The organism is Acinetobacter sp. YH12255 (genome assembly GCF_013417355.1).
Taxonomy (GTDB): Bacteria; Pseudomonadota; Gammaproteobacteria; order Pseudomonadales; family Moraxellaceae; genus Acinetobacter; species Acinetobacter pseudolwoffii.
Genome location: NZ_VPEC01000001.1, coordinates 114,452 through 172,122 on the forward strand (window position 1 = coordinate 114,452; position 57,671 = coordinate 172,122).

55 protein-coding genes and 4 tRNA genes (2 of these 59 running past the window's edge) are annotated in these 57,671 nt (G+C 42.9%); 27 read left to right on the forward strand and 32 right to left on the reverse strand.

Translation table 11 applies throughout. From position 1 onward, the window contains the following. Positions 1-952, forward strand: partial view of an adenylosuccinate lyase gene (gene purB / locus FTV30_RS00595; RefSeq protein ID WP_004730090.1) — the 3' portion only. The gene continues 437 nt to the left of window position 1, outside the view; 952 of the gene's 1,389 nt are visible here — the last part of the coding sequence; its start codon lies beyond the left edge, outside the window; the stop codon is at positions 950-952. A gap of 89 nt (positions 953-1,041) precedes the next feature. Beyond that, positions 1,042-1,683, forward strand: a complete 642-nt coding sequence (locus FTV30_RS00600) for a DUF2238 domain-containing protein (RefSeq protein ID WP_180000818.1) — start codon at positions 1,042-1,044, stop codon at positions 1,681-1,683. A gap of 70 nt (positions 1,684-1,753) precedes the next feature. Here the strand turns inward: FTV30_RS00600 and FTV30_RS00605 are convergent, their stop codons facing one another. The 10 genes from FTV30_RS00605 to FTV30_RS00650 all read right to left on the reverse strand — a co-directional run bounded on the left by FTV30_RS00605 (position 1,754) and on the right by FTV30_RS00650 (position 12,533). Continuing rightward, entirely contained in the window at positions 1,754-1,990 is a 237-nt protein-coding gene (locus FTV30_RS00605) for a hypothetical protein (RefSeq protein WP_005096465.1), read from the reverse strand. A gap of 27 nt (positions 1,991-2,017) precedes the next feature. After that, positions 2,018-2,479: a hypothetical protein gene (locus tag FTV30_RS00610; RefSeq protein ID WP_005096462.1), complete on the reverse strand. Its 462-nt coding sequence runs from the start codon at positions 2,477-2,479 to the stop codon at positions 2,018-2,020. Positions 2,480-2,588: 109 nt separating this feature from the next. Next, positions 2,589-3,551, reverse strand: coding sequence for a protease SohB (gene sohB, locus FTV30_RS00615; protein WP_180000819.1), 963 nt, complete (start codon positions 3,549-3,551; stop codon positions 2,589-2,591). Between the two features lie 71 nt (positions 3,552-3,622). Continuing rightward, positions 3,623-4,276, reverse strand: a complete 654-nt coding sequence (locus tag FTV30_RS00620; RefSeq protein WP_257220445.1) for a hypothetical protein — start codon at positions 4,274-4,276, stop codon at positions 3,623-3,625. An 83-nt stretch (positions 4,277-4,359) separates the two neighbouring features. After that, on the reverse strand, positions 4,360-5,274 hold the full coding sequence (pstB, locus tag FTV30_RS00625) for a phosphate ABC transporter ATP-binding protein PstB (protein WP_218950538.1): 915 nt from the start codon (positions 5,272-5,274) through the stop codon (positions 4,360-4,362). A 13-nt stretch (positions 5,275-5,287) separates the two neighbouring features. Next, the gene (gene pstA / locus FTV30_RS00630) at positions 5,288-6,679 is read right to left on the reverse strand and encodes a phosphate ABC transporter permease PstA (RefSeq protein WP_005096458.1); all 1,392 of its coding nucleotides are present in this window, start codon (positions 6,677-6,679) and stop codon (positions 5,288-5,290) included. Next, positions 6,679-8,058: a phosphate ABC transporter permease subunit PstC gene (gene pstC / locus FTV30_RS00635; RefSeq protein ID WP_180000820.1), complete on the reverse strand. Its 1,380-nt coding sequence runs from the start codon at positions 8,056-8,058 to the stop codon at positions 6,679-6,681. Before pstC ends, pstA begins: the two co-directional genes overlap by 1 nt. A 104-nt stretch (positions 8,059-8,162) precedes the next feature. Then, positions 8,163-9,194, reverse strand: a complete 1,032-nt coding sequence (locus tag FTV30_RS00640; RefSeq protein WP_005171700.1) for a substrate-binding domain-containing protein — start codon at positions 9,192-9,194, stop codon at positions 8,163-8,165. Between the two features lie 429 nt (positions 9,195-9,623). Beyond that, the gene (locus FTV30_RS00645; protein WP_180000821.1) at positions 9,624-11,156 is read right to left on the reverse strand and encodes an aspartate aminotransferase family protein; all 1,533 of its coding nucleotides are present in this window, start codon (positions 11,154-11,156) and stop codon (positions 9,624-9,626) included. Positions 11,157-11,159: 3 nt separating this feature from the next. Then, entirely contained in the window at positions 11,160-12,533 is a 1,374-nt protein-coding gene (locus FTV30_RS00650) for a diaminobutyrate--2-oxoglutarate transaminase (protein ID WP_005171702.1), read from the reverse strand. Positions 12,534-13,009: 476 nt separating this feature from the next. Between FTV30_RS00650 and FTV30_RS00655 the strand changes: the two genes are divergently transcribed. Further along, positions 13,010-13,714 carry an SIMPL domain-containing protein gene (locus FTV30_RS00655; RefSeq protein ID WP_180000822.1) on the forward strand — a complete coding sequence of 235 codons (705 nt, stop codon included), beginning with the start codon at positions 13,010-13,012 and terminating at the stop codon, positions 13,712-13,714. 164 nt (positions 13,715-13,878) lie between these two features. Further along, a complete protein-coding gene (locus tag FTV30_RS00660) occupies positions 13,879-14,475 on the forward strand; it encodes a phosphatase PAP2 family protein (RefSeq protein ID WP_005096450.1) in 597 nt (198 codons plus the stop codon). A 74-nt stretch (positions 14,476-14,549) separates the two neighbouring features. Here FTV30_RS00660 and proB read toward each other — a convergent pair whose 3' ends face one another. Then, positions 14,550-15,683, reverse strand: coding sequence for a glutamate 5-kinase (gene proB, locus FTV30_RS00665; protein ID WP_074383013.1), 1,134 nt, complete (start codon positions 15,681-15,683; stop codon positions 14,550-14,552). Between the two features lie 27 nt (positions 15,684-15,710). Continuing rightward, positions 15,711-16,928 (reverse strand): Obg family GTPase CgtA, encoded by a 1,218-nt coding sequence (cgtA, locus tag FTV30_RS00670; protein ID WP_180000441.1) that lies wholly within the window; start codon positions 16,926-16,928, stop codon positions 15,711-15,713. A gap of 265 nt (positions 16,929-17,193) precedes the next feature. Between cgtA and FTV30_RS00675 the strand changes: the two genes are divergently transcribed. Then, positions 17,194-18,387, forward strand: a complete 1,194-nt coding sequence (locus tag FTV30_RS00675; RefSeq protein ID WP_074383014.1) for an MFS transporter — start codon at positions 17,194-17,196, stop codon at positions 18,385-18,387. A gap of 25 nt (positions 18,388-18,412) precedes the next feature. On the opposite strand, the gene FTV30_RS16155 is transcribed toward FTV30_RS00675, so the two are convergent. The 6 genes from FTV30_RS16155 to uvrB all read right to left on the reverse strand — a co-directional run bounded on the left by FTV30_RS16155 (position 18,413) and on the right by uvrB (position 25,157). Then, the gene (locus FTV30_RS16155; protein ID WP_252721249.1) at positions 18,413-19,006 is read right to left on the reverse strand and encodes a hypothetical protein; all 594 of its coding nucleotides are present in this window, start codon (positions 19,004-19,006) and stop codon (positions 18,413-18,415) included. A 29-nt stretch (positions 19,007-19,035) separates the two neighbouring features. Continuing rightward, complete coding sequence (locus FTV30_RS00685) at positions 19,036-19,410, reverse strand: helix-turn-helix domain-containing protein (protein ID WP_074383017.1); 375 nt, start codon at positions 19,408-19,410, stop codon at positions 19,036-19,038. Between the two features lie 187 nt (positions 19,411-19,597). After that, a complete protein-coding gene (locus FTV30_RS00690; RefSeq protein WP_005096443.1) occupies positions 19,598-21,055 on the reverse strand; it encodes a glyceraldehyde-3-phosphate dehydrogenase in 1,458 nt (485 codons plus the stop codon). 251 nt (positions 21,056-21,306) lie between these two features. Further along, the gene (gene rarD, locus FTV30_RS00695) at positions 21,307-22,239 is read right to left on the reverse strand and encodes an EamA family transporter RarD (protein ID WP_074383018.1); all 933 of its coding nucleotides are present in this window, start codon (positions 22,237-22,239) and stop codon (positions 21,307-21,309) included. Positions 22,240-22,402: 163 nt separating this feature from the next. Next, the gene (locus tag FTV30_RS00700; protein ID WP_100328754.1) at positions 22,403-22,990 is read right to left on the reverse strand and encodes a lipocalin family protein; all 588 of its coding nucleotides are present in this window, start codon (positions 22,988-22,990) and stop codon (positions 22,403-22,405) included. Between the two features lie 145 nt (positions 22,991-23,135). After that, on the reverse strand, positions 23,136-25,157 hold the full coding sequence (gene uvrB / locus FTV30_RS00705; RefSeq protein ID WP_005096439.1) for an excinuclease ABC subunit UvrB: 2,022 nt from the start codon (positions 25,155-25,157) through the stop codon (positions 23,136-23,138). A gap of 233 nt (positions 25,158-25,390) precedes the next feature. Here uvrB and FTV30_RS00710 point away from each other — a divergent pair, with 233 nt between their 5' ends. Next, positions 25,391-26,179 (forward strand): hypothetical protein, encoded by a 789-nt coding sequence (locus FTV30_RS00710; RefSeq protein ID WP_180000823.1) that lies wholly within the window; start codon positions 25,391-25,393, stop codon positions 26,177-26,179. Positions 26,180-26,480: 301 nt separating this feature from the next. Here FTV30_RS00710 and FTV30_RS00715 read toward each other — a convergent pair whose 3' ends face one another. Then, positions 26,481-26,660, reverse strand: coding sequence for a hypothetical protein (locus FTV30_RS00715; protein ID WP_074383020.1), 180 nt, complete (start codon positions 26,658-26,660; stop codon positions 26,481-26,483). A gap of 438 nt (positions 26,661-27,098) precedes the next feature. Between FTV30_RS00715 and FTV30_RS00720 the strand changes: the two genes are divergently transcribed. The 4 genes from FTV30_RS00720 (at position 27,099) to FTV30_RS00730 (ending at position 30,550) form a co-directional block, all read left to right on the forward strand. Continuing rightward, the gene (locus FTV30_RS00720; protein WP_074383021.1) at positions 27,099-28,169 is read left to right on the forward strand and encodes an OmpW family protein; all 1,071 of its coding nucleotides are present in this window, start codon (positions 27,099-27,101) and stop codon (positions 28,167-28,169) included. Between the two features lie 154 nt (positions 28,170-28,323). Further along, positions 28,324-29,538: an MFS transporter gene (locus FTV30_RS00725; RefSeq protein ID WP_180000824.1), complete on the forward strand. Its 1,215-nt coding sequence runs from the start codon at positions 28,324-28,326 to the stop codon at positions 29,536-29,538. After that, a complete protein-coding gene (locus FTV30_RS16160) occupies positions 29,531-29,665 on the forward strand; it encodes a hypothetical protein (protein ID WP_005096435.1) in 135 nt (44 codons plus the stop codon). Before FTV30_RS00725 ends, FTV30_RS16160 begins: the two co-directional genes overlap by 8 nt. A 555-nt stretch (positions 29,666-30,220) precedes the next feature. Then, positions 30,221-30,550 carry a four-helix bundle copper-binding protein gene (locus FTV30_RS00730; RefSeq protein ID WP_100355231.1) on the forward strand — a complete coding sequence of 110 codons (330 nt, stop codon included), beginning with the start codon at positions 30,221-30,223 and terminating at the stop codon, positions 30,548-30,550. A 138-nt stretch (positions 30,551-30,688) separates the two neighbouring features. Here the strand turns inward: FTV30_RS00730 and sthA are convergent, their stop codons facing one another. After that, a complete protein-coding gene (sthA, locus tag FTV30_RS00735) occupies positions 30,689-32,104 on the reverse strand; it encodes a Si-specific NAD(P)(+) transhydrogenase (protein ID WP_100355232.1) in 1,416 nt (471 codons plus the stop codon). Positions 32,105-32,317: 213 nt separating this feature from the next. Here sthA and lipA point away from each other — a divergent pair, with 213 nt between their 5' ends. The 3 genes from lipA to FTV30_RS00750 all read left to right on the forward strand — a co-directional run bounded on the left by lipA (position 32,318) and on the right by FTV30_RS00750 (position 37,112). Continuing rightward, positions 32,318-33,331, forward strand: a complete 1,014-nt coding sequence (lipA, locus tag FTV30_RS00740; RefSeq protein ID WP_180000825.1) for a lipoyl synthase — start codon at positions 32,318-32,320, stop codon at positions 33,329-33,331. Positions 33,332-34,048: 717 nt separating this feature from the next. Beyond that, positions 34,049-36,553, forward strand: coding sequence for an acyl-CoA dehydrogenase (locus FTV30_RS00745; RefSeq protein WP_180000826.1), 2,505 nt, complete (start codon positions 34,049-34,051; stop codon positions 36,551-36,553). Between the two features lie 169 nt (positions 36,554-36,722). After that, positions 36,723-37,112, forward strand: a complete 390-nt coding sequence (locus tag FTV30_RS00750; protein WP_005096428.1) for a carboxymuconolactone decarboxylase family protein — start codon at positions 36,723-36,725, stop codon at positions 37,110-37,112. 339 nt (positions 37,113-37,451) lie between these two features. On the opposite strand, the gene FTV30_RS00755 is transcribed toward FTV30_RS00750, so the two are convergent. Continuing rightward, positions 37,452-37,709: a hypothetical protein gene (locus FTV30_RS00755; protein WP_005096427.1), complete on the reverse strand. Its 258-nt coding sequence runs from the start codon at positions 37,707-37,709 to the stop codon at positions 37,452-37,454. A gap of 137 nt (positions 37,710-37,846) precedes the next feature. Beyond that, positions 37,847-39,028: a trypsin-like peptidase domain-containing protein gene (locus FTV30_RS00760; protein ID WP_180000827.1), complete on the reverse strand. Its 1,182-nt coding sequence runs from the start codon at positions 39,026-39,028 to the stop codon at positions 37,847-37,849. Between the two features lie 170 nt (positions 39,029-39,198). On the opposite strand from FTV30_RS00760, the gene FTV30_RS00765 reads away from it, so the two are divergent. The 7 genes from FTV30_RS00765 to FTV30_RS00795 all read left to right on the forward strand — a co-directional run bounded on the left by FTV30_RS00765 (position 39,199) and on the right by FTV30_RS00795 (position 41,999). Beyond that, the gene (locus tag FTV30_RS00765) at positions 39,199-39,957 is read left to right on the forward strand and encodes a Nif3-like dinuclear metal center hexameric protein (protein WP_180000828.1); all 759 of its coding nucleotides are present in this window, start codon (positions 39,199-39,201) and stop codon (positions 39,955-39,957) included. Positions 39,958-40,110: 153 nt separating this feature from the next. Then, positions 40,111-40,737 carry a superoxide dismutase gene (locus tag FTV30_RS00770; RefSeq protein ID WP_159138016.1) on the forward strand — a complete coding sequence of 209 codons (627 nt, stop codon included), beginning with the start codon at positions 40,111-40,113 and terminating at the stop codon, positions 40,735-40,737. Positions 40,738-40,884: 147 nt separating this feature from the next. Next, positions 40,885-40,960: transfer RNA gene (locus FTV30_RS00775), tRNA-Asn, on the forward strand. Between the two features lie 5 nt (positions 40,961-40,965). Further along, positions 40,966-41,041 (forward strand) — tRNA-Asn (locus FTV30_RS00780). A gap of 294 nt (positions 41,042-41,335) precedes the next feature. After that, positions 41,336-41,411 (forward strand) — tRNA-Asn (locus FTV30_RS00785). Positions 41,412-41,417: 6 nt separating this feature from the next. After that, positions 41,418-41,493: transfer RNA gene (locus tag FTV30_RS00790), tRNA-Asn, on the forward strand. 62 nt (positions 41,494-41,555) lie between these two features. Further along, positions 41,556-41,999 carry a DUF2726 domain-containing protein gene (locus FTV30_RS00795; protein ID WP_005096422.1) on the forward strand — a complete coding sequence of 148 codons (444 nt, stop codon included), beginning with the start codon at positions 41,556-41,558 and terminating at the stop codon, positions 41,997-41,999. 1 nt (position 42,000) lies between these two features. Here the strand turns inward: FTV30_RS00795 and FTV30_RS00800 are convergent, their stop codons facing one another. The 6 genes from FTV30_RS00800 to glnA all read right to left on the reverse strand — a co-directional run bounded on the left by FTV30_RS00800 (position 42,001) and on the right by glnA (position 46,915). Then, positions 42,001-42,258, reverse strand: coding sequence for a hypothetical protein (locus FTV30_RS00800; protein WP_180000829.1), 258 nt, complete (start codon positions 42,256-42,258; stop codon positions 42,001-42,003). 135 nt (positions 42,259-42,393) lie between these two features. Further along, positions 42,394-43,602 (reverse strand): S9 family peptidase, encoded by a 1,209-nt coding sequence (locus FTV30_RS00805; RefSeq protein WP_257228879.1) that lies wholly within the window; start codon positions 43,600-43,602, stop codon positions 42,394-42,396. A 135-nt stretch (positions 43,603-43,737) separates the two neighbouring features. Beyond that, positions 43,738-44,616 carry a 4-hydroxybenzoate octaprenyltransferase gene (gene ubiA / locus FTV30_RS00810; RefSeq protein ID WP_005096418.1) on the reverse strand — a complete coding sequence of 293 codons (879 nt, stop codon included), beginning with the start codon at positions 44,614-44,616 and terminating at the stop codon, positions 43,738-43,740. 6 nt (positions 44,617-44,622) lie between these two features. Continuing rightward, positions 44,623-45,123, reverse strand: a complete 501-nt coding sequence (locus tag FTV30_RS00815) for a chorismate lyase (protein ID WP_180000830.1) — start codon at positions 45,121-45,123, stop codon at positions 44,623-44,625. Between the two features lie 2 nt (positions 45,124-45,125). After that, positions 45,126-45,404 carry a hypothetical protein gene (locus FTV30_RS00820; RefSeq protein WP_100328765.1) on the reverse strand — a complete coding sequence of 93 codons (279 nt, stop codon included), beginning with the start codon at positions 45,402-45,404 and terminating at the stop codon, positions 45,126-45,128. Positions 45,405-45,499: 95 nt separating this feature from the next. Next, positions 45,500-46,915: a type I glutamate--ammonia ligase gene (glnA, locus tag FTV30_RS00825; protein ID WP_180000831.1), complete on the reverse strand. Its 1,416-nt coding sequence runs from the start codon at positions 46,913-46,915 to the stop codon at positions 45,500-45,502. A gap of 809 nt (positions 46,916-47,724) precedes the next feature. On the opposite strand from glnA, the gene FTV30_RS00830 reads away from it, so the two are divergent. The 7 genes from FTV30_RS00830 to FTV30_RS00860 all read left to right on the forward strand — a co-directional run bounded on the left by FTV30_RS00830 (position 47,725) and on the right by FTV30_RS00860 (position 53,124). Next, the gene (locus tag FTV30_RS00830) at positions 47,725-48,309 is read left to right on the forward strand and encodes an aminodeoxychorismate/anthranilate synthase component II (protein ID WP_100355236.1); all 585 of its coding nucleotides are present in this window, start codon (positions 47,725-47,727) and stop codon (positions 48,307-48,309) included. Between the two features lie 9 nt (positions 48,310-48,318). After that, on the forward strand, positions 48,319-49,365 hold the full coding sequence (trpD, locus tag FTV30_RS00835) for an anthranilate phosphoribosyltransferase (RefSeq protein WP_005096410.1): 1,047 nt from the start codon (positions 48,319-48,321) through the stop codon (positions 49,363-49,365). Positions 49,366-49,385: 20 nt separating this feature from the next. Then, complete coding sequence (trpC, locus tag FTV30_RS00840) at positions 49,386-50,192, forward strand: indole-3-glycerol phosphate synthase TrpC (RefSeq protein ID WP_005096409.1); 807 nt, start codon at positions 49,386-49,388, stop codon at positions 50,190-50,192. A 195-nt stretch (positions 50,193-50,387) separates the two neighbouring features. Further along, positions 50,388-51,071: a Smr/MutS family protein gene (locus FTV30_RS00845; RefSeq protein ID WP_074383030.1), complete on the forward strand. Its 684-nt coding sequence runs from the start codon at positions 50,388-50,390 to the stop codon at positions 51,069-51,071. A gap of 93 nt (positions 51,072-51,164) precedes the next feature. Then, positions 51,165-51,713, forward strand: a complete 549-nt coding sequence (folE, locus tag FTV30_RS00850; RefSeq protein WP_005096407.1) for a GTP cyclohydrolase I FolE — start codon at positions 51,165-51,167, stop codon at positions 51,711-51,713. Positions 51,714-51,996: 283 nt separating this feature from the next. Further along, complete coding sequence (locus FTV30_RS16410; RefSeq protein WP_005096405.1) at positions 51,997-52,434, forward strand: hypothetical protein; 438 nt, start codon at positions 51,997-51,999, stop codon at positions 52,432-52,434. 129 nt (positions 52,435-52,563) lie between these two features. After that, a complete protein-coding gene (locus tag FTV30_RS00860) occupies positions 52,564-53,124 on the forward strand; it encodes a DUF4385 domain-containing protein (protein WP_180000833.1) in 561 nt (186 codons plus the stop codon). A 19-nt stretch (positions 53,125-53,143) separates the two neighbouring features. Here the strand turns inward: FTV30_RS00860 and FTV30_RS00865 are convergent, their stop codons facing one another. The 4 genes from FTV30_RS00865 to FTV30_RS00880 form a co-directional block, all read right to left on the reverse strand. Then, positions 53,144-54,532: a diguanylate cyclase gene (locus FTV30_RS00865; RefSeq protein ID WP_180000834.1), complete on the reverse strand. Its 1,389-nt coding sequence runs from the start codon at positions 54,530-54,532 to the stop codon at positions 53,144-53,146. Positions 54,533-54,695: 163 nt separating this feature from the next. After that, entirely contained in the window at positions 54,696-56,582 is a 1,887-nt protein-coding gene (locus FTV30_RS00870; protein ID WP_180000835.1) for a DUF4105 domain-containing protein, read from the reverse strand. A gap of 78 nt (positions 56,583-56,660) precedes the next feature. Further along, positions 56,661-57,131 (reverse strand): DUF3015 family protein, encoded by a 471-nt coding sequence (locus FTV30_RS00875; protein ID WP_005096400.1) that lies wholly within the window; start codon positions 57,129-57,131, stop codon positions 56,661-56,663. A 146-nt stretch (positions 57,132-57,277) separates the two neighbouring features. Next, a protein-coding gene (locus FTV30_RS00880) for a DUF817 family protein (RefSeq protein ID WP_005096399.1) crosses the window boundary here: on the reverse strand, positions 57,278-57,671 show its 3' end. 407 nt of this gene lie beyond the right edge of the window; 394 of the gene's 801 nt are visible here — the last part of the coding sequence; the start codon falls outside the window, past its right edge — the gene reads right to left on this strand; it ends in the stop codon at positions 57,278-57,280.

A 57,671-nucleotide genomic window follows, 5' to 3' on the forward strand; every position in this document is an offset into this window, starting at 1 on the left:
AATCATTGATTCAGTTGTTGCACTTTCTGAAAAGCATGCTGACCAGCCAATGTTGTCTCGTACGCATGGTCAAACTGCAAGCCCAACGACGTTGGGTAAAGAAATGGCGAACGTGGCTTACCGCCTTGCACGTCAAATCAAACAGTTCAAAAATGTTGAACTTCTAGGCAAAATCAATGGTGCAGTAGGTAACTACAATGCGCACTATTCTGCTTACCCAGACATCAACTGGCCGGCACATTCACAAGCATTTGTAGAATCTTTGGGTCTAGATTTCAACCCGTACACCACGCAAATCGAGCCACATGACTACATGGCTGAACTGTTTGATGCCCTGCGTCGTTTCAACACTATTCTGATCGATTTTAACCGTGATGTTTGGGGTTATATCTCGCTTGGTTTCTTCAAGCAAAAGCTAAAAGATGGCGAAGTCGGTTCTTCAACCATGCCGCATAAAGTAAACCCGATTGACTTCGAAAACTCTGAAGGTAACTTGGGTCTTGCCAATGCTGTACTTGCACACCTTGGGGAAAAACTGCCAATTTCTCGCTGGCAGCGTGACCTGACTGACTCTACTGTGCTGCGTAACATGGGTGTTGGTTTTGCACAAAGCTTAATTGCTTTCGAAGCATGTGCTAAAGGTATCGGCAAACTTGAACTCAATGCTGCACGTATCAATGAAGACCTGGACAATGCGCAAGAAGTATTGGCTGAACCAATTCAAACAGTAATGCGTCGTTACAACGTTGAAAAACCATACGAAAAATTAAAAGCCCTGACTCGTGGTCAGGCCATGACTCGCGACATGATGGTTGATTTCGTAAACGGTAACGAGTTAGAAGCTGTTCCAGCTGCTGATCGTGCGCGTCTAGCTGAAATGACACCTGCTTCTTATACAGGTAATGCTGCTGAACAGGCCAAACAAGTGGCTGAGCTGATTGCTAAAATCTAATTTAAAATAAGACCAAAAGGCGAAGCTCAGGCTTCGCCTTTTTATTTATAATGTGTTTTATTCTAAAAACGATATTTCATCATAACGACATGATTGAGCAGCGACTTTCCGCCAAGCATTATGCGAGCCTGGGTATTTTAATTCTGGCGATTCTGCTTGCCAGTATTCGTCCTTTAGAACTGGAAGCGTATCTCTTGCATCAGGCAGGTACAGCTTTCATGCTTATCATGCTGCTGGTCTGTCTGTATAAAATTGGGCTGAATTTTTTAAGTTTTAATTTATATATCCTTTTCCTGATTGTTCATGTGATTGCTGCGCATTATCTGTATTCTTATGTGCCTTATAACCAATGGATCGAACAGATTTTTGGCTTTCATCTGAATGAAGTCATGCATTGGTCACGCAATATGTTTGACCGTTTTGTCCATCTGGCCTACGGATTATTACTTTATCCAATTTTCTATCGCCTGTTTCAGGTCTGGTTGCCGCAGCAAAGACCTGTGGTCATTTTCCTGCTGGTGATTCAGTTTGTGGTGGCCAGTAGCATGCTCTATGAATGGCTGGAATGGCTGATTGCCATTGGTTTATCTCCTGAGGAAGCTGAAAACTATAATGGACAACAAGGTGATATGTGGGATGCGCACAAAGACATCTTGCTTGCTACGATTGGCGCGGCGATAACAGGCGGTCTGCAGTTGATACCGAAAAATCAAAAAAGCCCACCGAAGTGAGCTTTTAAAATCAAAATCTTATTGAATTAAGGTTTGTGATCAACTATTTCATTACATTCATATTTTTCACTTATGAAAGTGGGCAATATTGCATCCAGTCATCTTTCATTTTTTGCAATTCATTACCCGTCAACATTTCGCTGTAATAAATAAAATAGCTTGCATCAGGATATTGAATTTCATGTCTATACATCATCCCACGTAGAGAAATAGAAAATTCTTCTGGGAAATCATCCAAGTTCAATTCTTCAAACTCGTAATTAAAATAACAGTTTTGTGTTGCAAGATATGCTTCAGCTATAGCCATGTTTCTGCTCTAACAATAAAATATGCTTTATTTTATCCGATTAGCTGTAGGGATGTTTTGCATTTCAGTCGGTTCAATCCATTGAACAAACTTAGATTCTGACAAATGTGGATATTTGAACTTATCTAAATATTCAAAGCAGACCTTTTGAGCTTTCGGCATTTTCTCTAGATGCTGATCGAAGAGTAAATGGCGACTATATTGAGCACCATCAAAGCGAATAATCACACCTTCAAACTCCTTACCACCTCGAGTTTTATGCACCTGATAAGACTGCACCACACCACATGCCTTCGATGGAATAACAGGCGGATCATCTGGCTTTAACACAGCATATAGAATAAAGAGACATGTCCCTGGGATAAAACCCAGCCAAAATAAAAGTTTTTTTTGATCTTCATTTTGTAACTTGGCTTCAGCGTACAATGCACATGCTATCGGACAGATCGCGATAGTCAGAAAACCTAAAACAAGAATAAGGGTGAGCATGCCAGTAAAAGCCGCATTGAATTAGATCTTTTATAGTATACTAACAATAACTTAAGGCATAAAAAAGCTCACCGCAGTGAGCTTTAATATATATTCAATTTTAACTGAATTAGAGTTTAGGATCGCGCATTTGTACCAGATTTGCATTGGCTTTGCTTAAGCCTTCCATGACCTTATTCATTACGGTTGGAATCAATGAATCCGCAATTTGCGCTGCCTGTAAACCCAGCTTTTCACCCAAGGTTGGTTTCTTGCGGGTCTGGATCGAATAAACATCATGTTGCGTCAGCAAGTGCAGTAAATATTCATCTGAAGTTTGCAGTTTATCTACCAGATTTAAATCCAGTGCATCACGACCATACCAATGCTCACCGGTTGCCACTTTTTCCACATTCAGCTGCGGACGGTATTTTTCTACAAAATGTTTGAACAAGGCATGCGTTTGCTGTAACTCTTCTTCAAACTTGGCCTTCCCTTCTTCGGTGTTTTCACCAAACATGGTCACGGTACGTTTGTACTGACCTGCGGTATAGAGTTCAAAGTCGATTTTATTGTCTTTCAGCAGACGGTTAAAGTTAGGCACTTGAGCCACCACCCCAATCGAACCGACAATCGCAAATGGTGCAGACACAACTTCATTTGCGATACACGCCATCATATAACCGCCACTGGCCGCTACTTTATCGACACAGATGGTCAAGTGAAAACCGGCATCACGTAAACGTACCAGTTGAGCAGCGGCCAGACCATAGCCATGCACCATACCACCCGGGCTTTCTAAACGCACCACAACACGGTCACGGCCCGCTTTAGCCGTGGATAAAATCAGGGTAATTTCTTCACGTAAACTTTCGACCGCAGAAGCGGCCATATCGCCCTTAAAATCGAGTACATAGATTTTTTGATTGGTTTTCTTGCGTGCACGGCCTTCTTTTGACAGCTGTTGTGACAACTGCAAAAGCTCCAGTTTAGAGCCAGTCGTTTGCGCTATTTTTTTTCGTTGTTCATTGATACGCGCATTTAAATGACTGACACGGATTTCAGCGGGCAGTTTCGGACTATGAAATAACATAAAAAATCTATTCTCTATTTAATTCGGCTTATATCCTTAGATTAGGTCAATTCTGATTTTTTCAACAGCATTTATTGATCTTGTTGCCAAGCATGTCCACGACGAATCAATAATTTATATTGATTCATAATTTCATTGATCGCGAACAAACGAAAATACCAAATAAATAAAAGTGTATAGATTACAGCTATAATCGAAGCATTCATTGGCCACCAGGTTAATATAATAAAACCTCGATGACTTGTCCCCGAAGGGGTCATCAATGAATATACCGCAATAAAAAAAATGATCGTAATAAGCACAAAGAAGTATTCACCAAAACGCGTATGCATTAATGGTTTCTTGCCCTTCTCTTGTGCTTTTAGATAACGATGAAATTTAAATTGAGCATGTGCTGTAATATAAACACGCCATTTTTGTTTAACTTCAATATTATATTTTTGATGCTTTAACATATAAAAAATCACAAAGCCCAAGAAAGTATTCACGATCACAAACACGTCATAGAGCCAACGATGATAGTTGGTCATTCCCTGACTTTGTGAAGTAATGAACAAGCCTTCATAAGGGACAATCAAGGCTAATATGATACTAAACAGCACCATCACTAAACCAAAATATTGATGAGTATATACTGTGCCGAATAGGCTTCGAAACATATCTTTCATCGCGATTTGCGTCAGTTTAGCTTTTTCTTTAAATTCAGGTGTCTGTTGCATTATCATTATAAATCTTAAAAAACTTATAGAACATAACAAAAAACAGAACCCTAAGATTCTGTTTTAAAAGATTTATTTTTAAAATCGTATTAACCAAAACGCCCTGTAATATAAGCTTCAGTCAATTGATGGTCTGGTTGGGTAAAGACTTTCTCGGTCGCATTCACCTCAATTAAATCACCCAGATGGAAATACGCAGTACGGTCAGATACACGCGCTGCCTGTTGCATGGAGTGGGTTACAATCGCAATGGTATATTGAGTTGAAAGCTCAGAAATCAGCTCTTCTACTTTTGCTGTTGCAATTGGATCCAGCGCAGAACATGGTTCATCCATCAGAATCACTTCAGGCGAAACTGCGATGGTACGCGCGATACATAAACGTTGCTGCTGACCACCTGACAAACCTGTTCCCGGCTGATTCAAACGGTCTTTTACTTCTTCCCACAAACCGGCTTTACGCAAACTGCCTTCGACAATTTCTTCAAGATCGTATTTATCACGTGCAAGACCATGTAATTTCGGGCCGTAAGAAACGTTGTCAAAAATAGACTTTGGAAACGGGTTGGGCTTCTGGAATACCATACCGACTTGAGCACGTAGCAAGACCACATCCAGGTTTGGATCATAAATGTCCTGATTGTCCAGCATGACTTTACCGGTCACACGACAACTGTCAATGGTGTCATTCATGCGGTTTAGGGTACGCAGAAAGGTTGACTTACCACAGCCTGATGGCCCAATAAAAGCAATCACTTCATTTTCATAAATGTTCAGGTCAATGCCTTTAATCGCTTCCGCTTCACCATAGTACACATGCACATCAGATGTACTCAGTTTCATATTTGTCGACTTTTCATCTTTTTTGCTGCTACTTTGCGTATCGAATTGGGAGACAAACGATGTTGCTGGCTTTTGTGTAGCCTCATCATTAGTGAATTGTGTCTGTTGTGGATTCACGGATTGATCCTTTTTTAAGGAGTTTTGAATAACAGTTGTGTTCATGATTCTGCCCCTATTACCAACGGACTTCAAACTTTTTACGTAACCAGATGGCCAGACTGTTCAAGCTGATCATCATGGCCAGAAGTACAATAATTGCTGCTGCGGTACGCCCTTCAAAGAAGTTACGTAACTCATTGCCCTGCCATAAGAAAATCTGCACAGGTAACGCTGTAGACTGATCAAATGGTGTGGCTGGAACGCTGGCAACAAAAGCACTCATCCCGATTAATAACAATGGTGCGGTTTCACCTAATGCCTGCGCGACCCCGATAATGGCACCAGTTAAAATACCCGGCAAAGCCAATGGCAAGACATGATGAAAAACCGTTTGCAGTCGTGAAGCACCCAAGCCCAACGCTGCCTGACGAATCGAAGGTGGAACCGCTTTAAGCGATGCACGTGTGGTGATGATGACAGTTGGCAAAGTCATCAGACTCAGCACCAGACCACCGACCAGAGGGGCCGATAGCGGTAAATGCATCCAGCCAATAAAGATCGCGGCACCCAGCAAACCAAACACAATCGATGGCACTGCTGCCAGGTTGTTGATGTTGACTTCGACAATATCGGTAATCCAGTTTTTCGGCGCAAACTCTTCCAGATAGATCGCAGATGCCACCCCAATTGGAATCGAGATAAAGATCACGATCATCATCATGAACAGTGAGCCCATGAAAGCGCCTGCCAGACCTGATGTTGCCGGTGAACTACGCGAGTCAGGGCTGGTAAAAATATTAGTATTGAAACTGTTTTCGATTACACCTGAGGCTTTCATCTCGTCCGCCACCTGGCGTACTTCAGGACTGAGTTGTTGCTGTTCTGCTGGTAACGAACGATCAATATTACCCGCCAGCCAGACATCGACATTGGCATCTGCCAGAATTTTAACCTCTGTGCTTTGACCGACCAGACTTGGATCATTCATGACCATGTCACGTAAGCGATAAGCCTCAGAACTGGTATATAAATAACCCAGTTCATCACGCTGACTTTCCAGCTTGCTGTCTCTGGCGATCATGCCGTTGATGATCAGTGCATCCCAGTCCACCATGCCGACATCCATTTGCCAGGCAATCATACGCTCTTCAAACTGCGCCGGAGACTCTCCCGCAGCTGGCTTGGGTTTTGGACCAATCTCTACAATGGCCGGATCGAAATGAATCGGCAAACTCATGCTGCTTTGCCAGAAGGCAGGCAAACCTTTGGATAAAATACTGCCGAAGAGCAATACCACAAAGAACAGACCGGCCAATACCGCAGAGAAACCAAATAGACGGAATGTTTTTTCTTTACGATGACGTCGCCCCAAAGAGCTTTGAATGGTCTTCTTACGCTTTTCACGCAGCTCGGCAGCGACGGATGGATCAACACGCTGATCCACAGGCGTTGTATTTGAAGTACTCATTAGTCGTATTGCTCACGATATTTACGCACGATGATCAGTGCAACAATGTTCAAACCTAGGGTAATCACAAATAAGGTCAGTCCCAGGGCAAAGGCCACCAGTGCTTGCGGACTGGCAAAGTCGGTATCACCTGTTAATTGATTGACGATGGTAATGGTGACCGTAGATACGGCTTCAAGTGGATTGGCATGCAGCTGCGGACTGTTCCCCGCTGCAAGTACCACGATCATGGTTTCACCAATCGCACGGGATGCTGCCAACAGGAAAGCACCAATAATACCCGGCAAAGCTGCAGGTAAAACCACCTGACGGATCGTTTCAGATTTGGTTGCACCTAGCCCCAGAGAACCATCACGTAAGGCACGTGGCACCTGGGTAATAATGTCATCGGATAGAGAAGATACGAATGGAATAATCATGATGCCCATCACCAGACCCGCGGTCAACGCACTGGTGGCATTAATTTCGAGTCCGACCATGGCACCCATGGCTTTAAGAAATGGACCGATGATCATCAAGGCAAAGACACCATAAACAATCGTAGGAATACCCGCCAACACTTCAATGGTCGGTTTTGCCCAAGAGCGGAAGCGCGGTGATGCATATTCTGCCAGATAGATCGCAATCATCAGACCGACCGGTACGGCAACCAAAAGTGCGATCGCACTGACCATGAGCGTACCCCACAGCAATGGCAATAAACCGTAACTGCCCTCGGCACTGCCAGAAGTACTAAAACCCGGGTTCCATTCGGTACCAAAGAAGAAATCCAGTGGACTGACGAAGCTGAAGAAGCGCATCGCTTCACCAAACATCGACATGACAATCCCGAGCGTGGTCAGAATTGCCACACCCGAACACAATGCCAAGCCGATATTAATCATTTTCTCGACTTGGTTACGTGCGCGGAATTCCTGGCTAATACGTTTTTTGGCCCAGACCAGACCTGCCAGTGCAGCCGAAATCACCACTGCCAATTTGGCAAAAGTCCCAATGGTCGAAAATTTAGCTAACTGTTCTGCTGCGGCCAGTTCATAGGCTGCAGGTGTATCACTGACACCGAAACCTGAGGCAAGTGCCTGAACGCGATCAACAACAACGCCCAGACTTGCCGGATCCAGATTGGCCGAAATATCCTGCGGCAAATGGTTGAGTACCACTTGCTCCAGAAAACTTGGCTCAACCATATTCCAAACAATCAAAATTAAAAACGCAGGGATACCACACCACAGTGCAACCAGTGCACCATAATATCCGGGACGCGAGTGTAAGTTTGCAGAATTGCTTCCCTTACCTGCTAAGTTACGGCTTTTAGTTAATCCGATTTGATAGGCTATGGCCATAATGGCCAATAACACACCTATAAGTAGCAGATTCATGTATTCTCCACTGTTTTCTCAATTTTCATGGTTTGAAAAAACTTGTTTATCGCAAAAAGCCGATGGTAGGTTGACCCTACCACCAGCGATTTCAAAATCATCGATTATTTTACAATGACCGCTTTACCAGCCTTGAAATTTGCAAGGACTGCTGCGCGTTCTTTATCAGACATTGAAATCAGACCTGCTTTTTCCAGCTTAGAGCCCTTACCAGATACCTTCTTGTTCAGGAAGTATTCAGTAAACTGTGGTAGGCCTTTGATCGATTTCAAGTGTTCGCCTTTCACGTAGAAGAACAATGGACGTGATACCGGATAAGCACCATTCAAAATCGTTTTTTCAGAAGGTGCTACATTGTTCACAGTTGCAACACGTAAGCGGTCACGGTTCTGGTCATAGAAGCCTAGGCCAAACACCCCGACTGCACTTGGAGAAGTTTTCAAACGCGCCAGTGTTTCAGTATAGTCGCCTGCAATTTCAACTACACGGCCATCTTTACGGAATGTGGTACAGGCTTTTTTCTTGGCATCTTTGTCTAGAGACTTAATTGCAGCATACGATTCACAACCTGCATCCACCATTTTCTCCTGGAACACTTCGCGCGTACCATGATTCGAAGCAGGAATCACCAGCGTGATCGGCTCATTCGGAAGTGCTTTGTCAATTTGGTTCCAGCGTGTATACGGATTGGCGACCATTTTCCCATTTGATGGAAGTTGTGCAGCAAGTGCAGCGAAGACATGCTGTGGACGCAACTTATAAGCCGCTTTATTGGCATTTGAAGCAAATACGATACCGTCATAACCGATTTTGATTTCTAATACTTGGTTAACGCCGTTCTTTTTACATTCAGCCAGCTCGGTAGATTTGATTTGACGCGAAGAGTTCGCGATATCAATGGTGTTATCACCCACGCCATTACAGAACTGCTTTAAACCACCTGACGAACCGCCAGAACCGACCACTGGTGTTTTGAATTGTGGGAAGGTATTACCGAATTCTTCCGCCACGATACTGGCATATGGAAGTACAGTTGAAGAACCTGCAATTTGAATCGTGTCACGAGCTGCATGTGCAGTCGTTACAGCAGCTGCCCCTGTTAATGCCAATGCTAAAGCTATATTTGTAAAGCGCATTCTAGTATCTCTCTCATTTATACAATTTGGAGTACGCCACTTTTTATTCAGTTTTGTACTTATTTCGATACATGCATTTTGATTTTAGAATATGACAAATAAGTTACAGCTTTATTACGATTTAATGATTTTTAATTTGTATACTTTCTATCCATAAAATACTTATAAATTTCAACTATTAAATTCTTTTTATCATTCAACTGAAGAAAAAATCTGATCATTAACATGTAACAATTTTTATAAAACCCAATTGAAGAAAAATCTTGCTCCCTAGCCTTACATAATTAGATGACGATTTTATAACAGCTTAAAATAAGTACAGATATTCGGTATTTTTCTGATGAATCTACCTATAGAATTGATCATTCTATGACTCAAAAATAAAAAAAAGGAGATCATTTCGATCTCCTTTTTTCACACCACCATCACTTATGCAATGGGTGGCGTATAAGTACCATCAGCAATTGAATCTTTGATACGATCCGCTTCTGCAAGCACCAGTGCCAGCAAGTTCTTCACGTTATCCAGCGTTGCAACCGGGCTTAAAGTCGTCATTTTCAAGGATTGAACCTGAGCGACTTTCGTCACACCAATATTCGCTTCACCACGTGCAAACAGCTCATCTGCCACGTTCTGGTTCAGTGTATCTAAAAGTTCAACCGGATAGCCCGCTGGAACCACACGGAACAGCACAGAAGCGAATTGTGGCTCAAGCAGAAGCTCCAGACCGTCAGTCACTTTAATATAATCTGCCACATCACGCGTCAAACCAACACCGTGATCGATCATCGAACCATAAAGCTCTTCGCCTAATGCTTCCACCGTCATCCACAATTTCAAGGCATCAAAACGACGCGTGGTTTGTAGTGACTTCGACACCAGGTTAGGAACACCATGTTCTTCATCATAGGCAGAGTTCAAGTACTCCGCTTCATAATGCATGAAACGGTAGTTTGCTTCGTCTTTCAGCAAGAACGCGCCACACGAAATGGTCTGGAAATAATGCTTATGGAAATCGAGCGTAATCGAATCAGACAGCTCGATACCATCTAACATATCGCGATGATCATTAGACAGAATTAAAGCACCACCCCAAGCTGCATCGATGTGCATCCACGCGCCATATTTGTTGGTGATTTCACGGACTTTCTTCAGTGGATCGATTGCACCTGCATCGGTTGTACCCGCAGTTGCCACCACACATGCCACGACTTTACCTTCGTTTTGAAGGTGAGCCATGGTTTTTTCCAGTGCGTCCATGTCCATGCGCGCATTTTCATCGACAGGAACAGTCACCACTGACTGGAAACCCATGCCCATCATCGCCATGTTCTTTTGCACAGAGAAATGTGCATTTTCAGAACAGATGACTTTGACATTACGCATCGCATCCGCAGGAATACCATCACGCTGAACCGACCACGGCTTACCGTTTTCGTCTTTCCAGTTTTTCGCGATGCAAGCATCACGTGCCAGCAGTACGCCCATCAGGTTAGACTGTGTACCACCAGAGGTGAATACGCCTGCCTGACCTGCACCATAACCTACTTTTTGACGTAACCAGTCGATTAACTGAACTTCCATCAGTGAACCGGCCGGGCTTTGATCCCATGAGTCCATTGACTGGTTGGTTGCGTTAATCAGCACTTCCGCAATCTGACTGGTCACCATGGTTGGGCAGTGAAGATGCGCAAGTGAATGCGGATGATGTACTTTTAAGCTCTTGTTGAGGAATAACTCAACCATACGCTCTAAAGATTTCTCTACACCCAACCCCTGTTTAGAAGGATTAAACGTAATCGCGCTGCGCAGCTCGTTAATGCTGCCACCCGTGTACATTTTGTCATTTTGCAACCATGCTGCAACCGCTTTGGTCGCTTGATCCATGGCTGACTGGTAGTCAGCGATGGATGCAGCATCATTACAAAGTAAAGCTTTACGATGTTCTGCAAAATCTACCATGAATTATGCGCCTCGAACTGCAACAAGAGCTTCAGCAACTGCTTTCTTAAAGCGAGCAATCACTTCAACACATTCGTCATGCGTGATGATCAATGGGCAAAGTAAACGAATCACTGTACCGTTACGACCACCTTTCTCAAGCAATAATTTATTGTTGAAACACGCCGTCTGGATCGCTGCTGCCAATTGACCATCAGCAGGTAAAGAACCCATGTGATCTGCCTTTTGGCGCTCGTCCACAATTTCAACACCAATCATCAAACCGCGACCGCGCACGTTACCAATACATGGGAATTCGGCAGCTAGTTGTTTAATCTCAGACTGCAGGAAATCACCGCGTTCTTGGGCATTTTGCGCCAGGTTTTGTTCTTTAATGGTATTGATCGTTGCAAGACCTGTACCCATTGCCAACTGGTTACCACGGAACGTACCGGTATGACCTGCTGGCTGCCAAGCATCAAACTTACGTTTAATACCGAGTACTGCGAGCGGCAAGCTACCACCAACAGCTTTAGACATCACCACCACATCAGGTTCGATGCCCGCATGTTCAAAGGCAAACATTTTTCCTGAACGTGCAAAGCCCGCTTGAACTTCATCAAGAATCAACACGATGTTGTGCTTTTCAGTCACTTCACGGATTTTCTTCAACCATTTCACAGGTGCAGTTACCACACCGCCTTCCCCTTGAATTGCTTCAAGAATCACAGCTGCCGGTTTAGTCACACCGCTTTCTACATCTTCAATAAAGTTTTCAAAGAAATACGTTAAAGCATCAACACCCGCTTCACCACCAAGACCCAATGGGCAACGGTATTCATGCGGATACGGCATGAATTGAACGCCTGGCATCAAACCGTTAACTGCGTTTTTCGCAGACAGGTTACCGGTCATGGCCAATGCACCATGTGTCATACCGTGATAGCCACCAGAGAAGCTGATCACCGAGCTACGACCGGTAAAGGTTTTCGCAAGTTTGATGGCTGCTTCTGTTGCATCTGCACCGGATGGGCCACAGAACTGCAAGCAGTATTCTTCTTGACCACCTGGAAGATAAGAAAGAAGTGCTTCAGTAAAAGCATCTTTTAAAGGCGTAGTTAAATCCAGTGTATGCAATGGCAAGCCGCTTGCAATTGTATCCTGGATACTTTGAATGACTGCAGGATGATTATGGCCCAATGCCAACGTCCCTGCCCCAGCTAAACAATCAAGGTACTCAGTACCTTCAACATCGGTAACCCAGCAACCTTGTGCTTTTGCTATCGCTAACGGTAATTTACGTGGATAACTACGCACATTCGATTCCATCTGACTTTGGCGAGTCAAGTAGTATTCGTTTGTGGAATTGGTGGCAGGGTTTACAGAAGTAACGCTCATATCGAATTACCATCTCTGATATGGGTGAAAGAAATAAGTCTGGTGACGTTTGGTCCTTTGACTCGGCGCTTTATAAAGAGGTTCTAGCTAGCAGTTTGTATTTAAATAACTAGGAGGCGGATGATACCGAATTTTTCAGGAAAATAAACAACTTTCAGTCGCATTTTGTCCTAATCTTTATCGAAAAAAAACATCACACCAACCTATAACCTGTATGATCATCTTACAGTGTGACAGCAGAAAGAAAAGCGGGTTCTTTTATGCTTTTTTGTAGCACAGCTAACATTCAGGCAAAAAAGCTTAAAATCCACCATTAAGTACTTAATTATTAACGATAAACATAGATCAAGTAAGAGTGTAAAATGAAAGAAAATTTAACACTCTTACCACAAATATTTCGTAAAAAGATCACAATTGAGATTTAATATTTTAACAACGGCTTAGATGGCCAATTTTAAGAAAAACAGGACAATTTCATGCGTCTCTTAGCACTTACCAGTTTTATCCTTGCATCTACCTTGGCCACAGGCGCATTTGCAGCTCCGGCCGAATCGCTGAATTACAATGTTGTGAATCTTTCAGCAGAGGCCAGTCGTGAAATCTCGAATGATGAAATGCATGCCGTGCTTTATATTGAAAAATCCAACAAACAGCCAGCTGAATTGGCTACACAAATTAACCAGCTAATGAATCAGGCCATTGCCACAGCGCGCAAATATCCAACTGTGAAAATCGAGACGGGCGCACAAAGCACTTACCCTATTTATGACAATGATAACCGCAAATTGAAAGAATGGCTTGGACGTGCCCAGATTCGTCTGGAATCGAAAGATTTTAAAGCAGCGTCTCAACTGATTGCTGAATTACAACAGCACTTCCAGACCCAGTCGATTAACTTCAAAGTTTCAGACGAAAAGCGCAAAAAAGTCGAAAATGAGCTGATGATTGAAGCCTCTAAAAACTTCCAGCAACGCGCACAGGCACTGACTCAAGCCTGGAACAAACCGAGTTATCAACTGGTAAACTTAAATCTGAATACCAATAACTATTCACCACAACCTGTACCGCGTATGGCCATGATGAAAGCTGCATCGGCGGATATGGCTGTTCCAGAGCAGGAAGTTGCTGCGGGTGAATCGCAAATGACGGTGAGTGCCAATGGTGCGATTCAGTTTAAATAAGATTTCATCATATTATTCGGATTTTTAAGAACCACCCTTTTGGGTGGTTTTCTATCATTTGAATATTCTTTAATAATCAAGGCTACAAATTCATACAAACTCAGGTAGGAGTTGAGGTTTGACCGGTTTAGAGTAACGGACATTTGTACCAATCCTCTCTGCTCATGTCTCTTGACCAACTGAATCTTTACCTGTTTCATATCCTAAATGTACCTGAACACGCCTCGATCTGGATGATCCAATATGCCTCCCTGATTGCGCATGATCTGGTTTATCTCTTTCTGCTGATTTTTGCTATTGCCTGGTTCCGTGGCAGTTATGAAGTAAAAACTGGCATTATCAAGGCATTTATTTTTACAGCAATTACCTTGTCGATCAGCGAGGTATTGTCCGCGATCCTGAATACCCCACGTCCGTTTGTAATAGATATTGGTCGCACCCTGATCGAACATGCACCTACAGGTTCTTTTCCCAGCAATCATATGAGTATTTTTAGTGGGATTGCCCTATCTTGTTATTTTTCATCACAACGTGATTTGGGAAGAATTCTAATCTGGACAGCTTGGCTAGTAGCTTGGTCACGTGTTTATGTCGGTGTGCATTTTCCGATGGATATGCTGGGTGCATTCCTGATTGCAATAACAGTAAATTTAGCTGGATTACCATTGTGGTGGAAATATCAGGATAAACTCATGCAGTTTATTTTAACTATTCATCAGTCACTGTTTGCGCCATTAATCCGGATGGGCTGGATTAAATAAATCGCATTAAGATGTCATAAAAAATCCCACTCGAAAGCGGGATTTTTTATGATTGAAATTTAAATCTGAATGACTTAGTAGATCGCCATATGATTGCGGTGAATCATCTCGAGTGAACGCGCTTCACCTAAAACCTGATGCACTTTATCAGAAGCCAGACCACGTACAATATCTGCCGAACGCGAACTAAAGTTAACACGACCGACTGCAATTCGGTGACCTTGTGTATCCACACATTCCACCACATCACCGCGCTCAAAATGTCCTTCAACCGCTTTGACGCCGACAGGCAACAAGCTACGATGATTGTCTTTAATGGCCTTTACCGCACCATCATCAATCACCAAACGACCTGCCGTTTGCAGGTGTGCTGCCAACCATTGCTGATGCGCGGTCATCCGATCTTTGTCAGTCACAAACAAGGTTCCTAACAATTCACCAGACATCAGACGAGATAGCACAGCATCACTATCACCGCTTGCAATTAAGGTCGGACAACCGGACTTTGCCGCCAGTCGTGCAGCACGAACTTTGGTCAGCATGCCGCCGCGACCAAATTTACCACCACCACCGGCCATATCAAACAGGCTCTCATCCATCGCACGTACCGTATGGAACAGTTTGGCATCTGGATTCGAGCGTGGATCTGAGTCAAACATACCTTCCTGATCCGTTAAGATAATCAGAAGATCGGCATGCACCTGACCTGCCACCATGGCAGCCAGCGTGTCGTTATCACCAAAGCGGATTTCATCGGTAGAAACGGTATCATTTTCATTGATCACTGGAATCACGCGCCAGTCAATCAGGTTCTGCAAAGCATCACATGAATTGAGATAGCGGCGACGATCTGCCAGATCATCATGGGTCAATAATACCTGCGCCGTTCGAATCTGGTGTTTCTCCAGTACGCTTGACCAGGTATGAATCAGGCCCATCTGACCAATGGCAGCACAAGCCTGAAGACTGGGTAGATCGGTGGGTCGATTCTCAAGTTTCATTCGCACCATACCTTCAGCCACAGCACCGGAAGACACCAGAATAATCTCGTGTCCTGCATTGTGTAGATCTGCGATTTGTCCCGCCCAGTGCGAGATGGCATCTAAATCTAAACCTTGTCCGTTTGCTGTGAGTAAAGATGATCCGATTTTAACAACGATTCGTTTACAACCCTTGAGCTGACGCTGCCCATCTACCACTTCTATCATCTTGTCCTCAGACTCTTCTCTCAGAGATTAGCGTACGTAGTACACTTCCACATCACTATCATCATCGCCATCTTCATCATCTTCGTCGTCGCCCAGAATACCGGCAAGACGTTGCTGACGACGCATCTCACGATACGCTTCTTTTGCAGCGATGGTTTGTTCACGTGTTTCAGCTTCAAGCTGATCACGGAATGCTTTCATTTCTGCTGCATATTCTTGATCTTCAGCTTCGCGTTCACGCTGCTCTTCGATCTGATCCATCAGGTAGTAAACCACGTCTTTGGTACCTTCAGCGGTTAAGCCAGAAGTTTCAAAAACCGGGCCTTCCCACTGCAATTCTTCAAGAATATGAGTACACCATTCTTCACGTGTTTCTTCAGCCAATTGGTCGACTTTATTCAGCACCAATACGATCGGCAGTTTTGAAAGTGTTGGGGAGAAATTTTCTAACTCTTTCAAAATTGCTTTGGCATTATGCGCCGGATCTGAACCATCAATCGGTTGTACATCAACGATGTGTAACAAGATACGGGTACGTGCCAGATGCTTCAGGAAGCGAATCCCCAGACCTGCACCTTCAGATGCGCCTTCAATCAGACCCGGAATATCGGCCATCACGAATGAACGGTGACTGTCGGCATCGACCACACCCAGGTTTGGCACCATGGTGGTAAATGGATAATCTGCCACTTTTGGTTTTGCCGCCGATACTGCACGAATGAAGGTTGATTTACCCGCATTTGGCATACCCAGCAAGCCCACATCTGCCAGAACTTTAAGCTCCAGACGGATTTCACGGAATTCGCCTTTTTGACCATGCGTACACTTACGTGGTGAACGGTTGGTCGATGATTTAAAGTGCGTATTTCCTAAACCACCGTCACCGCCTGCTGCCACTTTCACGCGTTGACCATCTTCGATCAAATCGCCAATAATGTCGCCAGACTCAACATCTACAATTGTTGTTCCGACTGGAACTTTTAATACGGTGTCTTCACCGCCACGACCAGCACAGTTCGCCCCACGGCCATTTTTTGCTCGTTCTGCACGGAATTTACGTGTATAACGATAATCAACTAGCGTACTGGTGTTGTCGTCAGCCTGTATATAAATACTGCCACCACGACCACCATCACCACCATCTGGACCACCAAATGGCACGAATTTTTCACGGCGAAAACTGGCTACGCCATTGCCACCGTCGCCAGCCTCTACGGTAATGACTGCTTCATCAACAAAGCGCATATTGCCAATCCTCTAAAAACTTTAAAACCCCATATTCTGCCATATTTTAAAGAATTTCTCGACTATATTTATATGCTATTCCATGAAGATCGCTTATTTAATCCTGTCATGTTATTGAACAGCCATTAATTTTTGATAAGTTTCAAAACTAAGCTCTATGCTTTTGTTTTAATATACTTTTTAATGATCACTTGATTGTTTTTAATTATTTCTGCTTTGTCGTGCAACTGCCTATAGTGTAGGCAATGTTAAAAGAGTCGGGCCTATGAGCAATTCAGAAAGGAAATCTGTCAGTCCATTGTCATCACAATTTGTATTATTGATGGCAATGGCATGTGGCTTATGTGCAGGCTCTGCCTATTTTAACCAGCCTCTGATCTATTCAATCGAGAAAAGTCTGGGCATTAGTACCAGTCAGGCCGGTTTTGCCGTGGTGATTGCACAGATTGGTTATGTCCTCGGCTTAATGCTTTTGGTTCCTTTGGGAGACTTTCTGAATAAACGCAAACTGATCGTTAACCTGATGGTCTTTGCAGCCATTTCGCAGATATTGCTTTCATTCAGTACGACTTTATCAATGTTATATCTGTTTACCTTGTGTGCCACCTTTGGCGCAATCTCGGCGCAGATCTTAATTCCTTTTGCATCGACCATTAGCCCACCTGAATCCAGCGCTGCTACAGTGGGTAAGCTGATGAGTGGGTTGGTGATGGGAATTATTCTGTCACGTACCTTTGCCGGCTTTGTTTCCACTTACTGGTCTTGGGAAGGTGTGTATTTATCCAGCGGTGTGATCACCTTGCTCTTTGCAGCACTCATGTGGAAAAAACTACCCGATACTCAAGCTCAGGCAGGCTTAACTATTGGTGACATTTACCGCTCTTTGTTTAGCCTTGCAGGTCAGAATCCACATTTAATCCGGCGTGCCTGTGCGGGTGCCTTGGGTTTTGGAATTTTATCGATGATCTTTACCTCGATGACTTTTGTATTAGGCAATGCACCTTATTATTTCACCGATTTCGAAATTGGGTTATTTGGCTTACTGGGCGTGATCGGGATTTATTCATCAAGCTGGTCAGGCAAAACCGTAGGACAAGGTAGAGAAAATCTGGTCGCCAAGCTATGCATTGTCCTGATGTTCGGCTCTACACTGCCCTTATATTTTGCCCAGCACAATATTGTAATCTATGCGATTGGTGTGCTGATGGCCTACTTTGGTCTGACAGCCTTCCATGTTTTGAATCAGAATCTGGTTTATCGGATTGATCTTAAATCGCGTTCACGTATTAATGCAGTCTATATGACGATTTACTTTAGTGGTGCCGCTTTAGGTTCGCTTGGTGCAGTCTATGCCTGGGAGCAGTTTGAATGGATCGGTTGCGTGATCCTTGGCTTTATTTTCTCGATTGGAATTTTACTGATTGATCGCTTGGATTTTAAGAAAATGCAAAATGCTTGATTCACAAAGGAATAAATCGATCGGTTTATTCCTTTTGGTAAAGTACATACTTCATTAACTCTGTTCTAAGATTAGAATTTTGTTCTCGATGAATACTACCTAATTGAGGTGTAATATTCGCGATATGTTCCAAATTTTCACTACCAACCAGTGCGTTATATCTTACATAGTTAAGCAAACATTGATTTTGAAATCTCCTAATTTGGTCTTTTAATTCTCCATCAGATATTGCTTTACCTAAAAATTTAAAAGCATCTTCTTGCTCATTAAATATAGATATAAATTTTTTATTCAATATTTTTATACTTTCATTTCGATCAGGTTTATAAATTAAATAATTACATATTTGATTACTAAGATGCTCAAGCTCAACAAGTTGAATAACTAGTCCTTTACAATAATTAGCAATTACTTCTATCCCTTTCTGCTCTCGCCAACTGGTATAGGTCATTAATATTGCAAGCGGTGCAAAGATCGTTGCTGACCAAAGCAAGAGATTGGTCGCTAAAGCAATATCAACATCTAAAAGTTTGAAGATTGCATAAATCGCAATGCATAAAACTAAAATGATTGCATACACTGCCAGTAAAGTAGCCAACAGATTTTCTGACTTTTTCATCTCTTGCTACCCCAAAAGCAATTTAGCTTCTATTTGGCAACACGTTGTTTATTTTCTAAAATTTCTGGTAAACCATGTTCAATCCAGTGAATCATTTGCATCACTTTATCTGCAGCTTGTGAACCGGTAATGGTCAACTGATATTCCACTTTTGGTGGCACAACCGGATAAACCGTTCTGAGCACAAAACCATCTTGTTCCAGCACTTTTAAAGTCTGGGAGAGCATCTTTTCACTCACCCCTTCAATCCGTTGTTTCAGTTCACTAAAACGATGCACACCTTCACTCAGGCAACGCAACACCAAGACCGACCATTTATTGGCAAGATGTTCCAATATTTCACGTGATGGACATTCAGTTGATAAAACCTGCCCTAGTAACGGACTAATTGCATAATTTGTCATAAATCTATCTCGGGATTTTATTACTTACTGATTTTAATATACTTACTCTTTGTAAGCTAACAGATTAATATTTCGTCAGCAAGCTGATTTACATTTCGTGATTGAATCGAATCCACCCGACTTCAATAAAAAATAAGTATAAAAAAAGAGCCTCCATAGAGACTCTTTTTTAAACTACATCAACAAATTATGCATTTGTTTCTGCAGGAACTTTAGGATAGCTTACGCCGCCCATTTGTTCAGCAATACGTAATACCTGGCAGCTATAACCCACTTCGTTATCGTACCAAACATAAGCAGTTAAACGGTTGCCTGAAGTGATTGTTGCTTGCGCGTCAAATACACCTGCAGTGCGTGAACCAATAAAGTCAGAAGAGACCACTTCAGTCGAGTTGGTATAACCGATTTGACCTTGAAGGATCGAACCGATTGAAATCTGACGAATATATTCGTTTACTTCATCACGATCAACGTCTTGACCTAAAGTCAGGTTAAGAATTGCAAGTGATACATTTGGCGTAGGAACACGTACAGAATTACCTGTCAATTTACCTTGAAGTGCTGGCAGCGCTTTAGCAACTGCTTTCGCTGCGCCAGTTTCAGTAATAACCATGTTCAATGTTGCAGCACGGCCACGACGGTCCGCTTTATGGTAGTTATCGATCAAGTTCTGGTCGTTTGTGAACGAGTGAACTGTTTCAACATGACCATTTAACACGGTGTATTTATCATGCAATACTTTCAGTGTTGGAGTAATTGCGTTAGTCGTACAGCTTGCAGCAGAGATGATGCTATCTTCAGCAAGGATGTCCGCCTGGTTCACACCGTAAACCACATTCTTCATGTCACCTTTACCAGGTGCAGTCAAAATAACACGAGCAGCGCCCGGGCATTTCAGGTGTTGAGCAAGACCTTCAGCATCACGCCATTTACCAGTGTTGTCGATCACAAGTGCATTGTTAATACCATATGCTGTGTAATCCACTTCAGAAGGATTAGACGCATAGATCACTTTAATGAAGTTACCGTTTGCAATAATTGCTTCGTTTTCTTCATCTACAGAAATCGTGCCTGCAAATGGGCCATGAATCGAGTCACGACGCAGTAGAGATGCACGTTTTTCCAAATCACCATCAGATGATTTACGAACCACGATTGCTTTCAGGCTAAGACCGCGACCCAGACCTGATTGACCAATCATCAAACGTGCCAGGATACGACCGATACGACCGAAACCATAAAGAACTACGTCTTTATGTTCTACAGCAGCAGCATTACCTTCTAGAGATTTAACAGCGTCTGCAACAAATGCATCGATGTCGCCGCCTTTTTCTTTAAATTCAACAGCAAGTTTACCTAGATCAACTTCAGCAGAACCGATGTTCTCAACTTTCGCCAATGCTTCAAGAATTGGGAATGTATTTACAACCGAAAGTTCAACATCGAGTACGCGAGTACGGCGGTGTGCTTTCAAGATCTGAATCACAGAACGGTTAATTAAAGAGCGACCATAAACTGTAGCTACAATATTTTTTTCACGATATAACTGACCAACAAGGGCAATCATGCGTTCCGCAAGTTCTTCACGGTTTTTCCAGCGACCTTGGTGCTCTGCATGTAGGGCAACGATAGTGTCTTTGCTCACAGATACGTCCTCTAATTAATTGTAAATCTAGGCATAAATTTCAAAACCCCATAATTGTAATGGAATTGGAGGCAACTTTGAATCAAAAGCTCACCGAGACGAGTGGTTTTTAACGTATATTCACTATAAATCTGGGAAATAGTTGCAATTAGCTAAATGATTTTGCATTCAAAAATTTTAAAAGCATGCGTTTTCCCGTACGGAGCAGAAATTTGTTAAATGTTGTTTATTCATTCGATCTCTTTTTAATTTTAAGAGTCTAGTCGATCCTGATAGTTTGCCAGATTTTTTTTAAGCGCTAATTGCTGTTTACGCTGCTTAAATAGATGCAGAATTCCTTCAATCACCAGCACCAATACGGCAAGCCAAATTGGAATATAAGTCAGCCACTCGCCAGCTTCCACACGCTCCCCCAAAGCCATCGAGGCAAAGGCCAACAGCACAGGTTCCAGATAACTCAACAATCCAAAGATCACAAAGGGTAAATATCGGCTGGCGAGAATATAGCTACCGAGTCCCAGTGCGCTCAAAAAACCCAGTACCAATACTGCCCAGATCAAATGAGAATGATTTAACATGAGCTGCATCGAGTCGCTATAAATAAAACCCAGATAAAATGCAGCGGGCAAAATCAGAAATAGATCCCACCAGAAGCCCCCCAAATGATCCGTAGCAAATTTACGCCGCATGAAAAAATACAAAGGATAGGCCAAAGCCACATAGACCGTTTCCCATGCGATTGAACCAATTCGCCAGATCTCATGCCCTACACCCAATACCGCCAAAGCGACAGCGACCATCTGGAATGATGACAATTTTTCTTTATAGAGCATACAGCCGACCAGCACCATCACCAGAGGCAACAAAAAATAGCCGAGTGAGACTTCTAGGCCACGGCCATTGATAGGGCCCCACAAGAACAGCCATAATTGTGTGGTACATAACAAGGAGCTGATCAGCAGCCAGATCAACAAGGCAGGTTGCTGCAAAACCCGCTTAAAGATACTGCTGATATGTTGCAGATCACCCGACCACCACATAAAGGCAGTTAAAAACGGAATCGTGGCCAGCATGCGCCAGGCAAAGGTCTGTTCACTATCTAAAGGCTGTAAGAAAGGCGTAAATACATAGAGCACCCCGAAAACCACCGAGGCCAATACAGATAACGCAATGCCTTTATACATAGTCAAACTCTACTTTCATTCGCCGGCATTATAACGATTAGTACACTAGAAAGCTTGATGCTTCATCTATTTAAAGTGAAATTACTACCCCACTTTAAACTAGATTTTTAGGCATAAAAATAAAAAACCATGCCTAAGCATGGTTTCGATTAAGAAGATATTTCTATCTTTGCGTTTGTTTGGTATGAATCACATCACTCAGGTCATAACCCACAGACTGTGCATATTGCAAATATTCGTTTACAACATTTTTATCTAATTGCGGATTACGTGACAGTATCCACATGTATTTACGTTTAGGCTCACCGACCAGAACGGTTTGATAATTCTCATCCAGTTTTAAGACCCAATAATCGCCACGCCCGACCGGAATCCAGCGAATAAATTCGGGCAGGAAACTGACTTTTAATTTGGTATTTTGCGGTGGATCTTGCACAAATGCCTCACCCAAGGATTGGGTGGGCTGACCATCTTTTTTCATACAGCGGTTATCGACCACAATATTGCCATTTTCATTTAAGGTATAGGTTGCAGTGACATCACGATCGCATTTATTTTGAAAAGACAAAGGCTTGCGCGCCACTTCATACCAAGTCCCCAAATAACGGTCCAGTTCTACTTTTTCAACAGTGGCTAATGGCTCATTTTGCGCATAGGCCATCGTCGCCGCGCCAAAACCAAGAAGAACCGCACTACCCACAGCAATTTTTGCCAGCTTCAATCCATTACCTGAAGAATTTTGAGTTGTCATAAAAATACCTATTATATGTTCACAAAATATTTATTTAAAAATTTTCTGTTCTTACAATAGCCTTATCCAAGCACTTGATTTGTTACATTATGTTTGGTTTATGATTGACTTTAGGTCATCGAAATAAAACTTCATGTAAAAAAAATCAATCAAACATCTGGGCTTTTAAGCGCAAAATTTCATCACGCAGACGTGCAGCCTGCTCAAACTGTAACTCTTTAGAGGCTTTCAGCATTTCCTTTTCAAGCTTGTTAATATGCTTCGCAAACATTTTCGGGTCTGCCATGATATGTCGTTCATCTGCACTGATCGCGCGCGCCTGATCAGAAGCTTTCAATTCAATTGAATCATCATCCAATATTTCACCGGTATCGATTTCCTTGATTACCTGACGGACTGCGCTACGCGGAGTAATACCATGCTCTTCATTAAACTGAATCTGCTTGGCACGACGTCGATCTGTCTCATCAATGGCTTTTTGCATTGAGTCAGTTATTCGATCTGCATACAAAATCGCCCTCCCTTTCAGGTTACGCGCAGCACGCCCGATAGTCTGAATGAGAGAACGCTCAGAACGCAGGAAACCTTCTTTATCGGCATCCAGAATCGCAACCAGTGACACTTCCGGCATATCCAGACCTTCACGCAGCAGGTTAATCCCGACCAGCACATCGTGTACGCCAGTACGCAGCTCATGAATAATCTTGACGCGCTCAACGGTGTCGATATCCGAGTGTAAATAAGCGACCTTAATCCCGTACTCTTTTAAATAAGAGGTCAGGTCTTCTGCCATGCGCTTGGTCAAGGTGGTGACCAGTACCCGCTCATTGATATCTTTGCGCAGATTAATTTCTGAAAGTACATCATCGACTTGCGTCAGTACCGGACGAATTTCAATTTCAGGATCGATCAGACCGGTCGGACGTACCACCTGCTCGACAATCTGCTGCGATTTTTCCAGTTCATAACGTGCTGGCGTTGCGCTGACATAAACGGTGGTCGGGACAATGCGTTCCCATTCTTCAAATTTCATCGGGCGGTTATCTAGCGCGCTTGGCAAACGGAAGCCGTAATTCACCAGATTTTCTTTGCGCGAACGGTCACCTTTATACATGGCACCAATTTGTGGCACAGTCACATGCGATTCATCAATAATCAGCAAGGCATCATCGGGAATATAATCGAACAAGGTTGGCGGCGCCTCGCCTGAAGGACGTCCAGACAAATGACGCGAGTAGTTTTCGATGCCATTGGTATAGCCCAACTGCTGCATCATTTCCAGATCATAACGGGTACGCTGTTCAATCCGCTGCGCTTCCAGCAATTTGTCATTTTCACGAAAGAACACCAGTCGTTCTTTGAGTTCTTCCCGAATGGTTTCAATCGCGCGGGATAAATTGTCTTTTGGCGTGACATAGTGACTTTTGGGATAAATCGTCACCCGCGGGACTTTGCGCACCATTTTTCCGGTCAGTGGATCAAACCAGCGGATGGAGTCGACTTCATCATCAAACAGTTCAATCCGGATGGCATCCTGATCCGATTCTGCCGGAAAAATATCGATAATTTCCCCACGAATACGATAAGTACCGCGCAGGAATTCCAGTTCATTACGCGAATACTGCATTTCGACCAGACGGCGGATAATGTCATCACGACCAATGCGGTCGCCTTCCACCACATGCAGCAACATGCTCATGTAGGCATTCGGATCACCCAAACCATAAATTGCAGAAACTGATGCGACAATAATTGCATCACGACGTTCTAATAATGATCGGGTCGCGGAAAGACGCATCTGGTCAATATGGTCATTAATTGCGGCATCTTTCTCGATAAAAGTATCTGAAGATGGCACATAAGCTTCCGGCTGATAATAATCATAATAACTGACAAAATACTCGACGGCGTTATTCGGGAAAAATGCTTTAAATTCGCCATAAAGCTGTGCAGCCAGCGTTTTGTTATGTGCCATGACAATGGTCGGACGCTGGGTCTGTGCAATTACATTGGCCATGGTATAAGTCTTACCCGACCCGGTAACGCCCAGTAAAAGCTGATCATGAAAGCCCTGTTCAATACCCTTGACCAGCTTTTCAATGGCCTGTGGCTGATCACCTGCGGGTTGATAACTGGTTACTAATTCAAAGGGTTGCTTATCAGTCACAGCTACATGTCTCAACTCGAATGCGGATCAGGAATTTTAGCAGATTTCAGACTTGCCGGAGCAGATTCCATAGCCAAAATACCGAAATCCAACAGATGATGACAGTCGAGAAATATGTTGAGAATTCTCATATTTAGTCAGTCTTTCAACATTCAGGCCATCCCTGCTTTTTACTTGACCCCAACCCCGATCAAAGGCAACATGAAGATCAGGATGGCCTCGAATAGACAATTATGACTTACCACTATCACGATGAAAGTATTGTTAAATCCCTTCCGGAAAATACCGTGTTTGTTTTTGGCAGCAATCTGGCGGGACAGCATGGTGCAGGTGCAGCAAGAACAGCGCTTGAGCATTTTGGTGCAGTGATGGGCGTCGGTCGTGGCTGGTCGGGTCAAAGCTATGCGATTCCCACCATGAACGAGCATTTGCAGCAAATGCCGCTGTCACAAATCCAGCACTATATCGATGACTTCAAGATTTACACCAAAAACCATTCTAAAAATAAATATTTTATTACGTCTTTAGGATGCGGGATCGCAGGTTATAAAGTCGAAGAAATTGCACCGATGTTTAAAGGCATTTCACGCAATGTCATTTTCCCGCAATCTTTTCGCCCTTTTGTAGAAAAACCTTTACCTAAACTAACAGCAAATTTCCTACATACCATATTCCGTGATTCAGTCATTTTAACTCCGGCGACGGATGAACTGATTGAAGAACTACCACTAAGTGAAAATGAAAAAAGTCTGGCAAGAATTATTTTAAATACCCAGATCTATCCAACCGACAGCAATGGGCGGGAACGTGTCTTTGAAATTGAAGATATTCTGCATAACCTAAATACTAAACTGGTCGACTTCCAGAGTCATTCAGAAGGCGGCATGCTGTTTGGTGGTGTAATTTTAGCGCTACTTGAGCTATATAATCTCAATGAAAAAGACTTTATTGATGTATGGCAAGGAGTACGAGAAATTGCGCCACCGAAACCGGAAAATAAAGCACGTAAAACTATTCGCTAATAACTTATCTCTCTAAAAGCCAATTTCTGAATTGGCTTTTTTATGGGTATAAGATGTGCAAGGTCAATAGATCAACTAATTATTTTATTCTGCTTAGCGATGAGCTTTTTGAGATGCTGCATGTATTCGATCAAGATCATGCAAATGAGAAATGAGAAATGAGAAATGAGAAATGAGAAAAATCTGGCCAGGGTTTTATCTGCTCGAGAAATAAGGAAATAGATGAAATATTAATTGCTGAATATCTAAAAATTTACACAAAAAAAGCCATGACTCATCATAGCTTTTTGAGTTCGACCAATTAACGTTTACCCATTGAACGACGCGTACCGCGTGGTGGCATCCAGGTACGGTCAGCATAACGCTGCGGTCTTGGTCTTAAATCTTCCAGAACTTCTTCCGCAGCATTTTGCTCCGCTTGTTTGATCGGGAAAGGCAAATTAACTAGGGGCTTTTTTTGGGGAGGCGTTTGGGTGCTCATATGATTCACTCAATAATATATGTGCCTATTGTACAAAAAAACTCAGGTGACTGGGTAGCATGATCTAGGATAAATTCATCCAGCTCTTTTTCTGGCTGCAGTCATGCAGAAAAAAACTAGCCAATTCTCAAACCACTTCCCCCCCTGTGCTTTGTCTCAACTCAAACATGAGCGTCAAATACAAAATCAAAAACATGCTGATAAAAAGACCAAATGTTTTCTAAGGCCAGCTGGGCATAATGGACTTAAATAGCTATTTTTCAGGTAGTTTGATCTAAATAACCCAATCCCACAAAACATAAAATATACGATAGATACAAATATTAACCAACGGTTAACCTTTGACCTGTTGTTCTATAACTGAATTTTTTAATGAAATTCACATAATAAATTTACTAGAAAAACGAATAAACACAGTGGACATGGAGTTCCAAATCAATGAAAACAATGCTGGCATGTATGGCAGGCCTAGCCACTTTACCTATGGTTGCACATGCAGATTCACCTTATTTTAGTCTGCAGGATGGAGATGGCTTTAAGCGCTTTTCTGTATCAGTCGGTGCCTTGCATGTCATGCCGCAAGGTAAAGCACAGCCTGTTCGTGTCAATACTGCGATTAATGAAGGCTATCAATCTAAAGTTGGAGATATTCAGGCGCAAACCGTCATAGACAACCTTGACCCCGACCGCAAACCAAACCGTGTGGTTGAAGGATTAGTCAGACTAATTGGTGCATTTGGGGGTAAAGTATCTAGTGGCCTTTCTGGAGATTCCTACGTATATGGTCTTTCAGAATGGGATAATCCAGGAACAGGTCTGGAAGCCGATGATGTCACTACCTTAGGCATTATGTCCAACTACTATTTTACCGATAATATTTCGTTTGAAATGAAAGCCGGCATTCCTCCCAAGGTCGATATCAAGGGCAAAGGCACAATCTATGCGCCATTTGCCGCTGTGGCAACGCCATTAGGCGGGATTGCAGGTAATTTGAATCTTGCTAATGACATTAGAATTACAGATCTAGCCCAGTCTAGCAAAGCAGCAGAAGCACGTGCCTGGACCCCTGCTTTTGAATTCCAGTATCATTTTGGTAAAACCGGGGTCAATAAATTCAGACCTTATGTAGGGGTAGGCTTAATGTACGCTTATTTCAATGAGCTTGAAATGGATAAAGGCATTGAATCTGATCTCGTTGCTGCAGGTCATATGATCCAGAATATTATTAATCAGAATGCTGGTGCTTCCTTGGAAATGAAGGACAGTACTGGCAGAATGAAAGTGGATCTTGAGGCTACCGATGCCTTTGCTCCCGTAGCGACTGTGGGCTTCACTTATGATTTCAATGAGAAATGGTTTGCAGTTGGTTCAGTATCTTATGCCCATTTGAAAAATGAATCTAAAATTACAGTAATTAATGAAAATACCGGACAAACCCTGATTAGCTCAAAAGCTGATGTGGAAATCAATCCTATTCTGGCCTATGCAGGATTCGGGATGCGTTTCTAATTTCAAGATCAGGTTTTAGGAAAACGGCTTCGGCCGTTTTTTTAAGCTTAAAATATTGATAAAAAAAATTTATCTTTTGATTAATTTTTATTTTATCGCCTCCATAGCTTGAATCGAATACCATAAGCGCTTATTTCATCTGCATGCTCACCCTATGTCCGATACTCCATTTTCCAAAGCGCTTATTTTTATGCTGATTGGCTCCGCTATCATTCTGGCATTGTCATTGGGCGTACGTCATGCATTTGGTCTTTATCTGGTGCCGATGAGTGATGAATTTGGTTGGGGACATAATGTTTTTAGCTTGGCGATTGCCATGCAAAACCTGATCTGGGGAGCAGTACAACCCATTACTGGAGCCTTCGCAGATAAATATGGCAGCAAGATTGTCGTTGCCGTAGGTGGGGCACTCTATGCCGTGGGCTTGCTACTCATGGCGATCAGTTCTACTGGACTGCTGTTAAATCTGAGTGTGGGCCTGATTTTAGGTCTGGCCCTGTCTGCAACATCTTTCCCGGTTTTACTGTCTGCTGTAGGACGTGCTGCACCACCAGAAAAACGCAGTCTGGCGATGGGTATTGCCAGTGCGGCCGGATCTTTTGGCCAGTTTATCATGCTGCCTTCGACCCTGTTGCTGTTACAGAATGTCGGTTGGTCAGGAGCATTGGTGGTCAGTGCGATTTTGATTGCCCTGATTGTACCACTGGCCTGGATGCTGAAAGCACCAATGTATATTCATCCAAATGCAGCATCTACACCCAATAAAGTGTCCCTCAGTTTTAAACAGATTCTGCTGGTAGTGAAAAATCATAAACCCTTCTGGTTTCTGTCTATGGGCTTTTTTGTCTGCGGTTTCCAGGTGGTATTTATTGGCATTCACCTGCCGGGTTATCTGATTGATCACGGTTTTAATGCCACCACAGGGACTATTTTTCTGGCATTGGTGGGTCTATTTAATGTGGTCGGCACCTATACTGCGGGCTGGCTCGGGGGTAAATATTCCAAGCCGCATTTGTTGATGGGTCTCTATGGCTTACGCGGGATCGCAATTATTGCCTTTCTCATGCTGCCACTGAGCACATGGACAGTCTATGCCTTTGGTGTCATTATGGGATTACTCTGGCTATCGACCGTTCCGCTCACCAACGGCATTGTGGCGAATATGTTCGGGGTGAAATACCTGACCATGCTCAGCGGTATCGTGTTTTTTACCCATCAGGTCGGCTCGTTTTTCGGTGGTTATCTTGGCGGAGTCAATCATGACTTGAGTGGTAATTATAATGCTGTCTGGATGCTGTCGATTGCCTTAAGCATTTTTGGCGTATTGGTACATTTCTGGGTCAATGAGGAGCAAATTGTGCATGACTGATTCTATGCTCATACTCAAAATCTCGATTGCTGTGGCGCTCTTGCTTTTATTCGCTCTGTCGGTGGCATTATGGATCCAGACACCGCAGCTGTTTGAATACTTTAATCAGGCCTTTTGTGCGCATTAAACTGCTGAAATTTACTCAGCTAAATAAACACAATTCACAGCACAATAACTTAAATGATTCATAATCAATAGAATAATAAAAATACAAGGTTATTCATAAACTGATCATTACTTTTTTAATTTTATTTCAATCTGGAAATTTTCTTAGATGCTCATGAACAAGAAAATTCCGAGACTTTACACTCCCGTTGTCTTTTTCCAGCCGATCAGTACCATTTGCTTAAACGGATCAGTCTTGCCAGTAGTCGCCCGTTTTAATGAGAAACATCATAATAAAAAAGGGATAATCCAGCCTTCCAGAAGAATTAGATCAGCGAGGTATACACTTTCAGCATTGAGGAACTAACCACCTCAACGGTGTTTTATTTTTGGAATATTGCCAGTTCTGCTCGAGTGAATTTTATTTTCAAGCTTAATCAATATAAGATTCTTTCGTATATCCTTTACATAACCAAGTTATTCTTTACTTTTTCTCACCTAATTAACCTAGTGTGTTTTCCTTTTTCTGCTTAGCGTATTCAGTCATGAATATGTTTATCGCCTTAAGGAGAAAAAGATGAATACCAGTCATTTGTCAGATTGTGTTCAAACCTGTATGAGCTGCTCCCTCACCTGTATTGCTTGTGCAGCTGCCTGCTTAAAAGAAGAACATGTAGAAATGATGCGTGAATGCATCCAGCGTTGTCTGGATTGTGCCGATATTTGTCAGCTCTGCGCGCGTATGGAGCAGAAGCAATCGCCTTTTATGCAGGAAATCTGCGAGCTGTGTGCCAAGGCTTGTGATTATTGCGCAGAGGAATGCAGTCAGCACCAACATGAACATTGTCAGCAATGTGCAGAAGCCTGTCGCCGTTGTGCAGAAGAATGCCGAAAAATGGCTGCTTAAAAACCAAGTTAATCAACTTTATCTTCATCCGAATTGAATTGGTCAATGCTTTATCTTCTAGCTGATTTAAAGCATTTAAAACAAAAAACCCGCAAGCCTTCACTTACGGGTTTTTTAAATCCAAGGCAAACATCTCGCTTAGAATAAACGATTCATACCATTGAGTGTCGCTACACGGTAGGCTTCCGCCATGGTCGGATAGTTAAACGTGGTTTCCACAAAATACTTGATCGTATTGTTTGGACTGTTCATCACCGCCTGACCAATGTGGATAATTTCAGATGCATTATTACCGAAGCAATGTACACCCAAAACTTCCAGCGTTTCACGATGGAACAAAATCTTTAATTCGCCCATAGTGTCACCGGTAATTTGCGCACGCGCCAAATGACGGAACGAGGCCTGACCGACTTCATACGGAATTTTTTCTTCAGTCAACTGCTGTTCAGTTTTACCAATCGAAGAAATCTCGGGAATGGTATAAATTCCGGTTGGAATATCAGTAACGGGGGCAACGTCTGGCTCACCGCTCATATTGGCACCCGCGCAACGACCTTGGTCATAAGCAGCAGATGCAAGCGACGGCCAACCGATTACATCACCGGCAGCATAAATATTTTCAACTTCAGTCTGATATTGATCATTTACAGTCAATTGACCACGGCTGTTTGGTTTCAGACCTACATTTTCAAGACCTAAACCATCGGTATTGCCTGAACGGCCGTTACACCACAAAATTGCATCGGCTTTAATTTTTTTGCCGCTTTGCGTGTGCATCACCACGTGATCATCAAATGTTTCCAGGAAGTCGATCTGTTCATTGTGACGAATCAGCACCCCTTGCTCACGCAAGTGATAAGACAGCGCATCGGAAATTTCATCATCCAGATAGCTTAACAGTTTGTGCTGGGTATTGATCAAATCAACTTTATGCCCAAGACCAATAAAAATCGATGCATATTCACAGCCAATTACACCTGCGCCATAAATAATGATTTTCTGGATAGAAAAGTCCAGATCCAGAATTTTATCTGAATCAAATACACGTGGATGATTAAAATCAAGAATTTCTGGGCGATACGGACGTGAACCGCTGGCAATGACCAGTTGCTTAAACACCAAGGTTTCTTTAATGCCGTCTGGACTAAATACAAAAATAGTATTTTGATCCTGAACATAGGCTCGACCATGATAGATATCGATCTTGTTACGGTCATAGAACCGTGAATGTGTATCTACTTGTTGTTGAATCACTTTATGCGCATGACGCAATACTTGCTTCATGGTGAACTGTTTCCAGTCCCCAACTTTCTGAAACAGTGGATCACGTTGATAACGGATAATACTGGATACCGTTTGACGCAATGCTTTACTTGGAATAGTACCTACATGGGTACAGTTACCACCTAGCTGTTCACGCATCTCAACGATTGCAACACGCTTACCAGATTTGGCAAGTTTCATTGCCGCGCCTTCGCCCGCAGGGCCCGAACCTAGAACTACCGCATCATATTTAACGAAAGTCCCACTAACGACCTCTTTTTTACGTGGCATTCAACGCTCCTCAAAATTAAAAAATTCACTTTAATCTACCTGCTTATTATGACGTAAATCCTGTTGATTTTGTGTATTTAACTCACATATATTGGTTGATGAGAACATTTTTTAAATGAATACCCCTTTTTGCCCTATTTATAGCTAAGTTCGTTATAATAAACGCGCTATCTTTGATCATCTCCCCCTTCAAAAACAGTGGAAAAGTTGAATATGTCTGAAAACCGTAAACCTGAACAGGGTGTCAAACTTCGTGGCGCAGAGAAAGTCGCTCGTATTCCTGTAAAAGTGATCCCTACGGTTGAAACACCACGTAAGCCGGACTGGATTCGCGTAAAGATGGCAGCGCCGGAAGAAGTACAACGGATTAAAACAACGCTTCGCGAGCAAAAACTACATACTGTCTGTGAAGAGGCAGCCTGTCCAAACCTGCCTGAATGTTTTGGTGGCGGTACCGCAACCTTTATGATTATGGGTGATATCTGTACCCGTCGCTGTCCATTTTGCGATGTAGCACATGGTCGACCAAATGCATTGGATGCAGATGAACCGCGCCACATGGCCGAAACCATTGCTAATCTTGGGTTGAAATATGCCGTGATTACCTCTGTAGACCGTGATGACTTACTCGATGGTGGTGCGCAGCATTTTGTCGATTGTATTAAAGAAGCACGTGCTTTAAGTCCAAAAACTTTACTTGAAATTCTGGTACCGGACTTCCGTGGCCGTATGGATATTGCACTGCGCATCATGACCGAATGTCCACCCGATGTGTTTAATCATAATATTGAAACAGTGCCGCGTTTATATAAGGCGATGCGTCCAGGTTCTGATTATCAGCACTCTTTAAACCTGTTAAAAATGTTTAAAGAATATTGCCCGAATATTCCAACCAAATGTGGCCTGATGGTCGGTATTGGTGAGACTGAAGAAGAAGTGCTTGCCTTACTTGACGATTTGCATGCACACGGCGTGGACTATGTGACGATTGGTCAGTATCTACAGCCTTCTAAAGAACATGCAGCGATTGATCGCTTTGTGACCCCTGAAGAATTCGAACGTTATACCGAACATGGCCAAAAACTGGGCTTCCGCAATATCTGGGCAGCACCCATGGTTCGTTCAAGCTACTTTGCCGATCGTCAATACTACGGCGAACCGGTTCCAGCAGTGCGTCGTAAAACTGACCCTGCCAAGAAAATTGCTGTTAAGGCCATTGAAGCTTAGTCCTGTTTAAACCAATGAAATAAAAGCCCCCTCAAGTAGAGTAATGCCAGTCAGTTAAGCAATTGACTGGCATTTTCTTTTTTAAATTCAGTATTATATTTGATAGATAGCAAAGTCATCCGCAACTGTTTGAGGCATCAGGTGTATTGCACCGCAAGATTAAAAAAATGATGGTTTCCATGACAAATTGACGAGTCGATAGTGGCTGACGAGTTTTGCAGTGAGGGATCACAAGATGCCTTCCTTGCGAAGTTTCGCTTCTCATTTGGGCAAAACCAAAGTAACAAATGTTTTACAAATATTTGATTTAAAAAGTTAAGACTCCATCTTGAACGACCTTGAACGACTAAGCAGTTAAAGAGTCTATTTCTAAATTCTTTAACTGATCAGCTTTACTCTCCAGTAGAGGGCTTTTTAATATCCATATTAAAATTTTACTGAGCGTTAAACCCCATTTTTTATTTTAGATAAAGATTAAGTCATTACTTATCTTCACATTTCTTTGCGCGTTCTCACTTGAAGATTGATCATTTTTCCAACAACCTCAAAATAGATGCAAGACTTAAACATATCGTTGCCATACTTAAAAAGATCATTCTCACAAATCCAATGCTAAACCTGTCTGATTCTCGAACGACTAAAAATGAATGAACGGTGGTGAAATATCCGAGAAATCCAGACAAAGCCAGTGTTGTATAAATCTGGAGAAATATAACAATGTCATTTATTTTCGCTGTGCTACTGCTATTACTGAGTTTATGGGCAGTTTTCTATTTTCAGCTCTCGCGTAGTGCAGGTGCAATCGTGCTGATGGTCGTGTCAGTGGTCTGTGCCTTTCTTAGTCCGTGGTCACTGATTCTTGGTATCCCGCTCATCCTGATCAGCCTCGTGGTGATAATCGACCCTTTGCGCATGTCGTTTATTTCCAGACCGGCCTATAAAGCACTGGCCAATGCCATGCCGAGCATCAGTCCGACAGAGCGTGAAGCACTCGACTCTGGAACCAGCTGGTGGGAAAAAGAACTGTTTATGGGTGCACCGAACTGGGAAACCTTTAATAGCTATCCTTATCCAAAACTCTCGCTAGAAGAACAGGCCTTTCTGGACAATGAAGTTGAAACCTTGTGCAGCATGCTGGATGAATGGGAAATTCACGAGCAGAAAGCGCTGCCTGATCATGTCTGGCAATATATTAAGGAGCATGGTTTTTTGGGCCTGATTATTCCCAAAGAATATGGTGGTCGCGCATTTAGTTCTTTTGCTCAAAGCCGGGTGATGAGCAAGATTTCCTCTCGCTCCCTCACCACGGCCGTGAGTTGCATGGTACCGAACTCTCTCGGCCCGGGTGAACTATTGCTGCATTATGGTACTGAGGAACAGAAAAACCGTTACCTGCCGGGCCTGGCGCGAGGTGAAGAAATTCCCTGTTTCGGCCTGACCAGTCCTGAAGCCGGCTCTGATGCAGGCGCTATTCCCGATACTGGCGTGGTCTGCTATGGCCAGTTTGAAGGTCAGGAAGTCCTAGGCTTGCGAATGAATTTTTCCAAACGCTGGATTACGCTGGCACCCATTGCAACAGTGGTAGGTCTGGCCTTTAAAATGTATGACCCGGATCATCTTTTGGGCGAACAGACAGAATATGGTATTACCTGTGCCCTGCTACCTGCCAGTCACGAAGGGGTGCAAGTAGGTCCTCGTCATAATCCCGGCCCACCATTCATGAATGGTACAGTTGAAGGTAAAGATGTATTTATTCCTCTGGACTGGATTATTGGTGGCGTAAAAAATGCCGGTAAGGGCTGGCGCATGCTGATGGAATGTCTGGCTGTGGGTCGTGGCATTTCCCTACCGGCACTGTCTACTTCTGCGGCAGAAATGACTTATTTAAATGTCGGGGCTTTTTCCCGAATCCGTCAACAATTTAAAATTTCAGTCGGCAAGTTTGAAGGTGTTCAGGAAGTCAATAGTGAAATTGCCAGTGATACCTATATGCTGGAAGCTTTCCGTTATCTGGTGACTTGTGGCCTTAATCAGGGCGGCAAGCCTGCTGTAATGACAGCGATTGCCAAATACTATGCCACGGAGGGAATGCGTAAGGTAGTAAATCACGGGATGGATGTGGTCGGTGGCCGCGCCATTCAGATGGGGCCACGTAATTTTCTGGCACCTTATTATCAGGCAATTCCTGTCTCCATTACCGTTGAAGGTGCAAATATTCTCAGTCGTTCCCTGATGATTTTCGGTCAGGGTTCAATGCGCTGTCATCCTTATCTTTATGAAGAGTTACAACTCTTACAGGCTGAAGACCCGGCAGCAGCACTCAAGCCTTTTGATCATTTACTGTTTAAACATCTGGGTTATACCTTTAACCGTACCGCCCGTTCCTTTGCCTACGCATTTACGGGTGGTTCAAGTACAGCACCTCAAAGTGCGGTTGAGTTTACCCGACCTTATTACAAGGTCATTAACCGGCTGAGCGCCAACTTTGCCTTAACCGCAGACATGTGTCTGGGTTTGCTGGCAGGCGATATCAAACGCAAAGAAATGCTGTCCGGACGTCTCGCCGATATTCATGCTCACCTGCTTATTGCCTCCTCTATTCTGAAGTATTTTGAGCATAGCAAAAAGACTGAAGCTGAACGTTTGCATGCACAGCTTGCAATAGAAAAGTCACTCTATACAGCGCAGGAAGCATTTTATGATCTGTTTGCTAACTTCCCGGCCGGTGCAGCAGCAGGCATGGTCAAGCTGTTATGTTTCCCATTTGGCCGTCCTGTACACAAACCCTCAGACCAGCTTAAACAGCAGGTTGCAAATAGCATGATGGAAGATAACGCATTCCGTCAGGTATTGAAAAAGCATGTCTATTACAATACCCATGAAACTGATGTCACTGGACGCATGGAATCGACTTTCGCTTTGCTACTGGATATTGAACAGCTTTGGGATCGCTTTAAAAAAGCTGAAAACAAAGGTCAGTTTAAAGGTTTAAGCTTTGCCGAGCATGTGACAGATGCACAGCAACATGGCTTTATTAATGATAGAGAAGCAGAAAAACTGCTTCACTATAATGCACGTCGTTATGACAGCATGCTCACAGATGTCTTTGATCTGCATTTACAGGAAGTATTGGAGTTGGAGAACCCCCATATCCGTAAAGCAGATGCGACAGGAACCGATACTTCTGTTCAAACCGATCCTTCACACTCAACTTCGCCTTAAATCAAACTTTGACCAAAGGTGTCATAAATTCCAAAGTGGGATCGTAGTTGAATATTTCACTTTAGAACCTTTCCAAGTGGCTTTTTAGCCACTTTTTTACGACTATGGCACGATGGTATTTCGCATAAAAAGCACTAAGCTAGAGCTATAAGAAAATTGAGGGTAAACCATGTCACAACAAGATTATGAAAATGGCCTGAAAGTGCGTACTGATGTCATGGGCGAAAGCTTTGTCAAACGTGCACAGGAAAATACCGTGCCTTTTACCCAGCCTCTACAAGACTGGATTAATGAACATGCCTGGGGTTCAACCTGGCAACGTGAAGGTGTATTGCCACGTAAATATCGTTCTTTAATTACCATTGCTTTCCTTACGGCTCAAAAAAGCCCCACTGAATTAAAAGGCCATGTTCGGGGCGCTCTTAACAACGGCGCGACGGTTGAGGAAATTCAGGAAGTGTTACTCCATAGCCTGCCATATTGCGGTGCACCAGCAACTCAGGAGGCATTTCGGGCGGCACTTGAAGTGATCCAGGAATATCAGGTGAATGAGGAATAATTTGGTTGCAGATGAAATTGAGCCGTTTTAGAAATGAGCTCACAATTTAATTTTGCAGATGATTCATAAGTTACTTAGGCTAAATAAAGCTCAGCTGATTTTAGTTGCTTACCCTGATCTCAGCCTATCCGTCAAATGAATATGTACCGAGAAATTGTAGATTCTCGGTACATTACAATAATGATTCTAAAATAAAACTGATGGATTTTTTAGAGTTGAGCACCTACTTATAAAAACTCGCGCCTTTGATCACATACAGCCCGATCACTCATAAGATCAAATCAGACCGATCCAGTAAAATAGTGGCTCAAAATAAGCCTTAGTTAATGAAGATTCACACTAGAGCCAGTACACATTAAAGCTATAATAAAACTCCAGCACTTCAAAACGTACGTTATAGCCCAGTTCAGTCAACTCGGCTGATAAAGCCCGAATATCTTCCAAAGGCAAATGTTTGGGAAATACAGTAATGACTGCGGTATTACCCTGTTTCGCATTTTCTTCAATTAACTTGGCTAGACGCGGCTTATAGACCTCAATATTTAAATTGGCCACATCTGATAAAACCTTGGCCTGATCCGCCGTCATAAAAGTCATTTTTTATTTTCTCTTTTGATGTAATTTCATCAAGTTAAATGATTTAAACCAAAAGCCGTATTTCATTTTTGTATCAGGTAACTAAAAAATAACAAGCAAAAAAATCCCTCTGCAGAGGGATTTTTTTAAATAAAAACTTACTGACCGGGCAGTGGAATATATTGAGAAGAACTGTTTTGTGCTTTACGCTCAGTCACTACTACATCCAGCATCATGGTTTTGCCAGCACGCTCCACTTCAATCTGAATGGTACTATTCGGCTTTTGCAGGGCAACAAAATTAATCAAATGCGAAGCCGAACTGATCTCTTCCTCATTCACTTTCATAATTTTATCGCCACGCTGAATGCCCGCTTTCGCTGCCGGTCCATCTGCCAGCACTTCTGCGACAGTTACCCCTTTCTCTTTAGGTTGCAGTACATCATCACGTTCTGTCGGTAATAAACTGATTCCTAACCAGCCACGAACGACACGGCCATCTTTCAGAATAGCATTCATCACCTGCTGGCAGATTTTGGCTGGAATGGCGAAACCAATCCCCAGTGAACCACCAGTTTGCGAGAAAATTGCCGTATTCACCCCAATCAGGTTACCTGCGACATCGATCAAGGCTCCGCCTGAATTTCCCGGGTTAATTGCAGCGTCGGTTTGCACAAAGTCTTCATAGGTATTAATGCCCAGATCTGAACGCCCTGTTGCTGAAATAATCCCTTGCGTTACGGTTTGACCCACACCAAATGGGTTACCAATGGCCAAAACGACGTCACCGACTTCATTGTCACTGAGTTTAAATGGCAGAACTGGCAATTGTGTCAGTTCAATCTTGATCACGGCCAGATCGGTATCCGGATCAGTTCCAACCACCTTGGCTTCAGCACGACGGCCATCCTGCAAAGCCACTACAATCTGATCGGCTTGCGCAATCACGTGGTTATTGGTCAGGATATAACCGTCTGGACGTACAATTACACCTGAACCTAAACTATTTTCATTCGGGCTTTGTCCATACTGGTCAGGCAACTGATCGCCAAAGAATTCACGAAATACCGGATCGGTCAGTAAAGGATGCGCCTGTTGCTTGACTTTTTGGGTGGTAAAGATATTGACTACAGCCGGCGCTGCTACTCTCACCGCAGCACTATAGGAGACCACGCCTCCTGAGCGCGACGTATCAATCAACGGCTCTACTTTTTCAGCAGGCATCTTGACACCATCTGGTGCAACCGGTGCTTTTGGTTTTTGTAGTTGTTGCCACCCCAAAAAACCGATAATGACTAAAATCAGTAACACCCAGGGTAACCATGTAAAGGTGCGGCGCACGTTGCTATCCTCTAAAATATTTTAATTCGTTGATGACTAAGTAATTTGTGTTCTATTGTAATGCTAAATACATAACTAAACACAAAAAATTCCACAGAGATTTGTGCAGCTTTAGTTACAATTAAAGCTATAGATAAATATGGGCAAGTTTTTAAACTTACAGGAATTTTATGGCGAATTTGAACGATATTATTCAATGGTGTGACCAGACTTTAGCGTCACGTGAATTTAAGGACTATGCACCGAATGGCTTGCAGATTGAAGGCAAATCCGAGGTGAATAAAATCCTCTGTGCCGTGACCGCCTCCCAGAGTGCAATTGAAGCTGCAATTGAGCAAGGCGCTGATTTATTGCTGGTTCATCATGGTTATTTTTGGAAAGGTGAAGCTTATCCAATTACCGGCATGCGTGGTAAACGAATTAAGACTCTGATTCGAAATGATATCTCTCTGGTTGGCTATCATCTGCCTTTAGACAGTCATCCAACTTTAGGCAATAATGCGGCGATTGCAGATTTATTAGAACTGGAAAATATCGAACAGTTGGATCCGAGTGAACGCCATCCGATTGGCAATATTGGCTATTTAAAACAACCGATGAGCCCTGAATATTTTAAAAACCATGTTTCAGAAAAACTTGGCTTTGATGCAATTCATCTTCCTGCGGACAAAACTCAAATCCATAAAGTCGGTTTCTGTACCGGTGGTGCGCAGGATTATATTCATAAAGCAGCGCTACAAGAGTGTGATGCTTACATTTCTGGTGAAGTGAGCGAACGCACCTTCTATGAAGCTCAGGAACTGAATGTACATTATTATGCCTGTGGCCATCATGCCACTGAAAAATATGGTGTACAGCGCCTGGCCAAAGCGATTTCAGAACAGTTTAATATTGAGTATGCTTATTACGAATTAAACAATCCGATTTAATTCTCGCTGACAGCATTTTCCACGAGCTTTATTTATATATTTTCAGGATTTATTGTGTATTGTTATTTATACGTAATGCCCATTTGGTCCGATTATCTATTACAATAAAGCCACTTATTGTTAAAACCCAGCTAAATGCAAGGAATTGAGAACATGACAACCATTACTTTACCAGCATTACCTTATGGCTACGAAGATCTTGCTCCACACATCAGCAAAGAAACTTTAGAATACCATCACGACAAACACCACAATACTTATGTGGTTAACCTGAACAACCTGATCGCTGGTACTGAGCTTGAAGGCAAAACTCTAGAAGAAATTATTACAGCAACTGCTGGTGATGCTTCTAAAGCAGGTGTTTTCAATAACGCGGCTCAAGTTTGGAACCACACGTTCTACTGGAACTGTATGGCTAAAAACGGTGGCGGTAAAGCAACTGGTACTTTGGCTGCGAAAATTGACGAAGCATTCGGTTCTTATGAAAAATTTGCTGAAGAATTTGCTGCTGCTGCAACTACTCAATTTGGTTCAGGTTGGGCTTGGTTAGTGGCTGACCAAGTAAACGGTCAGCTTTCAATCATGAAAACTTCAAATGCTGATACGCCAATGGCGCACGGTAAAGTTGCAGTATTGACGATTGACGTTTGGGAACATGCTTATTACATCGACTTCCGTAATGCACGTCCTAAATACATCTCTACTTTCCTGGAAAGCCTAGTAAACTGGGATTATGCAAATGCGAAATATGCAGGTCAGCCTGCAGGTGTTGAGAAATAATTCTTTATTTCTTTGCTAAAAAATCACCCATTTCGGGTGATTTTTTTATTTTTAAGCCCCAAATGAATATTTATAAAGCAAACAATTCATTTCTTTACATTAATTGATTGACGACCTTGGGTTTCCTGCCTAAAATGCCGATCAGATTCTCCAATAGCTCAGTCGGTAGAGCGACGGACTGTTAATCCGCAGGTCCCTGGTTCGAGCCCAGGTTGGAGAGCCATCTATTCTTCCATAGCTCAGTCGGTAGAGCGACGGACTGTTAATCCGCAGGTCCCTGGTTCGAACCCAGGTGGAAGAGCCAAGATTCTAAAAAAACCCACTCATTGCGAAGTGGGTTTTTTTATATCTGCTTTTTTTAAATTGAGATCGGTAGTGATATCTGTATGTACAATCAGCTACCTTATATTCTCTGATCCAGATCACTTACAAAAATTAAGGCTGATAACAATCTGACTGCTCAGACTGTTTACATAAACATAACAGTTTGAACTCCAAGCCTTTTCGACTATTTTTAAAACACTTGATTCAATTTCTTCGGCTTTTTTCTAAAAGTGCCTTGACCCCTTTTCAAATCTCTCTATAATCGCTGTCAGATTCTCCAATAGCTCAGTCGGTAGAGCGACGGACTGTTAATCCGCAGGTCCCTGGTTCGAGCCCAGGTTGGAGAGCCAATCTATTCTCCCATAGCTCAGTCGGTAGAGCGACGGACTGTTAATCCGCAGGTCCCTGGTTCGAGCCCAGGTGGGAGAGCCAAGATTCTGAAAAAACCCACTCATTGCGAAGTGGGTTTTTTTATTCGTCCCTATTTGTGATCTGTGTTTAATTTGAGTCAGTTTATATTTTTTGTGATTGGCTGCCTGGCAACTTTTGCGTTAGTTTGCCTGCTCTTCCCACATCTGTTCACCCGTCAAAAAAAATTCTATCCGAAGCGTGTGATTACTGCTTTTGAAAGCAGGATGTTTACACGCCTAAAAGAAGCCTTTCCTCATCATCATATTCTGGCTCAGGTTGCCTTTAGCGCCTTGATTACCCATGATCAGATGAACATGCGTAATCAGTTCAATCGCAAAGTTACAGATTTTGTGGTGCTTGATCGTGACTATAATGTACTGGCCATTATTGAACTGGATGATCCCAGTCACATTGGCAAAGAACAGGAAGATGCTGAACGGGATGCCATGCTGATTGCAGCAGGCTATACCGTGATTCGATACACTCAGATTCCGAGTATCAGACAACTGCAAAGAGATTTGAGATAATTTAAGGCAAGGTTACTACGCTTTCGGATGCAGCTTGGATTGAATTTGCATCTTGCTCTGCTTTGAGCTTTTCCGCAGCTTCTCGCGCTTCGATGCGCGCAATCATTTCTGCCTGCTGCTGTTTATATTTTTCCTGATTTTTAGCATCACTATTTACCGCAAGAAAAGCCATACTCACCAAAAATATCGGTATACATAATACCAGCGCACCTAAAATTACCAGCTTTTTAACACTGCGGGGCTGCGGCTGCTCAGACATAACAAACCTACTTTAATTTTTTCACTTAATTGCACTGCTCAATATAACAAAATAAAGTCATAGCTCAAGTCTTTGAAAAGTTTTACTGTAAAAAAGGAGCCGAAGCTCCTTTGTAGATCTTAATAACTCTATTCTTTACTTAGCTGGCATATGCTCTTCAATAAATGCAACCAGTTCAGCATTCTTTTCTACAATTGCTTGAGTATGTCCTGCGCCCTCAACCCCTAGGAAAGTCACGTCTGTACCCAAAGCTGCCAAATTCTTTTGCAAAACATCTGTAACATCATAAGGTACTGCCATATCTTCCTTACCCTGAATAATCATGACTGGTACACTGATTTTTTTAGTCGCGGGTTGGTTCTCCACCAAAAATTCTTTCACAGATCTGTTTTGATCAAAAGCATCTATCAACCCCGGATATTCAGCTACTGTTCTTCCAGGATTCTGCCGCAACCATTGATCGATATCTGCACTAAACTCTGTCATTAAATCGCCTAGACACAAGCCATTTTCACCAGTGGTTCCTTCTGCACGCTCAGCAACCAGTTTTGCACTGGATTCAAAAATATTCTGATATACAAAATTTGGCTCATAAGCTTTAATTCCAACTGCCACATATGCTGCATAAGCAAGTAATTCTGAATACACAGCTTTGGCAGTTCCTGCCGGAACAACACCAGCACCCTCGCCCAAAACTAATCGATTTAAAGCTTGTGGGGCAACTGTACCAATAATATAACCTAGGCTGGAGGCTGGTGCCGCAGCAACCGCTGCCTTATAGTTTGGATCATTTCCTGCAAATTCTGCCGTTGCAAGCGAAGCATGCCCCCCTTGTGATTGACCCACAGAAACCCAAGCTCCATTAAATCTATTCCCTTGCTGTTGCTTAAATCCTTTCACTGCATAAATTGCAGATTGTGCCGCACTCTCTAAATGTAAATAAGGATGAATGCCCTGTGTACCCAAACCCTCATAATCCGGTGCAATCACGGCATAACCACGTTCTACTAATCCCATAACCAAGGCCTTTTCAGGCCCATCCAGAGCAAGGCGTGAAGGAGCACATTTATCTGCTGCACCTGTAGTACCATGCGCCCAGACGACGATCGGCCAACCACCTACAGGTGGAGTACCTTTCGGGGTAAATACCAATGTGGTCGCACGAATTTCTCGACCTTGTACACCTTCCATTCTATAAGTAAAAATATCATGACGTTCGACCACTGTTTTTACTTGCTCATCGACTGCATAAGTTCGAACCGGATTAAACCCTATAAAATTGTCGTCATCATCATCGTTACACGCAGATAAAAATAGTACCGAGGAACACAGCACACCTAACATCAATTTCTTATAACTGTTCTACATATTTCTATCCTTTTATTGTTATTCCCTATCTCTTAATCGAGATCACTCAAAATTAATCATAAAAAAAGCATCCTTTATAGGATGCTTTTGTTGTTATCCGACATACGGTAATTATCTTAGAGCAAACAATATTCCCACAAAAATAATGAGGCCAATCCAACGGTTATGACGGAATGCCCAAAAACATAGCTGTGGATTTTTATCGCGAGTTTTAAACCATTGGTAAATAAAATCAGCAGCAACCAGCAAAAGTGCTAACAAGCCAAATGGAATCAATAAATTTTCCAGCCAAAGTGCAGCACCTATCAATAAAATACTGCTCGCCTGCAAGGTGCTAATGATTGGAATATCATAGCGACCAAACAGAATTGCGGTTGATTTTACTCCAATCTTTAAATCATATTCACGGTCTGCAATCGCATATTGAGTATCGTAGGCCACAGTCCAGGCCAGATTACCAAAATACAATAACCAGCAAGTCAGATCAGGTGTTTGCCCAACAGCGGTATAGGCCATGGGTATGGCCCAGGAAAATGCTGCACCCAAAAATACTTGAGGCAAATGGGTATAACGTTTCATAAAAGGATAAATAAACGCTAACAGCAAAGCCCCAAATGACCAGTAAAAAGTTTCGATCGGCAAGAAAAATAGCAGACAGGCGCTGGCAGCCACCAAAACCAGAAATACCATCACCGCTTCTTTGGCGCTGATGACTCCGGTCGCTAGTGGTCGGTTTTTAGTACGCTCCACATGCGCATCGACTTTACGGTCAGCAAAATCATTGATGGCACAACCCGCCGCCCGCATAAAAATCACACCCAAAATCATGGGAATTAAAATTTCAATGCGTGGCATCCCCTGAGCCGCGATCCATAACGCCCACAAGGTTGGCCAAAAGACCAGTTCAGTACCAATCGGTTTATCAAAACGACAAAGATAATAATAGGCGCCAAGACGCTCACGCCAGGTTATTGCTTGTGCAGTTGCCATATAAAGTCAAGCCCTTGAATTTTGTATAAAGTGTTCAAATGCCGGTAAAAATGTTTCTTGTACGATAAATTTACAGCCGTGCCAAGTATAGCAGCTCTGACGCGTCCAACCCTCTTCTAAAAGAATGACCCGACGCTGGCAGAGTGGATTCGTCCGTTGAAACAGGAACCAGCCAATTGGCTTAGTCCCAATATGCTGAAAGATTCGGGCTTTTTTTTGCAGGCTTAAAATTGGAAAAATACTCTTTGCTTTCACCCAGGGCGACTGTTCTGAACCATAGAGATAGCTTTCCCGCACCCAGGAAGTATGCTGATGTGACATCTGCATCCATTTGGCATTGGCGAAGCTTAAACGCTGAAAATGCTCTTGAATAGGCTCAACATGAAATTGTCCCTGCGCCAAACCGGTCAATTGCTGTGTCAGAGAACCTGATGCATACAGCCATGGTTTTAGCTCAGCAGACATAGTGGGTATCAAGGCATGCTGATTTTTAGAAAAATACGTCATGTTTAATAGTTATCTGCTTTAGCAATCACTTCAAATTTGCCTTGGGGTGTTTTAATTAAAATTAAGCCTTCAGCGCTTAAATAAAACTCTTTTGGGTAGTCAAATGTAAGTGCCAATTCAGGATTTTTCAGTTCAACAAACTGTGCTTGTTTATAACCTTCAATGGTACGCCCTACTTCCAAATACGTAACTTCAGAAAAATTTAACTTAAAACCTTGCGCATGGTCTTTAGGATCATTCCAAGGAAAAAATCCGGTATGTTTTTTACGTGGTTTAGCCATAACAATCTAATTCAACATTCTTTGCTTTATATTAACCCAGTATAGAAAAAACCCGCGACATGCGCGGGTTTTTTACAGTGAAATTCTTGAAAGAATTACAGGCTGTAGTACATCTCGAATTCAACTGGGTGAGTGGTCGTGTTTAAACGACGCACTTCTTCAGTTTTAAGTTCGATATAGGCATCAAGCATGTCTTTCGTGAACACGCCACCTTTCAGCAGGTAATCATGATCTGCTTCAAGTGCTTCAAGCGCCATATCCAGACTATGCGCCACAGTCGGGATTTTCGCTTCTTCTTCAGGAGGAAGATCGTACAGGTTTTTGTCAGCCGCTTCACCTGGATGAATCTTGTTTTGGATACCGTCGATACCTGCCATCAACAATGCCGCGAAACCGAGGTACGGGTTCATCATTGGATCTGGGAAGCGAGCTTCAATACGCTTGCCTTTCGGGCTTGACACGTAAGGAATACGGATAGATGCAGAACGGTTACGCGCTGAGTAAGCCAGCATAATCGGTGCTTCGAAATGCGGAACCAGACGCTTGTACGAGTTTGTAGAAGGGTTGGTTAATGCATTCAATGAACGCGCATGTTTGATAATACCGCCAATGAAGTACAATGCCATTTCTGAAAGGCCTGCATATTCATCACCAGCAAACAAGTTCTTGCCATCTTTAGAGATCGACATGTGAACGTGCATACCAGAACCGTTATCGCCAACCATTGGTTTAGGCATAAAGGTTGCTGTTTTCGCATATTGATGCGCAACGTTCCAAACCGCATATTTAAACTGTTGAACTTCGTCCGCTTTACGAACCATGGTGTTGAAGCTTACACCAATTTCTAACTGGCAAGATGCAACTTCATGATGATGTACTTCTACACGACCTGGGCCCATGATGTCTTCAATTTTGGCACACATATCTGCACGCATATCATGTGAAGAATCAACTGGAGGAACCGGGAAGTAACCGCCTTTTACGCGTGGACGGTGACCAGAGTTACCACCTTCGTAGTCATTGTTGGTTGACCAGGCCGCTTCTTCAGCGATCAATGTATGGCGCGCGCCAGACATATCGATTTCCCATTTTACTTCGTCAAATACGAAGAATTCTGGTTCTGGGCCAAAGAATGCTGTATCACCAATACCTGTTGATTTTAGGTATTCTTCAGCACGGCAAGCAATCGAACGTGGGTCACGGTCATAACCCTGACCTGTAGAAGGCTCAATCACATCACAAGTCACAACAACTGTAGGCTCGGCAAAGAACGGGTCGATGAAACCGGTTTCTGCATCTGGGCGTAAAATCATGTCAGATGCTTCGATGCCCTTCCAACCAGCAATTGAAGAACCGTCGAACATTTTACCGTCTTCAAAAGTATCTTCGTCGATTGTATCTGCTGGGTAAGTCACATGTTGTTCTTTACCTTTAGTATCCGTAAAACGGAAATCGACCCATTTCGCGCCACTTTCTTGGATGAGTTGAAGGACTTTGTTCGCCATGCTCATTTTGCTCCGATGAATTTTTGTTGCACTCGTTACGTGCGTGTTAGTAGTTGGTAGTCATTAAGCAATTACCGTACCAACTATTCAAAGTATAGATAAAATCTTGAAATCTATATAAGAAATCATGAAGTGACAAAAATACTTTGCGACTATTATACTAGTTGAGAAACTAAATGCACTATATTCAGGCATTCTTCATTTATTTTATTTCGGCTTTATTTTTTAGCGCACCTAAATAGTGCAATCACCTATAGAAGTGTATTAAAAACATAGTTTTTTATATAAAATTTGCTACTTTTTCGTGTATTTGTTTAAAAAACACCCATATGTTGCTAAAAAATTGACTGTTTTCTTATGGTCTGAGACAAACAGAGATCTGCAACATGCAGTTGCTCAGTGAATATTTTGAGGCATTTTCTTTAAATATACTTTCTACACCATAGTCTATATAAATTTCTATTATTCAAGTGATGCTTTTTTCAACAAACTTTAGATCAATATTACTGATTATTTTTAACTTATCAATTTTTCCCTAAAAAATACACAGCCTGAAGTTTCTTTAAGTAAGTCTATTACTTTAAATCATGATTAAAATTTTATTTCAGTTGATACAGATGCTTTTAAAGCAAATAAATTGAGCAAAATTGTTGCGCCGAATACGGCTATTTTTTGCTATGATGAATAGTGCTTTATTTTCACACAATGAAATCAATGATTTAGTCGTGTCACACCCGTGCTTGCAATAAGCGCAAATAAAGTACGATCTGGACAACTTTAGCACAGTTAAGTGCATTAATTTCAATAGGTTACTCATGCTTTTAATGGTCGACAACTATGACTCCTTTACTTACAACATCGTTCAATATTTTGGCGAACTGAATCAAGAAGTAAAAGTAGTCCGTAATGATGCCGTGACATTGGAAGATATAGAGCGATGGCAACCCAAGTATTTAGTGATTGGCCCCGGCCCATGCTCGCCGAGTGAAGCAGGCATTTCGATTCCTGCGATTCAGCATTTTGCTGGAAAAATTCCGTTATTGGGCGTTTGTCTCGGCCATCAGAGTATTGGTCAGGCATTTGGTGGCAACATCATACGTGCCAAACGTGTCATGCACGGCCGTCTGTCGGATATGTACCACAGCGATACCGGGATTTTCAGTAATCTTCCGTCGCCATTTCCTGCAACGCGCTATCACTCCCTGGTGATTGATCAAGCCACCTTGCCTGAATGTCTGGAAGTGACCTGCTGGACCAATGAAGCCGATGGTTCTATGGAAGAAATTATGGGGGTAAAACATAAGACATTGCCGGTCGAAGGCGTGCAGTTCCATCCTGAATCGATCCTGAGCCAGCATGGCCATCAAATCTTTAAAAACTTTCTCGAAATTTATGCCTAAGAACATCTTATGAATATTCAACAAGCTTTAAACAATATTACCAAAAACATTCACCTGACTCAGGATCAAATGCAAGACGTGATGCGTGCCATCATGTCAGGTGAAACCACTGATGCCCAGATTGGTGCCCTGCTCATGGGTTTGCGCCTTAAAGGCGAAAGCATTGATGAAATTACCGCAGCCGCACGGGTCATGCGTGAACTGGCTACCAAAATTGATGTCAGCGATATTCCCTATTTAGTCGATATTGTCGGTACAGGCGGTGATGGTCAAAACCTGTTTAACGTCTCTACCGCGTCTGCATTTGTGATCGCAGCAGCAGGCGCAACCATTGCTAAACATGGCAACCGTGGCGTTTCAACCAAATCAGGCTCGTCAGATTTACTGGAACAGGCTGGGATTAATCTTGACCTGAATATGCAGCAAACCGAGCGTTGTATCCGTGATGTGGGGGTCGGATTTCTGTTCGCACCGAATCATCATACAGCCATGAAATATGCAATCGGCCCGCGTAAAGAATTGGGTATTCGCAGCATTTTCAATTTACTTGGCCCGCTGACCAATCCGGCCGGCGTCAATCGCTTAGTCATTGGCGTGTTTTCCAATGAACTGTGTCGTCCGATTGCAGAAGTGATGAAACAGCTCGGTGCTGAACATGTGATGGTGGTGCATTCTCGCGACGGGCTGGATGAGATCAGTCTTGCATCTGCAACGTATGTGGCTGAGCTAAAAAATGGCGAAGTGACTGAATGGGAAATTACCCCTGAATTGGTTAATATCGAATCTCAAACCTTGACTGGTTTAATTGTAGAAGATTCTGCACAGAGTCTGGCATTAATCAAGGATGCATTGGGCAAGAAAAAATCAGAGATCGGTGATAAAGCGGCCAATATGATTGCCCTCAACGCGGGTGCAGGTATTTATGTCTCCGGTTTGACCAGCAGCTATAAACATGGTGTTGCATTGGCACATGACATTATTTATGGCGGCCAGGCTCTGGAGAAAATGAGTGTGCTGTCTGAATTTACCAAAACCATTAAACAATACGAAGCTTAATTCGGTCAGGAATTTTGATCATGGTGGATATCGCAAATACAATTTTAGGCAAGATTGTTGACCGTAAAACGGAAGAATTTGCTCTACGTTTAAAGCAGAAAAGCTATAAAGATCTGGAAGAGCTGGCTCAAGGTGCATCAGCTGTGCGTGGTTTTGCCCAGTCTTTAATGTCAAAACGTCCGGGTGTAATTGCTGAAATCAAGAAAGCCTCACCATCTAAGGGGATTATTCGTGAGAATTTTAATCCTGCAGAAATTGCAGCACAGTATCAAGATGCTGGTGCCGCATGTTTATCTGTCCTGACCGATGTGGACTTTTTTCAGGGTGCAGATGAAAATATTCAGATTGCCCGTTCGCATTGTGACCTGCCGGCGCTGCGCAAAGATTTCCTGATCGATCCTTATGGAGTCATTGAAGCACGTGCTTTAGATGCGGATTGTATTTTACTGATTGTGGCATGTCTGTCAGATCAGCAACTAGAAGAAATGTCGAAGACTGCTTTTGAGCATAATTTAGATGTTTTAGTTGAAGTACATGATGAAGCTGAACTGGAACGTGCGCTGAAACTTTCAGATCGCTGCTTGCTGGGTGTGAATAACCGTAATTTAAAAACCTTCGATGTCGATTTAGATACCTCGATTCGTTTAAAGAACTTACTCGATCCCTCTCGCCTGTTAGTCACTGAAAGTGGTATTGCTACCCCTGCCGATGTGGCGATGATGCAACAGCATGATATTCATGCCTTTCTGGTCGGTGAAAGTTTTATGAAACAGCCTCGACCTGATCATGCATTCCGTAACCTGTTTGGTGAGCCTGAATCGGTTTAACTATTGACTAGTTTAATACTTAGACCAAGCCCAATCTCAGGATTGGGCTTTTTTATTTTCAGGATTGATAAGAAAAGAAATAGCATCATGTGAATTCACAAATACCGAGACATGCCATGCAAGCAATTCATTTCTCCTTTATCTATTTTCAGACTATAATTCTGTTAAATTCCGCATCTCCCTTGTTTTTACATTATGAGTAAACACGATTCTTCATTATCTAAAGATCAGTACAACCTGCTGAAATCTTTTAAGAAGCAAATTACACAGCCACATACCCCTGCGGTTGTTGCTGCACCCGTTGAAAAGACTGTCGAGCAAGAAGCTTTAGAAGAACTGGAATTATTCCGCAAGCAAATGCAGGGCGTGCAAAAAATTGAATCGGGAAATACCGTTCAATTGGACAAACCACGCAAGAAAAAACCGGATGCACAAGTTCTGGCAAAGCGTGCAGCGGCGACTGGCCCGATGGAAACAGATGCCATGGCATTATCGGACACGCAGGCCATGCTCAATCCTGTCGGGAGTCAGGCCAACTTGAGCTATCGCATTGCCACCTTGCAGCATAAAGTGTTTGAAGACTTAAAAGCCGGCAATTTACGCTGGTTTGAAGCGGTGGATCTGCATGGCTGTACCGTGGAAGAAGCGCGTCAGGCGGTGCTACAAATTATCCAGATCGCCAAAGATGAAAACCAGAACGTGATTAAGATCGTACACGGTAAAGGCCCGGAAGCGATTTTAAAAACCTATGTGAATGGTTGGCTGCGTCAGCATCGCGATGTTTTGGCTTTTGTCAGTGCGCCTGAAAAACAAGGCGGTACTGGTGCAGTTCTGGTTCTGCTAAAACGTGCAGAAAAGAATCCAAAGTTTAAACAGTAACCGGTTTTCGCCTCAAAACAAGGCATTGTAAAAGTTTTCTGCTACAATGCCGTCCTTGTTCATTCTCAGTTTAAGTGAATACGTCATATGACTATGCAGCAATCCTACGCAAACATTCTTACTGCCGTTGGCGAAGATCTCAATCGCCCTGGTCTCAAAGATACGCCTGTGCGTGCTGCCAAAGCATTTTCATATTTAACCTCGGGTTATAGTCAGACACTTGAAGAAGTCACCAACAAAGCGGTCTTTCCTTCCGACAACCGTGAAATGGTGCTGGTCAAAAACATCGAATTCTATTCCTTATGTGAACATCATTTATTACCATTTTATGGCCGTGTCCATATCGCCTATTTACCAGAAGGTCATGTCTTGGGCCTGTCCAAATTTGCCCGTATTACTGAAATGTTTGCGCGTCGTTTGCAAATCCAGGAAAACTTGACCCAGCAAATTGCAGAAGCAGTGGCGGAAATCACCAAAGCACGTGGTGTCGCCGTGATGATTGATTCTGCACATATGTGCATGATGATGCGTGGTGTGGGCAAACAGGAATCGACCACACGTACAGTCTCTTTTATTGGTGATTTTAAAACTGATAAAGAAACCCGCCGTGAGTTTTTAAGTGCAGTGCCAGAAAGCTACTAAGCCTTAAAAGCCAATTATTTAAAGCCTCGATCATTCGGGGTTTTTTTAATTTCTTATAAACTGCTCTGGTCAGAGAATATCGATATCACAGCTGCTGTTGACCAAATTTGCATTCGTTATACTTGCAGCTAAACAATTGCTGCTTATCTTTGCAACAAGCCTACATTTAGATACATGATAAAGTTTTAATCCAGTTAGTCCTCGCTTAAAGTAAATTGACGTTGATATACAGCAAACAGCTTTATATCTTTCTGCTTGATTTTTAATGACAAGGAAAATGACCATGGCGAATAGCAAAAACAATCAGGACAAAGACAGCAAGAAATCTGCAAAAACTGCTAAAAAGACGCAAGATGAAAAACTGAAGAAGTCAAACAAAAGCAGTGACAAGGACAGCGATCGCAAAGTCAGCAAAAAAGCTGAAAGTGCTAAATCTAAAGCAGCATCTTCTAAAAAAGAGAATGCCAGCAAAGATGAAAAAGTAAAGGCGAAGAAAAGTGCGAGTTCTAAAGGCAGCGATAAAGCCAAAGACCTGAAAACATCTTCAGCGAAAAAACCGGCTAAAGCGAAAAGCAGCAATAAGAGCAAAGATGAAGACAGCAAGACGAAAAAATCTTCTTCAAAAAAATCAGCACCGGCCAAAAAGCAGTCAAGCACTTCGTCCAAGAGCAAGTCTGATAAAGCCAAAACCTCGAAGACCAGTTCGAAAAAGTCAAAGTAAAATCCAAGCCCCATGACTGGGGCTTTTCTTGATCCTGATCTCGGGTGAGTAGATCAGTAGAATTATTTTATATTTTTTAGTGTGTTCTTTATTGGGTGATATCTACTCTTCTAAATATAAGGCAAAGATATGAGTCCAGCAGCCAAAAATCCGCCGCCAAAACGTCAGTCACGGGTGGTGTCGAATAGTTTTGATTATTCTCTGGACTTCGAAAAGATTAATTTTCGCAAACGGCCCGAGTTGTACCGAATTGGCCGAGGAGAACAAGGCGTATTATTGGTGGAGCCTTATAAATCTGAAATTCTGCCGCACTGGCGCTTTGCGGATGAAGAAAAAGCCCAAGCCAGCAGTGACAAAATTTATCAGCTATTCCTAGCTTATTTAAAACAAGATGATTTTATCGGTGCGGACATGGCACGCAAGTTTTTACAGATGGGTTATACCCGTGCCCGCCGTTACGCCAACCATAAAGGTGGTAAAAAATATGATGGGCCGGTTCCGGAAGATAAGAAAGGCTTAAGCGGCGCACATGGCCGTTCAGAATTGCCACGCAGCCACGAAGATCCGGTCAAAGCAGCGGCCGCCAACATTTTTAAACAAAAATGGAATGATGCGAAAAATCATCCAGACTATATTCAGCAAAAGCGAAAATTTCAGGAATTTATCCAGCAACACATGGCAGAGGAATAAAACTTTTAAGCTAGCTGGATCATTGCTGCCCCACTGGATTTGAGGGTGGCTGTGCCATATAGACCCGGTTACGACCGGTATTTTTCGCCATATACAGTGCGGCATCCGCAGCATCTAAAAATCGCTGATAATCCGGATGCCCGTCATAGAGCGTACATCCAATACTGATCGTGATTTTAAACTGTTGTCCTTGCGCGGTTTTAATCATGCCATTTTCAACATATTTACGAATACTTTCGGCAATACTTAAGGCACGTTGTTTATCTGTGTCGACCAGCAACAATAAGAATTCTTCCCCACCGACCCGGAAGGCATAATCACTGCCCTGACTGTATTTTTGCAGCGCTTCGGCAATAAATTTAAGTGCCAGATCACCTGCGGCATGTCCAAATTTATCATTGATACTTTTAAAGAAATCGGCATCCATCGCAAGTAAAGACAAAGGTGTATGATTTTTACGGGAAAAAGTGATTTCACGGGAAATCACCGTATTTAAATAACGGCGATTTAACAACTGGGTCAATGAATCATTGCCTGATTCAATATATTCCGCAACCTGAAATAACTGATCGACCAGCAGTTGAATTTCACGGTTTAAGTCACGGATTTGTTGAATCAGCCCCAAGACATTATTTTTATCCGTACAATCCATGATGGTCTGATTAATTGCATCAATCTGATAAATCCGCTCAATGATTAAATCGACCTGGTCCGAACCGGTAAAAGCATAAGAGGCTTTATGGATAAACCATAAACCGAACTCGGATTTGGACAACATCGGATGCTTTAAATTGTCAGGGCTCGAAAAGACCTTGAACATCAGTTCATTTTCCCAGTCCAGCAATGAGCTGCGCTGTTTGTCTTTTTGTACCGCCACATCCTGCATGGCTGAAAAAACACGGTAACTGTGTTTGATTTCCTGATTCACGGCTGTTTTGGCTTCATAAGAACGGCACATGATTTCTGTGGCAAATCCCATGATTTGCACAATATAACTGCAGGCGGTCAGCATGCTGTTTTGAGAAGATGCTTGCAACAGTTCAAAAACCTTGCGTTCAATTTCACGGACACCGCGCATGATTAACCAGGAAGGGATACCGACTCGGGCATGTACATGTCCAACCATCGCCTGCTTTTGTACGGCTTGCGCATAACTCTTGTTGATCGGTACGCTAAAACTTTCTGACAGCCATTGAATCAAAGTATTACGCAAACGCTGCTGAACCATCTGTTCGGTCAGGAACTGGGCCGATTCTTTTTCTAAGAGCATATTCTTATAGAATTCTTCGACCAGAATAACAGAATGTTCCTGAACAAAATGAAATGCATGCAATAGATCATCTGCTGAATAATTCTGACAGATCTGCCTCCATTGTTCGGCCAGCATTGCCATGCATTCATTATTCATACGCCCCATTCCCCAAAACACTGCAATTTGCACTAACATTATGTGACAAATATAACAAAATTCGGGTGCATTAACTAAAATATCGACAAGATTATTCCAATTATACTGATCGATGATTCACAGGAAAAGTTTCGTAAACTAGCCCTTAAAATATATAAGCCGTTTAAAAATAACGGATCAGGCCCAGACTCCATTGATCCCAGTCTTTCGCCTGTTGTTGCTGATATTCCCAAGACAATCGAACCGCATTCTGTGCAGTAAAGGCATATTGCAATTGGGTATTTAGCTTCAGATGCCAGCGATGCGAATCTTCCCAATAAGGCAGTTCCACTTGCACCAGACTGTTGATCTGATCAGTCCAGATATTCTGGCAGCCCAAAGTTGGCCCTGCTCCTACGCGCCAACCCTGATCGAGCGCCTTGCCCGCCTGAACGTGAGTTTGCATTTGTGCATAGCACAAATGTTCGCGGCTCGCATTTGCCCAGCTATAGCCCGCTTGGGTCTTAAAACCGGCGACGCCATGCTGTTGCTCTTCGCTAAACTGGCCATGACGGTCTAAGGCTTCCTGTGTCCAGCCCAGATTAAAACCCCAAGATAAGGGCGTATTAAATGGATTAATCGGGTTATAGGAATTGACGGCCAGTAAATCCAGATATTCCAGTTTGAGTTCACTATTACGATATTGTAATGCCCCATCCAGAAACAGCAGTTGTGTGCCGGTACGCAAACCACCCTGTGGATCGATTAAATCATGATAGGCATGCCGATGCCCAAGCTGAACAAAGGATTCACCCTGAACCTGTCCGGCCTCAAAACTGATATTTCGTGCATGATGACTTTGTACTGGATCTGTTTTCGGACGCTCAGGTGCTTGACGCTGTTTCTCGATAGCCAGCTGACTTCTTAAGCCCAATAACTTGCGAAAACGTGGCTGGGCAAAGGACTCATCTACTTTCTGTCTGAGAAAATCCAGATATAGATGATCATAGGCCATTTCCAGCACTTTGGCCTGATCCTCTGCCGGATAAGTTTGCAACATTGAAGGCATGGTACCTGTTTCTGCATAAGCCAGCTGATGAGCCTTTTTTGCCAAAGCTTTGCCATGCTGTCTAGATTGAGCCAGCAACTGTGTTTCCAGGGCAGGACGATAAACTTTCTGTTTGATCAAGCCCTGCTGTTCTACCACTTTCAAGGTTTCGATCGGAATGGCAGTCGAATTAAACTGTTTTTGTAAATTTAACTCAGGACGCACCAGATCAAATAACCCCAGCAAGCGATAAGCACAATTATCATTGATAAAATAATAAGGGAAACTCACCTTTTGCATTTCCCAAAGATGCTGCACCAGAAACCGGGTCTCTTGTGGAGTTAAATTTAATTCATATTCCCATAAATCCCGGCTTTCAAAGTCGCCATATTCTTTGACCTTGCGATAATACGGCATCAAGGAATATTCACCCGGATATTGTCCGGTCAGTCCTTTCCAGGCAAATGACCAGTTGTCATTGCCGTCGACGGTTGCGGCATAGTTGACGGCATAGGAAATCAGGTTGAGCTGCTGTTGATCTTTGGGATCTAGACGCAACAAGGTATGCCCGAACATCGAACTGGGATTGCCCATAAAATCTGTGGCATAAATCAGCGTGGCCTGATAGGGCTTGACCTCAGCAATCCATTGATCAAAATCCGGACAACTCACTTCAGGCAATTGCTGTTCGGAAATATCCAGCTGCTGCATTAACCAGCTGCTTCGGGCCGGAAACTTACAACGGATGGACTGATTCGGTTCTGTACTGCCAAATAAGGCCTGAATATTATGCTGTATTTCTTTTTTGAGATCAGTCTTTCCCTGCTCTGCCAGAAAATAGCCTGAATAATCGACCTCGCTGTGGCCTTTAGAATTGGCATACATCAGACGCTGCCAGGTGGTGCTCTGATCTAGGCGTTTGCTTTTGGCCTGATCGAGATAATGCTGGATATCTGGATTAATTTCGTTTGCAAAACTTAAGGGACTGAAGGCCAGACCCAACATGAAGAACGCATATTTCATTCAGTTAACTTATTCTCGTCAATTTCTTTGAGTCATAAGAAAAACCCTGCCAGAGCAGCAGGGTTTTCAAAGTGCGGATCAGATGTAAGATTTCAATACTTCATCTTTGGCCATCACTGTTTGTAATGAACTCAGAACTTGAAGGGTATTCTGGTTTTGTTCGGAATAGATTTCAGAAAAATTCTGCTTGGAAATGTTAAAAAAATGGCCTTTGTCTTCAGATTTGATATTCAGAAGTTCAGCCAGAACATTCAGGCTTTCACCTTCACCCACTGCCATATCACGCGCCAGTGCTTCAGCATTTTCATTGGTAAAAGTCACCACTTGAGCGGTGACTGTTCCACCCTGGCTACAACCCAAAGTACCAAACGTGATCCCGAGCCATTGATTCGTGAAAAGAACGTTGGTGGTACCTGCTAAAAGTTTAGGAATAATACCAGTCTGACCGGCCCACACCTGACTTCCGATACCACAGCCGACATCTCGGTCAGCCATCGCCATACTTGAACCAGTCGCTAATACTGCCGCCAGCATAATTTTTTTCAACATACTTATTCTCCAGTTATTCTCATGCAATCTTTGTTATTACTCTCATTATGTAATTTGACTTACACACTCAGCAGAGTAGCGATAAGTCAGGTTTGGCGCAATCGAAAAAATGCATGCTTTACATAAACATAACCTGAATAATTCCATTACTCTTTCAGCGTCCAGTCGCCATGTAAATTGCGCTGCCCTAAAATCTTCAGTACCAAGACCAGACTCAGCAATAACAACAAATACCAGGACCCGAGTTTGCCCCAGCCCACCATATGCCATTGTTCAATCTGACTTGGATAGAGCCAGATCTGATAAAAGGTACTGATGTTCTCGGCAATCCAGATGATAAAGGCCAGCAGCAGCAAGATCGGTAACATTGGCAACTGAAAAGCGTGCTGATTCAACTGAAAACGAATTTTAGTTTTCCAGAACATCAGCACGCTCCAGACAAATAAAAGCATGCGATAGTCAGGAATAAAAAACTTGCTCATAAAGTTGATATAAGACAACACCGCCAGCAGCAACATATGGCGAAAGCCTGGCAACTTT

Excerpts from the sequence above, each read along its gene's own strand:
- FTV30_RS00645 (WP_180000821.1), bottom strand. The coding sequence starts at position 11,156 with ATGGTAGATTTTGCAGAACATCGTAAAGCTTTACTTTGTAATGATGCT.
- folE (WP_005096407.1), top strand. The coding sequence starts at position 51,165 with ATGCAGCAATCCTACGCAAACATTCTTACTGCCGTTGGCGAAGATCTC.
- FTV30_RS00655 (WP_180000822.1), top strand. The coding sequence starts at position 13,010 with ATGCGTCTCTTAGCACTTACCAGTTTTATCCTTGCATCTACCTTGGCC.
- FTV30_RS00640 (WP_005171700.1), bottom strand. The coding sequence starts at position 9,194 with ATGCGCTTTACAAATATAGCTTTAGCATTGGCATTAACAGGGGCAGCT.
- FTV30_RS00620 (WP_257220445.1), bottom strand. The coding sequence starts at position 4,276 with ATGATAATGCAACAGACACCTGAATTTAAAGAAAAAGCTAAACTGACG.
- FTV30_RS00600 (WP_180000818.1), top strand. The coding sequence starts at position 1,042 with ATGATTGAGCAGCGACTTTCCGCCAAGCATTATGCGAGCCTGGGTATT.
- pstC (WP_180000820.1), bottom strand. The coding sequence starts at position 8,058 with ATGAATCTGCTACTTATAGGTGTGTTATTGGCCATTATGGCCATAGCC.
- FTV30_RS00650 (WP_005171702.1), bottom strand. The coding sequence starts at position 12,533 with ATGAGCGTTACTTCTGTAAACCCTGCCACCAATTCCACAAACGAATAC.
- FTV30_RS00845 (WP_074383030.1), top strand. The coding sequence starts at position 50,388 with ATGAGTAAACACGATTCTTCATTATCTAAAGATCAGTACAACCTGCTG.
- FTV30_RS16155 (WP_252721249.1), bottom strand. The coding sequence starts at position 19,006 with ATGAAAAAGTCAGAAAATCTGTTGGCTACTTTACTGGCAGTGTATGCA.
- FTV30_RS00605 (WP_005096465.1), bottom strand. The coding sequence starts at position 1,990 with ATGGCTATAGCTGAAGCATATCTTGCAACACAAAACTGTTATTTTAAT.
- FTV30_RS00725 (WP_180000824.1), top strand. The coding sequence starts at position 28,324 with ATGTCCGATACTCCATTTTCCAAAGCGCTTATTTTTATGCTGATTGGC.
- sthA (WP_100355232.1), bottom strand. The coding sequence starts at position 32,104 with ATGCCACGTAAAAAAGAGGTCGTTAGTGGGACTTTCGTTAAATATGAT.
- FTV30_RS00770 (WP_159138016.1), top strand. The coding sequence starts at position 40,111 with ATGACAACCATTACTTTACCAGCATTACCTTATGGCTACGAAGATCTT.
- cgtA (WP_180000441.1), bottom strand. The coding sequence starts at position 16,928 with ATGCGCTTTGTTGATGAAGCAGTCATTACCGTAGAGGCTGGCGACGGT.
- rarD (WP_074383018.1), bottom strand. The coding sequence starts at position 22,239 with ATGTATAAAGGCATTGCGTTATCTGTATTGGCCTCGGTGGTTTTCGGG.
- sohB (WP_180000819.1), bottom strand. The coding sequence starts at position 3,551 with ATGTTATTTCATAGTCCGAAACTGCCCGCTGAAATCCGTGTCAGTCAT.
- FTV30_RS00710 (WP_180000823.1), top strand. The coding sequence starts at position 25,391 with ATGACTTACCACTATCACGATGAAAGTATTGTTAAATCCCTTCCGGAA.
- FTV30_RS00815 (WP_180000830.1), bottom strand. The coding sequence starts at position 45,123 with ATGACGTATTTTTCTAAAAATCAGCATGCCTTGATACCCACTATGTCT.
- FTV30_RS00765 (WP_180000828.1), top strand. The coding sequence starts at position 39,199 with ATGGCGAATTTGAACGATATTATTCAATGGTGTGACCAGACTTTAGCG.
- FTV30_RS00805 (WP_257228879.1), bottom strand. The coding sequence starts at position 43,602 with ATGTTAGGTGTGCTGTGTTCCTCGGTACTATTTTTATCTGCGTGTAAC.
- FTV30_RS00715 (WP_074383020.1), bottom strand. The coding sequence starts at position 26,660 with ATGAGCACCCAAACGCCTCCCCAAAAAAAGCCCCTAGTTAATTTGCCT.
- FTV30_RS00720 (WP_074383021.1), top strand. The coding sequence starts at position 27,099 with ATGAAAACAATGCTGGCATGTATGGCAGGCCTAGCCACTTTACCTATG.
- trpC (WP_005096409.1), top strand. The coding sequence starts at position 49,386 with ATGGTGGATATCGCAAATACAATTTTAGGCAAGATTGTTGACCGTAAA.
- FTV30_RS00610 (WP_005096462.1), bottom strand. The coding sequence starts at position 2,479 with ATGCTCACCCTTATTCTTGTTTTAGGTTTTCTGACTATCGCGATCTGT.
- FTV30_RS00750 (WP_005096428.1), top strand. The coding sequence starts at position 36,723 with ATGTCACAACAAGATTATGAAAATGGCCTGAAAGTGCGTACTGATGTC.
- FTV30_RS00875 (WP_005096400.1), bottom strand. The coding sequence starts at position 57,131 with ATGTTGAAAAAAATTATGCTGGCGGCAGTATTAGCGACTGGTTCAAGT.
- glnA (WP_180000831.1), bottom strand. The coding sequence starts at position 46,915 with ATGAGCATGGCGAACAAAGTCCTTCAACTCATCCAAGAAAGTGGCGCG.
- FTV30_RS16160 (WP_005096435.1), top strand. The coding sequence starts at position 29,531 with ATGACTGATTCTATGCTCATACTCAAAATCTCGATTGCTGTGGCGCTC.
- FTV30_RS00685 (WP_074383017.1), bottom strand. The coding sequence starts at position 19,410 with ATGACAAATTATGCAATTAGTCCGTTACTAGGGCAGGTTTTATCAACT.
- FTV30_RS16410 (WP_005096405.1), top strand. The coding sequence starts at position 51,997 with ATGGCGAATAGCAAAAACAATCAGGACAAAGACAGCAAGAAATCTGCA.
- FTV30_RS00830 (WP_100355236.1), top strand. The coding sequence starts at position 47,725 with ATGCTTTTAATGGTCGACAACTATGACTCCTTTACTTACAACATCGTT.
- FTV30_RS00730 (WP_100355231.1), top strand. The coding sequence starts at position 30,221 with ATGAATACCAGTCATTTGTCAGATTGTGTTCAAACCTGTATGAGCTGC.
- pstB (WP_218950538.1), bottom strand. The coding sequence starts at position 5,274 with ATGAACACAACTGTTATTCAAAACTCCTTAAAAAAGGATCAATCCGTG.
- FTV30_RS00870 (WP_180000835.1), bottom strand. The coding sequence starts at position 56,582 with ATGAAATATGCGTTCTTCATGTTGGGTCTGGCCTTCAGTCCCTTAAGT.
- FTV30_RS00745 (WP_180000826.1), top strand. The coding sequence starts at position 34,049 with ATGTCATTTATTTTCGCTGTGCTACTGCTATTACTGAGTTTATGGGCA.
- FTV30_RS00755 (WP_005096427.1), bottom strand. The coding sequence starts at position 37,709 with ATGACTTTTATGACGGCGGATCAGGCCAAGGTTTTATCAGATGTGGCC.
- FTV30_RS00820 (WP_100328765.1), bottom strand. The coding sequence starts at position 45,404 with ATGGCTAAACCACGTAAAAAACATACCGGATTTTTTCCTTGGAATGAT.
- FTV30_RS00660 (WP_005096450.1), top strand. The coding sequence starts at position 13,879 with ATGTCTCTTGACCAACTGAATCTTTACCTGTTTCATATCCTAAATGTA.
- FTV30_RS00675 (WP_074383014.1), top strand. The coding sequence starts at position 17,194 with ATGAGCAATTCAGAAAGGAAATCTGTCAGTCCATTGTCATCACAATTT.
- pstA (WP_005096458.1), bottom strand. The coding sequence starts at position 6,679 with ATGAGTACTTCAAATACAACGCCTGTGGATCAGCGTGTTGATCCATCC.
- proB (WP_074383013.1), bottom strand. The coding sequence starts at position 15,683 with ATGATAGAAGTGGTAGATGGGCAGCGTCAGCTCAAGGGTTGTAAACGA.
- FTV30_RS00865 (WP_180000834.1), bottom strand. The coding sequence starts at position 54,532 with ATGAATAATGAATGCATGGCAATGCTGGCCGAACAATGGAGGCAGATC.
- ubiA (WP_005096418.1), bottom strand. The coding sequence starts at position 44,616 with ATGGCAACTGCACAAGCAATAACCTGGCGTGAGCGTCTTGGCGCCTAT.
- lipA (WP_180000825.1), top strand. The coding sequence starts at position 32,318 with ATGTCTGAAAACCGTAAACCTGAACAGGGTGTCAAACTTCGTGGCGCA.
- FTV30_RS00700 (WP_100328754.1), bottom strand. The coding sequence starts at position 22,990 with ATGACAACTCAAAATTCTTCAGGTAATGGATTGAAGCTGGCAAAAATT.
- FTV30_RS00800 (WP_180000829.1), bottom strand. The coding sequence starts at position 42,258 with ATGTCTGAGCAGCCGCAGCCCCGCAGTGTTAAAAAGCTGGTAATTTTA.
- trpD (WP_005096410.1), top strand. The coding sequence starts at position 48,319 with ATGAATATTCAACAAGCTTTAAACAATATTACCAAAAACATTCACCTG.
- FTV30_RS00860 (WP_180000833.1), top strand. The coding sequence starts at position 52,564 with ATGAGTCCAGCAGCCAAAAATCCGCCGCCAAAACGTCAGTCACGGGTG.